Annotated in this window: 45 protein-coding genes, 2 tRNA genes and 1 rRNA gene; 27 read left to right on the forward strand and 21 right to left on the reverse strand. The window is 69.9% G+C overall.

Annotation, left to right across the window (positions count from 1 at the left end):
- Positions 1–452 precede the first annotated feature (452 nt).
- The 6 genes from AC1DGC_RS19355 to AC1DGC_RS19380 form a co-directional block, all read right to left on the reverse strand.
- Positions 453–1,454, reverse strand: coding sequence for an MlaA family lipoprotein (locus AC1DGC_RS19355; RefSeq protein ID WP_259208114.1), 1,002 nt, complete (start codon positions 1,452–1,454; stop codon positions 453–455).
- A 1-nt stretch (position 1,455) separates the two neighbouring features.
- A complete protein-coding gene (locus AC1DGC_RS19360; protein WP_259208116.1) occupies positions 1,456–1,767 on the reverse strand; it encodes an STAS domain-containing protein in 312 nt (103 codons plus the stop codon).
- On the reverse strand, positions 1,757–2,413 hold the full coding sequence (locus tag AC1DGC_RS19365; RefSeq protein WP_478048627.1) for an MlaC/ttg2D family ABC transporter substrate-binding protein: 657 nt from the start codon (positions 2,411–2,413) through the stop codon (positions 1,757–1,759). The genes AC1DGC_RS19360 and AC1DGC_RS19365 overlap by 11 nt, the downstream gene beginning before the upstream one ends.
- Positions 2,413–2,937 (reverse strand): outer membrane lipid asymmetry maintenance protein MlaD, encoded by a 525-nt coding sequence (mlaD, locus tag AC1DGC_RS19370; RefSeq protein ID WP_478048628.1) that lies wholly within the window; start codon positions 2,935–2,937, stop codon positions 2,413–2,415. Before mlaD ends, AC1DGC_RS19365 begins: the two co-directional genes overlap by 1 nt.
- Before the next feature lie 95 nt (positions 2,938–3,032).
- The gene (locus tag AC1DGC_RS19375; protein WP_259208123.1) at positions 3,033–3,782 is read right to left on the reverse strand and encodes an MlaE family lipid ABC transporter permease subunit; all 750 of its coding nucleotides are present in this window, start codon (positions 3,780–3,782) and stop codon (positions 3,033–3,035) included.
- A complete protein-coding gene (locus AC1DGC_RS19380; RefSeq protein WP_259208125.1) occupies positions 3,782–4,570 on the reverse strand; it encodes an ABC transporter ATP-binding protein in 789 nt (262 codons plus the stop codon). The genes AC1DGC_RS19375 and AC1DGC_RS19380 overlap by 1 nt, the downstream gene beginning before the upstream one ends.
- A 215-nt stretch (positions 4,571–4,785) precedes the next feature.
- Here AC1DGC_RS19380 and recC point away from each other — a divergent pair, with 215 nt between their 5' ends.
- The 3 genes from recC to recD are packed head-to-tail and all read left to right on the forward strand — an operon-like array spanning position 4,786 to position 13,690.
- Positions 4,786–8,133, forward strand: coding sequence for an exodeoxyribonuclease V subunit gamma (gene recC / locus AC1DGC_RS19385; RefSeq protein WP_478048646.1), 3,348 nt, complete (start codon positions 4,786–4,788; stop codon positions 8,131–8,133).
- Positions 8,130–11,783 carry an exodeoxyribonuclease V subunit beta gene (gene recB, locus AC1DGC_RS19390; protein WP_478048629.1) on the forward strand — a complete coding sequence of 1,218 codons (3,654 nt, stop codon included), beginning with the start codon at positions 8,130–8,132 and terminating at the stop codon, positions 11,781–11,783. The genes recC and recB overlap by 4 nt, the downstream gene beginning before the upstream one ends.
- Complete coding sequence (gene recD / locus AC1DGC_RS19395; RefSeq protein WP_478048630.1) at positions 11,780–13,690, forward strand: exodeoxyribonuclease V subunit alpha; 1,911 nt, start codon at positions 11,780–11,782, stop codon at positions 13,688–13,690. The genes recB and recD overlap by 4 nt, the downstream gene beginning before the upstream one ends.
- 13 nt (positions 13,691–13,703) lie before the next feature.
- On the opposite strand, the gene AC1DGC_RS19400 is transcribed toward recD, so the two are convergent.
- A complete protein-coding gene (locus AC1DGC_RS19400) occupies positions 13,704–14,099 on the reverse strand; it encodes a hypothetical protein (protein ID WP_259208133.1) in 396 nt (131 codons plus the stop codon).
- Positions 14,100–14,572: 473 nt separating this feature from the next.
- Between AC1DGC_RS19400 and AC1DGC_RS19405 the strand changes: the two genes are divergently transcribed.
- The 7 genes from AC1DGC_RS19405 to AC1DGC_RS19435 all read left to right on the forward strand — a co-directional run bounded on the left by AC1DGC_RS19405 (position 14,573) and on the right by AC1DGC_RS19435 (position 18,275).
- Entirely contained in the window at positions 14,573–15,130 is a 558-nt protein-coding gene (locus AC1DGC_RS19405; RefSeq protein WP_478048631.1) for a helix-turn-helix domain-containing protein, read from the forward strand.
- Between the two features lie 134 nt (positions 15,131–15,264).
- Positions 15,265–15,759 carry a DUF2589 domain-containing protein gene (locus tag AC1DGC_RS19410; protein ID WP_259208135.1) on the forward strand — a complete coding sequence of 165 codons (495 nt, stop codon included), beginning with the start codon at positions 15,265–15,267 and terminating at the stop codon, positions 15,757–15,759.
- 68 nt (positions 15,760–15,827) lie between these two features.
- Complete coding sequence (locus tag AC1DGC_RS19415; protein WP_259208137.1) at positions 15,828–16,466, forward strand: DUF2589 domain-containing protein; 639 nt, start codon at positions 15,828–15,830, stop codon at positions 16,464–16,466.
- Between the two features lie 100 nt (positions 16,467–16,566).
- Positions 16,567–16,824 carry a hypothetical protein gene (locus tag AC1DGC_RS19420; protein WP_259208138.1) on the forward strand — a complete coding sequence of 86 codons (258 nt, stop codon included), beginning with the start codon at positions 16,567–16,569 and terminating at the stop codon, positions 16,822–16,824.
- Positions 16,825–16,843: 19 nt separating this feature from the next.
- Positions 16,844–17,269 (forward strand): hypothetical protein, encoded by a 426-nt coding sequence (locus AC1DGC_RS19425; protein WP_259208141.1) that lies wholly within the window; start codon positions 16,844–16,846, stop codon positions 17,267–17,269.
- 1 nt (position 17,270) lies between these two features.
- Positions 17,271–17,462, forward strand: a complete 192-nt coding sequence (locus AC1DGC_RS19430; protein WP_259208143.1) for a hypothetical protein — start codon at positions 17,271–17,273, stop codon at positions 17,460–17,462.
- Between the two features lie 54 nt (positions 17,463–17,516).
- Positions 17,517–18,275, forward strand: a complete 759-nt coding sequence (locus tag AC1DGC_RS19435; protein WP_394164724.1) for a hypothetical protein — start codon at positions 17,517–17,519, stop codon at positions 18,273–18,275.
- A gap of 63 nt (positions 18,276–18,338) precedes the next feature.
- Here the strand turns inward: AC1DGC_RS19435 and AC1DGC_RS19440 are convergent, their stop codons facing one another.
- The 11 genes from AC1DGC_RS19440 to AC1DGC_RS19490 form a co-directional block, all read right to left on the reverse strand.
- Entirely contained in the window at positions 18,339–18,839 is a 501-nt protein-coding gene (locus AC1DGC_RS19440) for a lysozyme (protein ID WP_259208146.1), read from the reverse strand.
- Positions 18,840–18,902: 63 nt separating this feature from the next.
- Complete coding sequence (locus AC1DGC_RS19445) at positions 18,903–20,111, reverse strand: hypothetical protein (protein ID WP_394164723.1); 1,209 nt, start codon at positions 20,109–20,111, stop codon at positions 18,903–18,905.
- A 91-nt stretch (positions 20,112–20,202) separates the two neighbouring features.
- Complete coding sequence (locus AC1DGC_RS19450) at positions 20,203–21,009, reverse strand: hypothetical protein (protein ID WP_478048632.1); 807 nt, start codon at positions 21,007–21,009, stop codon at positions 20,203–20,205.
- The gene (locus tag AC1DGC_RS19455; RefSeq protein WP_478048633.1) at positions 21,006–21,938 is read right to left on the reverse strand and encodes a 2OG-Fe dioxygenase family protein; all 933 of its coding nucleotides are present in this window, start codon (positions 21,936–21,938) and stop codon (positions 21,006–21,008) included. The genes AC1DGC_RS19450 and AC1DGC_RS19455 overlap by 4 nt, the downstream gene beginning before the upstream one ends.
- A gap of 232 nt (positions 21,939–22,170) precedes the next feature.
- The gene (locus tag AC1DGC_RS19460; protein ID WP_259208160.1) at positions 22,171–22,365 is read right to left on the reverse strand and encodes a hypothetical protein; all 195 of its coding nucleotides are present in this window, start codon (positions 22,363–22,365) and stop codon (positions 22,171–22,173) included.
- Between the two features lie 37 nt (positions 22,366–22,402).
- The gene (locus AC1DGC_RS19465) at positions 22,403–22,837 is read right to left on the reverse strand and encodes a hypothetical protein (protein ID WP_259208162.1); all 435 of its coding nucleotides are present in this window, start codon (positions 22,835–22,837) and stop codon (positions 22,403–22,405) included.
- A 187-nt stretch (positions 22,838–23,024) separates the two neighbouring features.
- Positions 23,025–25,067: an FUSC family protein gene (locus AC1DGC_RS19470; RefSeq protein WP_259208164.1), complete on the reverse strand. Its 2,043-nt coding sequence runs from the start codon at positions 25,065–25,067 to the stop codon at positions 23,025–23,027.
- A gap of 3 nt (positions 25,068–25,070) precedes the next feature.
- Positions 25,071–26,528, reverse strand: coding sequence for an efflux transporter outer membrane subunit (locus tag AC1DGC_RS19475; RefSeq protein ID WP_478048634.1), 1,458 nt, complete (start codon positions 26,526–26,528; stop codon positions 25,071–25,073).
- Positions 26,525–27,439 carry an efflux RND transporter periplasmic adaptor subunit gene (locus tag AC1DGC_RS19480; RefSeq protein ID WP_259208168.1) on the reverse strand — a complete coding sequence of 305 codons (915 nt, stop codon included), beginning with the start codon at positions 27,437–27,439 and terminating at the stop codon, positions 26,525–26,527. The genes AC1DGC_RS19475 and AC1DGC_RS19480 overlap by 4 nt, the downstream gene beginning before the upstream one ends.
- Positions 27,436–27,645 (reverse strand): DUF1656 domain-containing protein, encoded by a 210-nt coding sequence (locus AC1DGC_RS19485; RefSeq protein WP_259208170.1) that lies wholly within the window; start codon positions 27,643–27,645, stop codon positions 27,436–27,438. The genes AC1DGC_RS19480 and AC1DGC_RS19485 overlap by 4 nt, the downstream gene beginning before the upstream one ends.
- Before the next feature lie 84 nt (positions 27,646–27,729).
- Positions 27,730–28,185 (reverse strand): MarR family winged helix-turn-helix transcriptional regulator, encoded by a 456-nt coding sequence (locus tag AC1DGC_RS19490; protein ID WP_259208173.1) that lies wholly within the window; start codon positions 28,183–28,185, stop codon positions 27,730–27,732.
- Positions 28,186–28,345: 160 nt separating this feature from the next.
- Here AC1DGC_RS19490 and folE point away from each other — a divergent pair, with 160 nt between their 5' ends.
- The 4 genes from folE to AC1DGC_RS19510 all read left to right on the forward strand — a co-directional run bounded on the left by folE (position 28,346) and on the right by AC1DGC_RS19510 (position 34,590).
- A complete protein-coding gene (folE, locus tag AC1DGC_RS19495; RefSeq protein WP_228884867.1) occupies positions 28,346–28,948 on the forward strand; it encodes a GTP cyclohydrolase I FolE in 603 nt (200 codons plus the stop codon).
- Between the two features lie 94 nt (positions 28,949–29,042).
- Positions 29,043–30,512 carry a DUF3375 domain-containing protein gene (locus AC1DGC_RS19500; RefSeq protein WP_259208178.1) on the forward strand — a complete coding sequence of 490 codons (1,470 nt, stop codon included), beginning with the start codon at positions 29,043–29,045 and terminating at the stop codon, positions 30,510–30,512.
- Positions 30,499–31,200, forward strand: a complete 702-nt coding sequence (locus AC1DGC_RS19505) for a DUF4194 domain-containing protein (RefSeq protein ID WP_478048635.1) — start codon at positions 30,499–30,501, stop codon at positions 31,198–31,200. The genes AC1DGC_RS19500 and AC1DGC_RS19505 overlap by 14 nt, the downstream gene beginning before the upstream one ends.
- A gap of 18 nt (positions 31,201–31,218) precedes the next feature.
- A complete protein-coding gene (locus AC1DGC_RS19510) occupies positions 31,219–34,590 on the forward strand; it encodes an ATP-binding protein (RefSeq protein WP_478048636.1) in 3,372 nt (1,123 codons plus the stop codon).
- Between the two features lie 182 nt (positions 34,591–34,772).
- Here the strand turns inward: AC1DGC_RS19510 and AC1DGC_RS19515 are convergent, their stop codons facing one another.
- Positions 34,773–35,549, reverse strand: coding sequence for a sulfite exporter TauE/SafE family protein (locus tag AC1DGC_RS19515; RefSeq protein ID WP_259208184.1), 777 nt, complete (start codon positions 35,547–35,549; stop codon positions 34,773–34,775).
- A gap of 116 nt (positions 35,550–35,665) precedes the next feature.
- On the opposite strand from AC1DGC_RS19515, the gene AC1DGC_RS19520 reads away from it, so the two are divergent.
- Positions 35,666–36,055: a YchJ family metal-binding protein gene (locus AC1DGC_RS19520; protein WP_478048637.1), complete on the forward strand. Its 390-nt coding sequence runs from the start codon at positions 35,666–35,668 to the stop codon at positions 36,053–36,055.
- Here AC1DGC_RS19520 and AC1DGC_RS19525 read toward each other — a convergent pair.
- The gene (locus AC1DGC_RS19525; protein ID WP_394164742.1) at positions 36,034–37,287 is read right to left on the reverse strand and encodes a GGDEF domain-containing protein; all 1,254 of its coding nucleotides are present in this window, start codon (positions 37,285–37,287) and stop codon (positions 36,034–36,036) included. The two genes, AC1DGC_RS19520 and AC1DGC_RS19525, sit on opposite strands and share 22 nt — an antisense overlap.
- A 223-nt stretch (positions 37,288–37,510) precedes the next feature.
- Between AC1DGC_RS19525 and egtB the strand changes: the two genes are divergently transcribed.
- The 9 genes from egtB to AC1DGC_RS19570 all read left to right on the forward strand — a co-directional run bounded on the left by egtB (position 37,511) and on the right by AC1DGC_RS19570 (position 54,087).
- Positions 37,511–38,812 carry an ergothioneine biosynthesis protein EgtB gene (gene egtB, locus AC1DGC_RS19530; protein WP_478048638.1) on the forward strand — a complete coding sequence of 434 codons (1,302 nt, stop codon included), beginning with the start codon at positions 37,511–37,513 and terminating at the stop codon, positions 38,810–38,812.
- The gene (gene egtD / locus AC1DGC_RS19535; protein WP_478048639.1) at positions 38,809–39,783 is read left to right on the forward strand and encodes an L-histidine N(alpha)-methyltransferase; all 975 of its coding nucleotides are present in this window, start codon (positions 38,809–38,811) and stop codon (positions 39,781–39,783) included. The genes egtB and egtD overlap by 4 nt, the downstream gene beginning before the upstream one ends.
- Positions 39,784–40,143: 360 nt before the next feature.
- The gene (locus AC1DGC_RS19540; protein ID WP_478048640.1) at positions 40,144–44,253 is read left to right on the forward strand and encodes a DUF4132 domain-containing protein; all 4,110 of its coding nucleotides are present in this window, start codon (positions 40,144–40,146) and stop codon (positions 44,251–44,253) included.
- Positions 44,254–44,335: 82 nt separating this feature from the next.
- On the forward strand, positions 44,336–45,457 hold the full coding sequence (locus tag AC1DGC_RS19545; protein ID WP_259208204.1) for an ATP-binding protein: 1,122 nt from the start codon (positions 44,336–44,338) through the stop codon (positions 45,455–45,457).
- A complete protein-coding gene (locus AC1DGC_RS19550; protein ID WP_478048641.1) occupies positions 45,454–47,835 on the forward strand; it encodes a DUF5682 family protein in 2,382 nt (793 codons plus the stop codon). The genes AC1DGC_RS19545 and AC1DGC_RS19550 overlap by 4 nt, the downstream gene beginning before the upstream one ends.
- Entirely contained in the window at positions 47,832–48,956 is a 1,125-nt protein-coding gene (locus tag AC1DGC_RS19555) for a VWA domain-containing protein (RefSeq protein WP_394164711.1), read from the forward strand. The genes AC1DGC_RS19550 and AC1DGC_RS19555 overlap by 4 nt, the downstream gene beginning before the upstream one ends.
- A complete protein-coding gene (locus AC1DGC_RS19560; RefSeq protein ID WP_478048642.1) occupies positions 48,953–51,001 on the forward strand; it encodes a hypothetical protein in 2,049 nt (682 codons plus the stop codon). Before AC1DGC_RS19555 ends, AC1DGC_RS19560 begins: the two co-directional genes overlap by 4 nt.
- Positions 51,002–51,066: 65 nt before the next feature.
- On the forward strand, positions 51,067–53,283 hold the full coding sequence (locus AC1DGC_RS19565) for a lytic murein transglycosylase (protein ID WP_478048643.1): 2,217 nt from the start codon (positions 51,067–51,069) through the stop codon (positions 53,281–53,283).
- Positions 53,284–53,313: 30 nt separating this feature from the next.
- Complete coding sequence (locus tag AC1DGC_RS19570) at positions 53,314–54,087, forward strand: GYF domain-containing protein (protein WP_478048644.1); 774 nt, start codon at positions 53,314–53,316, stop codon at positions 54,085–54,087.
- Positions 54,088–54,094: 7 nt separating this feature from the next.
- Here the strand turns inward: AC1DGC_RS19570 and AC1DGC_RS19575 are convergent, their stop codons facing one another.
- The gene (locus AC1DGC_RS19575; RefSeq protein WP_478048645.1) at positions 54,095–55,285 is read right to left on the reverse strand and encodes a benzoate/H(+) symporter BenE family transporter; all 1,191 of its coding nucleotides are present in this window, start codon (positions 55,283–55,285) and stop codon (positions 54,095–54,097) included.
- 443 nt (positions 55,286–55,728) lie between these two features.
- On the opposite strand from AC1DGC_RS19575, the gene AC1DGC_RS19580 reads away from it, so the two are divergent.
- The 3 genes from AC1DGC_RS19580 (at position 55,729) to AC1DGC_RS19590 (ending at position 57,564) form a co-directional block, all read left to right on the forward strand.
- A 16S ribosomal RNA gene (locus AC1DGC_RS19580) occupies positions 55,729–57,268 on the forward strand.
- A 95-nt stretch (positions 57,269–57,363) separates the two neighbouring features.
- Positions 57,364–57,439: transfer RNA gene (locus tag AC1DGC_RS19585), tRNA-Ala, on the forward strand.
- 48 nt (positions 57,440–57,487) lie between these two features.
- Positions 57,488–57,564: transfer RNA gene (locus tag AC1DGC_RS19590), tRNA-Ile, on the forward strand.
- Positions 57,565–57,671: the final 107 nt, after the last annotated feature.

A 57,671-nucleotide genomic window follows, 5' to 3' on the forward strand; every position in this document is an offset into this window, starting at 1 on the left:
GGGCCCCCAGACCCTTTCCGGCGACGCCCCCGGCCGCTGCGCGGCCTCCTCCTTTATTTCGCCTCCAAGGGCATGGGGGCCCAGCGCCCGACCCACCGACGGAAGTCAGAAAAGCCTGGCGTCCATCTGCGTGCCGCAAGGCGAGCCCCTTAGGGGCCGGTAGGCTCCTGGGCAAGATAAAGGAGGAGGCCGCCAGGCCGGGGGACACTACGCCAGGGGCTACCGGCCGCTAAGGGGCCCTCACCCTCGCGACAGACCCGAGCGAAGACGCAACCCGATCCAAGACGGCGGCCGAACTGACCGACCGCACGCGTAGAGCCGTGCTCAATCACGCCGTTGCAACAAGACGCGCCCTGCATTGGGAGGGGGACCAAAAAAAAACCCCGCCAAGGCGGGGTTTTTTGTCAGCTTCCTGCGAGCACCTGCCCACCCGTCGGTGAGTACGCCCGGGCTCAGTTGCTCCAGTTCGGCATCGGCATCGCATCGACCGGGATCGGTGCGGTGTCGTCGGCATCCTTGCCGCGCGCATGCTTGCCGCGCAGGTCGTTCTCGATCTGGTAGTTGCGGCGCTGCAGCCAGGCATCGCGGGTGAGCGCGTACTCGTCCACCGCGCTGTCGCGGATGTCGTCCAGCGCCATCAGCTGCGAGCGCATGTCCACCAGCTGCAGGCCCTGCAGGCCGATGCGCAGCCGGTCCTGCTCGATCGTACGGATCGGCGACAGCGGGATGTCGCCGGCCAGGCCGAACACGTCGCGCACGGTACGCGGGCCGAAGAACGGCAGTTCCACGTAACGCGAGCCGCGCCAGCCCCAGGCACCCAGGGTCTGGCCGAAGTCCTCACTGCGACGCGGCACCATCGCCTTGCTGGCCGGGTCGAACAGGCCGCCCACGCCCAGCGTGGAGTTCATCAGGAACCGGCCCAGGCTGTCCCAGGCATCGCCAGGTCGACCCTGCAGCAGCTGGTTGGTGATGGTCACCGGCGCACGCAGGTTGCTGAAGAAGTTGGTCACCCCGGTACGCGCGAAGCGCGGCACCACGTGGGTGTAGGCAGTGGCCAGCGGGCGGGCGACGGCACGGTCGACCACGTTGTTGAAGCTGTGCACCTTGCGGTTGAACGGTTCCCACGGATCGTAGGCCGGACGGCCGGGTTCGCTGCCGGTGGCACCGGGCGCGGGGCCACCGTACAACGCGGCGAAGTCGTCTTCGGCATCGGTCGGCGCCGACTCGCCAGCGGCCTGCGCCACCGGCGCGGCAGTGCCGTCGGTGGCCACGGCCGCGGCGGGTGCCGCCGCGCCGTCATCGACCGGGGGCACGGTGGCGGCGGGCGCGTCCTCGACCGGGGTCGAGGCGTCCACCGCAACGCTGGCCGGGGCGGCTTCACGCGCGGGTTTGCCGGCGCAGGCGGTGAGCGCCAGGGCCAGCACGAGGAAGGGGAGGGTGCGTATGACGTTCATGTCAGCTCGCCGCAGTAGAGGCATTGAAATCCAGGGAGGGCGCCAACCGGTAGGCCGCGCCGAGTTCGTTGAAGCCGGCGGGGGCGCCGTTGAAACGGGGGTCGCTGCCCTGCGCACGCAGCCGCGCGGCCAGCTCGGCCAGCAGCGCCAGGCCGGCACTGTCCACCCGCGGTACCGCGGTCAGGTCCAGCACCTGCACGCCGCTGCTGGCCTGCAGCGCCGGCCACAGCGCGGTCACCGCCGCGCGGTCGAGCACCCCGCTGAAGACCAGCGCGGTGTCCTGCCGGCTGACGCTGGCCGGGTTACTTGCCACTCGGGGCGGCCTGCATGCTGCCGTTGCGCAGCTCGGCGGCCACCTGCTGGATCGACTTCTGGCGCAGCGGGGCGTCGAACTGGGTCTTGAAGGTCTGCACGTAGGAGATGCCTTCGATGGCGACATCGAAGATCTTCCACTGGCCGTTGACGTTGCGCATCAGGTAATCGACCGGGGTTGCTTCGCTGCCGGCGCGCACCAGTTCGGTGGACACCTTGACGCCGCGGTTGCCCGGCAGCGGGGCTTCGGACTTCAGGCGGAAGCTGGGCTTGCCCTGGATGTCCAGCAGCGCCGAACCGTAGCGCTGCATCAGGTTGTCGGCCATGGCGTCGGCGAACAGCTTCACATCGGCGTCGGAAGCTCCGCGGCCGTGCACGCCCAGCACCAGGCGGGCGGCGTAGTCGCGGTCGAAGGTCTTGGTCAGCTCACCGTTGATGAAGCTGCGCAGCGCGGCCGGATTGCTGCGGAACTCGCCGCGACGCTGCTGCAGCGTGGACAGGATGCGGGTGCTGGCATCCAGCACGACCGTGCCGGCCTGGCCCTGCGAGGCGCTGGCGGCGGCCGGTGCGGCCTGGGCGAAGCTGAGCGAAGGGACGCTGGCGAGCAGGGCCGAGGCCAGCAGGACCGGGATCAGTTTGGTTTTCATTAGTGGGCTTCCGTAGCCGGTGCTTCCGCACCGGGAGCATCCTGGGGAGCGGCGCCGCCGGCGTTGGCCGGGCCACTGAACATGTACTTGCCGACCAGCTGCAGCAGATCCACCGCCGGCTGGGTGAACACGATCTCGTCGCCGGACTTGAGCACGTCCGGATCACCGCCGGGCTGTAGTCCGATATAGCTCTCGCCGAGCAAACCGCTGGTGAATATGCCCGCGGAGGTGTCGGCTGGCAGGTCCTTGAACTTGGCGTCCAGCGTCAGGGTGACGATGGAGTCGAACTTGGTCGGGTCCAGCTCGATGCTGGAGACCTGGCCGACCACCACGCCGCCGATCTTGACCGGGGCCTGCTTGCGCAGCTGCCCGATCTGGGTGAAGCGCGCCTTCAGCTCATAGCCGTCGCCGCCCAGGCCCCACCGTTGGTTGGTGGAAGCCATGGCCAGCACCAGCAGCGAGGCCAGCGCCAGCAGCAGGAAGGCGCCGACGGAAAATTCGAGTCTGGGACCGCGGATGGCCATGGGGTTATCTCACTGTTCTTTGTCAGGTGCCCGGACAGGTGCCCGGGCGGGGAGTCGTTGCGAACCGATGGCGTGTACCGGCCTGCGCCAGGCGGTTACCGGAACATCATGGCCGACAGCACGAAGTTGAACATCAGCACCAGCAGCGAGGCGTTGACCACCGCGCGGGTGGTTGCCACGGAGGTGCCCTCGATGGTGGGTTCGGCGTGGAAACCCACGTACGACGCCACCAGTGCCGCGGTACCACCGAAAATGGCCGACTTCAGCATCGCCACGCCGAAATCGTCCCAGAAATCCACGCTGTTGCTCAGCGCCGACCAGAACACGCCGTTGTCCAGCCCCAGCACGTGCACGGCTTCGAAGTAACTGGCGCTGATCGCCAGCGAGCAGAAGATGCCGGTCAGCAGTGGCACGGTCAGCACCGCCGCCCAGAAGCGCGGCGCGACGACCTTGGCGACCGGGTCGATGGCCATCAGCTCCAGTGCCTTGATCTGGTCGGTGGCGCGCATCAGGCCCAGTTCGGCGGCGATCGAGCTGCCGGCCCGGCCGATGAACAGCAGCGCGGTCAGCACCGGGGCCAGCTCGCGGTACAGCGACAGGCCGAGCAGGGTGGACAGCGCGTCGGCTGCACCGAAGGTGGTCAGCGTGCGGTAGCCCTGCAGGGTCAATACCAGGCCGACGAACGCGCCGCCCACGGCGATGATCGGCAGCGAGCGCGCGCCCACCTTGTAGATCTCGCGGGTGAGCTCGGCCAGGAAGTCGGCGGTGGGCAGCGAGCCGCGCAGCACCGTCAACGAGAACAGGCCGGCGCGGCCCAGCGAGCGGGTGGCGTCAACGAACGGCATCAGGCAACCCTCGCGCGCGGCGCGGCATCGAACGGAATCGGGCCATCCGGCTGGCCATGCAGGAACTGCCGCAGCAGCGGGTCCTGGCTGGATTCCAGCGCGGCCGGGCTGCCCTGGAAGACCACCCCGCCATTGGCGATCGCAATCACCTGGTCGCAGATCGGCAGGGTCTCGTGCACGTGGTGGCTGACGATGATGCTGGTCAGGCCCAGGCTGTGGTTGAGACGCTGGATCAGGCTCATGATCACCCCCGAGGCGATCGGGTCCAGCCCGGTCAGCGGCTCGTCGTAGATCATCAGCGGCGGGTCCAGGGCCAGCGCGCGGGCCAGCGCCACGCGCCGCGCCATGCCGCCGGACAGCTCGCGCGGCCAGGCATCGGCGGCGGCCAGCAGGCCCACCGCGTGCAGCTTCATCTGTACCAGCCGGCGCAGCACCGGCGCCGGCAGGCGGGTATGGGTGCGCAGCGGCAGCGCGACATTCTCGGCCACGGTCAGGTCGGTGAGCAGGCCATTGCCCTGCAGCAGCACGCCCACGCTCTTGCGCATCTCCAGCAGCGCGCTGCTGCCGGTGGGGATCGGCTTGCCGAACAGGGTGACCTGGCCGGCGACCGGGCGCAGTTCGCCGGTGAGCGCGGCCAGCAGCGTGGATTTGCCGCTGCCCGACGGGCCCAGCACGGCGGTGATGCTGCCGCGCGGCACCTGCAGCGAAACGTCGCGCAGGATGCTGCGACCGCCGCGATCGATGCGCACGTTGGTCAACTGCACCAGAGGTTCTTCGGAAGCCGTCATGGACGCCATTAACAAAATTCCAACGTTGTAAGATCGTGGTGAACGGCTGAACATAACCGAACTGGACCGTGCAGTATTGTCGCACGTCGCCAACCGCCGGCCTGCGACGCCGCTCGCAACACACCGTGTCGAGCGCCGACATGCCTGCCCTGCGCAGCCACCCCCGGTGCCTGGCCGCCCTCGTGATCGACCGCCCGCTGCGGCACACTGGCGCGATGACCGATGCTGCATCCGACTTCCGCCTGTACCACTCCAACTCCCTCGACGTGCTGGCCGCCCTGCTGGCCAGCGCCGTGCGCACGCCCGTGCCGGGCCAGTCGATCCTGGTCCCGGAGGTGGTGCTGATCCCGCAGGTGGCGATGCGGCGCTGGCTGCAGTCCAGCCTGGCGGTCGAGTATGGCATTGCGGCCAACCTGGACTTCCTCACCCCCGGCGAGTTCGTCGCGCGGGCGCTCAATGCAAACGTGCCCGGCGAACATGACGACCTCACCGCCGCCGCCCTGCGCTGGAAGCTGTATGCGGCACTGACCGACCCGGACCTGCTGGCGCAGGCGCCGATGCGCGCGCTGCAGGCCTACCTGTCCGTGGCCGATCCGCTCAAGCCGTGGGCGTTGGCGGGCGAGCTGGCGGCGGTCTTCGAGAAGTACCAGGCCTGGCGCCGCGACTGGCTGCTGCGCTGGGAGGCCGGCGCCGACGCGCACGACCCACAGGCGATCCTGTGGCGGCACATCGCCAGCGGCCACCAGTACCGGGCACGCCGCATCGATGCCTACCTGTCGCGTTTCGACGGTGCCGGCCAGCCGCTGCCACAGGGCCTGCCGGCACGGGTATTCGCCTTCGCCACGCTCAACATCTCCCCGGACGTGCTGCGGGTGATGGCCACCCAGGCGCGGGTGGGCACGCTGCACTTCTACCTGCCCACGCCCACCCAGGCCTACTGGGGCGACCTGCAGACCCTGGGCGAAAAGCTGCGCAGCGGTGCGCCGGACCCGTTCGGCGAGGCGGCGGGCGAGAACCGCCTGCTGCAGGCCTGGGGCGCGGCCGGCCGCGACTTCATGGCGGTGCTGGGCAGCTACGAAGTGGTGCACCCCTCCGGCGAGATCGCCGCCTACGACGATCCCGAAGACGATGTGCGCCCGGACATGGCCCACGGCGGGCTCGCCGACAGCCTGTTGCACCGCCTGCAGCGCGATCTGTTCCACCGCCGCGGGCAACCGGCCGGCGCGCGCCGCGACAGCCTGCGGCGCGACGATCCCAGCCTGCAGGTGCATGCCTGCCACACCCGCCTGCGCGAACTGCAGGTGCTGCACGACCAGCTGCGCGGCCTGCTCCAGGACCCGCGCTTCGATCCACCGCTGCAGGCGCGCGAGATCGCGGTGCTGGCCCCGGACATCGACCCGTACGTGCCGTACCTGGAAGCGGTGTTCGGCGGCCGCAGCGGTGGCGATGAACACATTCCCTATGCGCTGGCCGACACCAGCCCGCTGGCCGGCGAGCCGCTGGCCGACGTGTTCGTGCACCTGCTCGGCCTGCCGGTGTCGCGCTTCGGCTTGAACGAAGTGCTCGACCTGCTGGCCAGCGCGCCACTGGCCGATGCGGCCGGGCTGGACGCAGCGGCCTTCGACCGCCTGCACGACTGGCTGCAGGCCGCCGGCGCGCGCTGGGGGCTGGATGCCCAGCACCGCCAGCAGCACCAGGCGCCGCGCGATGACGCGTTCACCTGGCAGTTCGCGCTGGACCGCCTGCTGCTCGGCCATGCCAGCGGCGGCGAGGGTGACATCGCCGGGGTGGCGCCGTGGCCGGAACTGGAGGGCAGCGCGCTGGAGGCGCTGGATCGCCTGCTCGCGCTGCTGCGGGTGCTGGCCCGCTACCAGCAGGCGCTGGGCAAGGCATTGCCGCCGGCGCAGTGGCGCACCCGCCTGCTGGGCATGCTGGATGCGCTGTTGCCCGAACCACCGCAGGCGGCCAACAGCCAGCGCGCGCTGGAGCGCCTGCGCAAGTTGATCAACGAATTCGCGCGCGACGCGGCGCAGGCCGGTTTCGCCGGCGACGTGGCGCCGGAGGTGGTGCGCGCGCATTTCGCCGGGGTACTGGCCGAAGCCGACACCCGCGCGCCGCTGCTCACCGGCGGCATCAGCTTCGGGCGCATGGTGCCGATGCGACTGCTGCCGTTCCGGGTGATCTGCGTGCTGGGCCTGAACGATGGCGACTTCCCGCGCCGCGATCCGGCCGCCGGGCTCAACCAGCTCACCGCCGAACTGGGCACCGACAAGCGCCGGCATGGCGACCGTTCGCTGCGCGAGGATGATCGTTTCCTGTTCCTGCAGCTGTTCGCGTCGGCGCAGGACGTGTTCTACCTGAGCTATCTCGGCGCCGATCCACGCGACGGCAGCGTGCGTGAGCCGTCGGTGCTGGTCAGCGAATTGATCGATGCGGCGGCGGCCTATCACCAGGTGCCGGCCGATGCGGCCCGGCAACTGACCGTGCGGCATTCGCTGCAGCCGTTCGCCCCGGCGGCCTTTGGCGGCGGCGACGAACCACGGCGCTTCAGCTACCGCCAGCAATGGCACCCGGCCGCCGGCTCGCTGGGCGGGCAACGACGCGCGCTGGCGGCGTGGTTCGATGCGCCGCTGCCGGTCCCGGAGACGCTGCTGGACGAGGCCGAACTGAGCCTGGATGCGCTGCGCCGCTTCCTCACCGACCCGGCCAGCCAGTTTCTTTCGCAGCGTCTCGGCCTGCGCCTGCCCGAGGATCTTGGCGATGCCGATGACGTGGAGCCGCTGGTGATGGCCACGCGCGGCAGCGACACCCTGTTGCTGCAGCAGGCGGTGATCCAGGCCACCCTCGAGGACGACGCCGCGCCGCTGTATCCGCGCTTGCGCGCCCGCGCCCTGCTGCCGTCCGGTGCCCTGGGCGAGCGCCAGTTCGAGGTACTGCAGGCACAGACCCGCCCGTATGCGCAGGCGCTGGCGCAGTGGCAGGCCGGCACCCGCGCCGACAGCCGCCGCTACGAGGTGGAGATCGACGGGGTGCGCCTGCATGGCCGGGTCGAGGGCGTGCATCCACAGGGGCTGGTGCGGTTGCGCCCCGGCCCGCTCAATGCCCGCGCGGCGATCCGCCACGGGCTGGACTGGCTGCTGGCCAACGCGGCCGGGGATGCGCTGCCGCTGGTGCAGTTCCACGATGCTGGCGACAACGGCCTGGGCCCACACGAACGCGCGCCGCTGGGCAGTGCGCAGGCCCGGCAGGTACTGCGCCGGCTGCTGCAGCTGCGCCACGAAGGGCTGTGTGCCCCGTTGCTGTATGCGCCGTCCACCGGCTGGGCGCTGTATACCGCCGTGGAGGCCAAGCGCGACGCGGAGGGGCGCGCGAAGTGGTACGGCAGCGACCGCAGCTGGGGCGAATCCAGCGGCGCTGCCTACCAGTTGGCGCTGCGCGGGCGCGATCCGTTCGCCACCGCGGACACCTATCAACAGCTCCTGCACAACAGCCTGGTGGTGTTCACCGCGGTGTGCGAAGGCCGCGTCTTCACCGGCCTGGAACCACAAGGCCTCGCACGATGAACACACCCGACCTGCTGGATGACCCCTACCTGGCGCTGCCGCTGGACGGCGTGCGCCTGATCGAGGCCAGCGCCGGCACCGGCAAGACCTTCACCCTGGCCACGCTGTTCACCCGCCTGGTGGTGGAAAAGGGGATGCGCATCGGCCAGATCCTGGCGGTGACCTTCACCGACGCGGCCACCCAGGAACTGCGCAAGCGCATCCGCGAGCGGTTGGCGCTGGCCGCGCAGCTGGTTGAACGCGCACCCGGCGAGGACGACAGCCCGGAGGTGGCGCTGACCCGGTTGATCCTGCAACGGCAGCTCGGGTTGGGCGAGGAACGCCCGGCCGCGCTGGCACGCCGCCTGCAGACCGCCGCCGATGAAATCGACCTGGCCTCGATCTTCACCATCCACGGCTTCTGCACCCGCGTGCTGCGCGAGCACGCGCTGGAGAGCGGGCATACGTTCGATCCGCCGACCCTGCTGCCCAGCGAACGCGCGCTGCACGATGAACTGGCCGCCGACCTGTGGCGCGTGCATGCCAACGATGCGGCCACCGTGGATGCGCTGACCCGGTTGTGGTCCTCGCCGGAGGCGCTGGCCGCCGATATGGGCACGCTCATCAAGCCACTGCCGCTGTTGCCGGCGATACCCGCCGGGCTCGAGCACGACCCACGCCCGGCACACGCCCAGGCCGCGCACCAGCTCGCCGCGGCCTACCGCGACCATGGCGAGGCCTTCATGGGCGAGCTCTGCGCGGCGGTGGAGAACAAGGTGCTCAACGGCAACAGCTACAAGCTGGCCTGGCTGGAGCCCTTGGCGGTGCAGCTGCATCGCTGGGCCGGTGCCGCGGACCCGGACACGCCGCTGGAGGCCGACGTGGAGCGGCTGCGCCGGCTGGGCGTGGAGGAACTGGCCGCGCGCACCAACAAGGCGCACGCCGGCAAGGCGCCGCAGTCGCCGCTGCAGCACGCGCTGGCGGTGTACGTGGCGGCCGCCGATACGCTGGCGCAGTGGCAACGCGGGCAGGCCATCGCGTTCCTGCACGCGCTGCGCGACGAGGCCCGGACGCGGCTGGACGAACTGAAGCGGATCGGCCGCGTGCAGACCTATGACGACCTGATCGATGGCGTTGCCGATGCGCTGGAGGGACCGCACCGCGCGGTGCTGGTGCAGCAGCTGCGCGCGCAGTACGCGATCGCGCTGGTGGATGAGTTCCAGGACACCGACGATCGCCAGTGGGGCATCTTCCAGCGCGTGTTCGGCGATTCGCCGGAAACCCGCGCGGCCGGCCTGGCCCCGGCGCTGTTCCTGATCGGGGACCCCAAGCAGGCCATCTACGGTTTCCGCGGTGGCGACATCCACACCTATCTCAAGGCCAAGCACCAGGCCGATGCGGCGCCCCCGCTGGACCGCAACTTCCGCTCGCGCCCGGCGGTGCTGCAGGCCATCCAGGCGCTGTACGCGAACGCCGGCGCCGATGCCTTCCTCGAGGCGGACATCGGTTTCGAGCCGGTGCAGCCGGGCAGCACGCGCGTGGACGCCGATTTCCTGCGCGATGGGGTGCCCGCGCCCGGCTTGACCGTGCGCGTGCTGCACAACCCCGACGGCGGCGCACTCAAGGCCGATCCGTCCCGCGCCCAGGCCGGCGATGCCTGCGTGGCCGCCATCCACCAGCTGCTCAGCGAAGCCCGCCAGGGCCGTGCGCTGTTGCGCGGGCAACCGGTGCAGCCGGGCGACATCGCCGTGCTGGTGCGCTCGCACCGCGAGGCCACGCGCATCCAGCAGGCGCTCAGCGCGGTGGGTATTCCGGCCGTGGCCGCCGGCAAGCAGAGCCTGTATGCCACCGCAGAGGCGCACGACCTGCGCCTGCTGCTGCTGGCCCTGCTGCAGCCGGCCGATGAAGGCCGCCTGCGCGCAGCGCTGTCCACGGTGCTGCTGGGCGAGGATGCGGCGGCCATCGATGCGATGGAGCGCGAAGGCGATGCGCAGCGCAGTTTCCAGATCCGCCTGCTGCTGTGGCGCGAGCGCTGGCAGCGCGGCGGGCCGTTCGCGGTGATCGCCGACCTGTGTGCCGAGCATGCCGAGCGCCTGCTGGGCCTGCTCGATGGCGAGCGCCGGCTGACCAACTACCTGCAGCTGGGGGAACTGCTGCAACAGGCCGCCGCGCAGACGCTGGGCATGCACGGCCTGCTGGACTGGCTGCAGGTGCAGATGGCGCACGCCGACCAGGACGACGAGCAGCAGCTGCTGCGGCTGGAGTCGGATGCACGCCGCGTGCAGATCATCACCCTGCACAAGAGCAAGGGCCTGGAATATCCGCTGGTGTTCCTGCCGTTCGTGGGCATCGGCGGCCAGGGGCCCAACACCGACGCCCATTGCACGGTGTATGCCCACGGCCGCCGCGAGCTGCACTGGAAGCTGGACAAGGACCCGGCCTGGGACGAGGCCAGCACGCGCAACACGCAGGAGCAGCAGGCCGAAGACGCGCGCCTGCTCTACGTGGGCCTGACCCGCGCCGAGCACGCGCTGTGGATCGCCGCGGGCGACCTGGCCGGGCTGGCGAAGACCCGTTTGGCGCCCATGCTGGCCGACCTGGAGGCGCTGCGTGCGCACCCGGCAGTCGCCGTGGTCGAGACGCCGCTGGAGCCGCGCCCGCCGCAACTGGCGGTCGAGCGCGACGGTGAGCTGCCGCCGGTCCGCGCGCTCACCCGGCGCATCCCGCACGACTGGTGGGTGTACAGCTTCACCCAGCTGGCGCATGCCGACGCCGGCCACGATACCGACGCGGCGGCCACCGAAGTCCCCGCGCCGGCGGCCGACGAACCGGCCGGGGTGGACCTCAGCCTGGAGGCGGATCCGGCGGTGCCGGTGAGTGAAGAGGAGATCGACCCGCGCTTCATGGGCAGCCGCTTCGGCAACGTGCTGCACGATGCGCTGGAGAACACCGATTTCGCGTGCTGGGCACGCTGGCAGCCGGGACAACCGGCGCCGGAGGAGCAGGCGCAGGTGCTGCGCACCTCGCTGGCCGAGGAGGGCTACCCGGATGAGGACCTGGAGGATGGCGTGGCCGTGCTCACCGCCCTGGTCGGGCAGACCCTGACCGTGCCATTGCCCGAAGGCGGCGCGCTGCACGCGCTGCCGCCGACCGCGCGCCGGGCCGAGATCGAATTCCACTTTGCGATGCAGCCCACCGCAGTGCCGCAGCTGCTGGAGCTGCTGCACGCCTACGGCCTGGTCGGCGACCGCCGCGGCTTTGGTACGCGGCGCAGGCTGGAAGGCCTGATGACCGGCAAGATCGACCTCACCTACTGCAGCGGCGAGCGCTGGTACGTGCTCGACTACAAATCCAACCGCCTGCCGGGCTACGACCCGGCGCGGCTGGAGAGCGCCATGCGGCACAGCGAGTACGACCTGCAGGCGCTCATCTATACCGTTGCGCTGCACCGCTGGCTGCGCTTCCGGCTGGGGGCCGGCTACGACTACGCGCGCGACATGGGCGGCATCCGCTACCTGTTCTGCCGTGGCCTGGATGCAACGCGGCAGGACAGCCCCGGGCTGTACAGCCAGCGCTTCGATCCCGCCCTGGTCGACGCCATGGATGCGCTGTTCGCCGGCGGCGAACACGCCCAGGCCCGCATGGCTGCACGCGCACGGGGGGAGGCATGAGCCTGCTTGCCGCGCTGAAACAGCGCAACGCCCTGCGCACCCTCGACCACGCGCTGGCGCTGAGCCTGCGCCGGCTGCGGCCGGACACGCCCGATGCGGTGCTGGCCGCCGCCGCACTGGCCTCGCTGGCGGTGTCCCAGGGCCATGCCGGGCTGGACCCGTGCCAGCCGCAACGCCTGGTCGAAGGCGACGCCGACTGGCCCGCACCGGCGGACTGGCTGGCGCAGCTGCGTGCGTCACCGTGGGTGGACGTGCCCGACAGCCGCACCGCGCCGGCTGCCGATGCACCGCTGGTGCTGGAGAACGGCCTGCTCTACCTGCGCCGTTACCGCGAATACGAGCGCCGCCTGGCCGAAGGCCTGCAGCGCATCGCCAGCCAGCCACTGCCCGCGGCCGACCCGGATGCATTGGCGGCATTGTTCGCGCAGCTGTTCCCGCAAGCCCGCGAAGGCATCGACCACCAGGCCCGTGCCGCTGCCGTGGCGCTGCGTCACCCACTGGTGCTGGTCACCGGCGGCCCCGGCACCGGCAAGACCACCACCATCGCGCGGCTGCTGGTGCTGCTGGCCGCGCAGGCGGCACAGGCCGATACGCCGTTGCCCCGGGTGGCGCTGGCCGCCCCCACCGGCCGCGCCGCCGAGCGCATGGCCGAAAGCCTGCGCCTGGCCGTGCAACGGCTGCGCCTGCTCGGCATTGCGCCGGCCCTGTGCGACGCCATGCCCACCACCGGAACCACCCTGCACCGGCTGCTGGGAGTGATTCCCGATGCGCCGCGCTTCCGCCATCACGGCGACAACCCGCTGCCGTTCGAGGTGGTGGTGGTGGACGAAGCGTCGATGATCGACCTGCCGCTGATGACCAAACTGGTCGAGGCGATCGCCTCGGGCACCCGGCTGGTGTTGCTGGGCGACCCGGACCAGCTGCCGTCGGTGGAGGCTGGCGACGTGCTCAGCGCGGTCCTGCGCGCCAGCGGCGACGGCCTGGGCACCCGCGCCGATGACGCGCAGGCACTGCGCACGCTGTTGGCCCCCGCCAGCCTGCAGCCCGTGGCCGCGGCGACCCGGTTCGACGGCCGGCGCGTGCAGTTGCAGCGCGGCTACCGGCAGACCGATGCGCTGGACCTGGCACCGCTGGCGCATGCGGTGCGCCACGGCGACGCCGATACCGCGCTGGCGTTGCTGCGGGGTGGCACGCTGGCAGGCGTGCACTTCCACGAGGACCAGAGCGACCCGCTGCAGCAGCACCGCGCGCCGCTGCTCGCGCACTGGCGCGGGTTGGGCGAGGCCGCCGACCCGGGCCAGGCCCTGGCCAACGCAGGGCGCATCCGCCTGCTCACCGCCGTGCGCGAAGGGCCGCAGGGCGCACGCGGACTCAACGCGCGCATCGAAGCGCTGCTGGCCGGCGTGCCGCGCCCGGGCATGGCGCCGGGCTATTTCCACGGCCGGCTGTTGCTGGTCACCGAAAACAGCTACCGCCACCGCCTGTTCAACGGGGATATCGGCATCTGCCTGGCCGACCGCCACGGCGCGGTGACGGCCTGGTTCCCCGGCGATACGCCGGACCAGCCGCGGGGCTTCCATCCCGGTGCGCTGCCCGCGCATGAAAGCGCGTTCGCGATGACCGTGCACAAGGCCCAGGGCTCGGAATTCGACACGGTCTGGTTGCAGTTGCCGCGCCGCGACAACCGGGTGCTGTCGCGCGAGCTGGTGTACACCGGCATGACCCGGGCCCGCCAGTCGCTGCATGTACTGGGCAGCGCCGAGGTGATCGGCGCGGCCCTGAAGCGGCACGCCAGCCGGTTGTCCGGGCTGGCGGCGCGATTGGGCGAGGACACCGGCGAGGCCGGCGAGGCCGCGCCTGACGCTGCCCCGGCGGCGCCGACGCCGGCCCAGGGCCAGCTGTTCTAGCCCCGCATCCGGTTTACTCCGGGATCACCACGGTGCCATCGGGGAACACGATGGCGCCGTCACCGCTGACATCGAAGAAGCCCAACTGGTGGGTATGGGCCAGCACCTGCACTAGGCCATGCGCGTTCTCGGCCACTTCATCGGCGAAGGAGGCGTAGATCACGTGCTGGCCGACGCTGTAGTCGGTCACTTCCGGGCGGTCGTCCTCGTCATCGGCCAGCGGCCCGTCCATCGGCGGGAAGTGCTCGACGAGCGCGGCGAAGAACGCCTGCAACGCCGGCACCGACACCGCCGGATCGTCGTACTCGTGGGTTTCGTTCCATTCGGTCTGCGCGTCGTACCACTGCAGGAACGCCTCCGCATCGCGCGGGGCCACGGCGGGGTCGAACACCATCAGGTCATAGCTCATAGGGATCTGGTCGAACATCACGCAGGAAAGAGGACATCAGCATAGCCCTGATCCGGTGGCGATGAGCGCAGGCAGCGCGCCGTGGCCCAGTCAGCCATGTGATCGACAGCAAATCCGTAGTGAGTAGGGCGCCTCACATTGTGAGTGCGGGCGGTCACACATCATCGCCGGTCGCTGCAGTTTCACACGCATGCGTCGATCCAGTATCGCCACTTGCACGCCGGTGCGAAAGCGCCCTGCAACGCTGTGACAAGCATCTGCAACGCAGCGCCAAGTCCACCGGCAACGCTCCGGTTACACCGGTAGTGGAGGAACTGCGGTGTCGTACTCGACGCGCTTTGCAGGGGAAATCCAGTGCGATCACGCCTGACCGGTTCGTGCCTGGGGACGCCTGCGGCTGGCTTCGTCGATGCACCGACTCGGCTTATCAGCAGAAGGAAGGGGGCAGGGCTATGGACGTTTTCGAGCGAGGTTTGGAGGTTTTCGTCAGTCCGCCTGGCGCGGGCAGTGGCGATGTCGACGATGGTGATGGACAGAGCCTGGCGTGGAGCCTGGCATTGCTGTCGCACATGTGCCAGTGCACGTGCCAGCCCGGTGCCACGGCGGCCGACGGCGACCTGGCCTGGGAGGCGCTGCTGGCACGCACGCGGATCCGCCCGCACGGTACCGCCGCCACGCGGCTGGTGGAGCGGGCGCGGGAGTGGATAGAACAGCATGCCGATGACGAGGAGGTTTCCGTCGATCGGCTGGCCGCAGCGCTGAACATGTCGCGCACCAGCCTGCATCGCAAGCTGGTGGCAAGCATCGGCCACCCGCCCGGCGAGTTGATCCGGCTGGTGCGCCTGCGCCTGGCGCGGCGCCTGCTGCGCGAGGGCGAGGGCAATGTGTCGGACGTGGCCTACGCGGTGGGCTTCGTCAGCCTGTCCGGCTTCAGCCGCGCGTATCGGCACCACTACGGCGAGCCGCCGTCGAGCATGCGCGGTGCGTGCTGCGCACCGCCGCCGCGCCGCTCGCCTGCAACGCGCGGCTAAGCGGTCGCAACGCATCGCCGCACGCGCGCACGGCGCGGCGGGTATCACTAACCCCGTGGAAGCAACACCACCGACATCGACCCGTATCGATGGCAGGTCCCACGACCAGGAGCGAAGGCGAGATGAGCGGAACCATGTCATTCCACACGTTGATCGAAGCATTGGCCGGGGCGGTCATCGAAGCCCAGGACAGCATCGAGATGCACCAGATTTCCCACCTGCGCGATTTCTTCGACGAAGACAACCGGCCCAGGAGCGTCACCATCCGCATGCCCTCCCTGCACCCGCAGGCCGAGGAAGGCGATGAGGACCTCTACCGCGCGCCGCTGTTGCCGCTGGTGTCCACCAACAACCTGCGCATCCGGGAGGTGGAGATCAGCTTCAACGCGGACCTGGCGGAACTGGGCCCCGAGGATCTGGATGTGCCTGCGCCGGGCGCTCCGGATGCCTGGGAGACGCCGCGGCCGGCGGCGCGACACGTAGGACTGGATACCGGCCGCGGCAAGGGCGTGGGCAACGTACACGTGCAGTTGCGCGTGGAGGGAACCGAGCCGACCGATGGCGCGGCGCGGTTGATGAACCACCTGGCGCAGAGCCAGGGGGTGTTCAAGACCATCAAAGCCACCTGATCCACCACCACGGCGGCGTCCACGCGCTACGGCCGTCGCTGCCTGCCAACCACTAGGAGTGCATCACCATGCCTGACGAACTCGTCAATATCTCCAGCCAGTTCAAGGGTCTGCCCATGGCCGACCTGATCGGCGGCCCGCTCACCGCAGCGTGCGATTCGCAGATCAAACTGGCCCAGGCCACCGCCAGCTTCATCCGCTCGGTCGGCTTCCTGCCGCCGGACCCGGCCAACACCGATCCCAACGCGGTCGGCGGCACCCGCACCGCGCTGTTCCGCTTCAAGCGCCCGGTCGACAACCTCGATCCGGCCACCAAGGAGGCCCAGCCGTTCTCCGAGGAAGAAGTGGAGCTGGAAGTGCCGCTGCTGGCCATCGTCAAGGTGCCCAACCTGAGCATCTACAGCGTGGACATCAACTTCGAGATGGAAGTGAAGTCGTCGTTCTCGGCCAAGGACAGCCAGGACTACTCGGCGGCGATGCAGGCGGAAATGAAGGTGGGCTGGGGCGTGTTCTCGGCCAAGGTGAACATCCAGGGCTCGGTGGCCTCGCACAAGGAGAACACCCGCACGTCGGACAATTCGGCCAAGTACACCGTGGCCGTGCACGCCGAGGACAAGGGCATGCCCGAAGGCCTGGCCCGGGTGATGGACATCCTGCAGACCGCCTCGGCCCCGCGCAAGATCGGCGCCCCGGTACCGGTGGCCTGACATGGGCGTTGCGCCCATCGCGGTGAACGCAATCGTGGAATGACCCGTCGCGTCGCCAAGACGCGGCGGGTCCGGCATGTCCAACGCAGGGAAGACCGCCATGTTCGATCTGAATGATGTCAAGTTCGTCAAACGCATCGTGGTAGGCAGCAACAACCCCACCCAGATGCTCACCGATGCCGACCTGGGCCAGGCCCAGGACCTGCTCAACCGCTGCCTCAGCGATACGCCGAAGGGCGCGATCCTGGGGATCGAACGCAGCTTCACCATCCTGCAGATCGGCGAGCACCAGGTCGTGCTGCAGTGGCTGGCCTACCACGTCGGCTTTCCGCGCCGTCCGGTGTGGTTGGCCGAATGAGCGGCACGGGAGCCTGTCGATGGCCGACCATCCGCTCGATGACCTGATCCATACCCTCGCCCGGGCATTGGCGGACAGCCGCCACCGCTGCGCGCATGCGCACCTGCAGCGCCTGCAGGCCCGCCTCGGCGCGGGCCAGACGCTGGTGGTGCGCAGCCTCGTCGATGGGCAATGGCTGCAGCACGACGTACCGCTGGCCGAGTTGATCGTGCCGCGCGGCATCCTGGCCACCACGCTGGAAGTGCAGCTGGATTGCGAGGTCGAAGAAGTGGCCGGCGCCGATGGCCTGCCGGCGAGGATCGCGCTGCACCCGTGCACCGGAGAGGCCGAACACCGCTTGACCATCTGCCTGCATGGCGGCACCCCGCTGCACGGCGAACTGCTGCTGGACGGCCAGAGCCTGCGCCGTTTCAGCCTCGATCCCCCCTCGACCGCGGAGGCATGACATGGCCCGACCCGACCGCCTGCGCCTGTTGCTGTCCGACGACGACGCCCACCAGGTACGCCAATGGCTGGGCCCGCTGCTGGCCCGCAAGCGCGCCGCGGCCGCCGCGCGTGCCCGTCGTCGCCGCCAGCGGCTGCTGGCCACGTTGTGGCTGATCGCGCTCGGCGTGGCGTTGATGACGCGTTATTTCTGAGCCGGGTGCGGGCAGCTGCCCGCGCCTGGCGTTTCAACCACCAAGGAGTACACGATGAGGACATACGATTGCCGCCGGGCGTTGGGGTGGCTGGTTCTGCTGGCCCCGCTGTTCGCCCATGCACAGGCCCATCCCGACGCCGCAACGGCGGCCACGTGGGTGGGGGTGGATACCGCCGATGGGCGGCCGTCATCGGTGCGCCTGGCCTTGCAGCCGGCCAGCGACACGGCCCAGATCGTGTTCGGCGAGCCGCGCAACTGCCGTCTCGACGCACGCCTGTCCCACCAGGGCGACGGCCAGTTGCAGTACGACCTGGTCGGCGCCAACGGCGGGCGCTGGTGCAACCGGCTGTATCCGGGCCGCGTGCAGCTGCAGGTGGGCGAAGGCCAGGCCACGCTGCAGGTGCGCAGCGACGCGGCAGCCTCGGAGGTGTCGCTGTGGGCCAGTGGCCAGGTCCCCGCCGCGGCCCGCCTGCCGGCAGCGCTGGCAGGGCGCTGGGCCACCCAGGTGCAGGGCGCGGCGAACCTGCCGGTGAACCTGCAACTGACGCTGGCGGGCAGCGAGCCGGGCGACCTGGGCAGCAGCCTGGCCTACGCCAGTCCGCGCAACTGCCGGGTGCCGCTGCGCCTGGAGGGGCGCACCACGGAGGGCGCGTGGTACTCGGTGCGGCCCGGCAACGGCGGTGCCGCCTGCGATCGCCTGGTGGGGCGCTGGATCGTGGTGCAGACCCTCGATGACACCCCCCGCCTGCGCATCGAGCCGGCGATCGGCGAATGCGCGCCAGGCTGCGTCCTGCAGCGCGTGACGCCCTGAGCCCACCTGCAGGCGCACCCGACACGCCGCGGCACCCCATCGGGTGCCGCGGCGTTCTGCCGTTTACCAGTGTGCGTAGGTGCCGCTGCTGTACATGCGCCACTCGGCGCCGCGGCGGTTGACCAGGCCCTTCATCACCTTGCCCTGCGACCGCGTCCACGCCATCCAGGCCGCCTCCAGCGTGGCAAAGGTGGTGCTGGCCTGGGGGTTGTTGACCAGCTTGAGCACCGAGGAGCGGGCGAAGTTGCCCACCCCGATGTTGAAGCTGAGGATCACCAGTGCATCGAACTGGCACTGCGACACCGTCGCGGTCACGCCACGGTTGACGGCCTGCTCGAACGGCGCCAGGTCCTTGCGCAGCAGCGCCTCGGCCTGTTCCAGGGTGATCCCGCGGGCAAGCCCGTCCCACTCGGCGCGGGCGATCAGGTGCCCGTAGCCGACGGTGGCGCCGGCCACCCAGTGGTCGACCGGCTTCCCGGTCTGGTCGTCGTAGGGTTGCAGGCGCTGGCCTTCCACCTGCTTGAGCCATTCGATCCCTTGCGGGCTCAACGTCATGCTGTTCATTGCGGATCCTCGTTGGTCTGGGCGCATCCAGGAGAGGGCGCCACGCCGTGGGCCGGCGTGGGGTCAGCTGCGGTTGGGCAGCTTGAAACCGATATAGGTGCCCGAGCTGAGGCCCATCAGCCCCAGCAGGGTGGGACTGAGCTCGGGCATGCTCAGGTTGTTGTAGACATCGGACAGGAAGATCACGCCCAGGATCAGCGTGAAAGCGAAGATCTGGAAACGATCGAAACGGTAGCCCTGCGCATCCGAGAGCAGGTCATGCAGCAGTCCGCGCGACGCCATCTCCGGCGCAGGGGCCTGCAGCGCGCGCAGCTCGCGGTCGATCTGCATCACCCGTTGCCGCGCGGCCTGCTGGCGCTCGCGCGGGTCGCCGCCCGCGCCCTCGTTGCCGTCCTGCCACATGCCGCGCGTGCCGATCTCGCGCACCCGCTGCTGGCGTTCGTCCAGCAACGCGTGCTGGCGTGGCTCCGGCGCGGGCGCGCCGCCGGCATCGATCACCGCCTCGCTCAGCGCGGTGCCGGCACTGATGCCCAGCAGCGCCAGCAGCGATGGGTGGATCGTGTCGGTGGCATCGGTGATCAGCCAGATGGCGGTGTAGGACAGGTAGATCAGGAAGAACCACACCGCCATCTGGAAGCGGCCCAGGTCATACGGCCCCAGACCGCCTTCGGCCGGCTTGCGGATGATGCTGGTGGTGCGTGCCAGCTGCACGAACACGGCCAGCGTCACCACCACCAGCAGCAGCGCGATGCCGCCGTACACCGGCGAAATCACCGTGAGCATCACCCGCCGTCCGTCGCCGTACACGGTGTCGAACGGCGCGCCATCGACCGGGCCCACGCTGAAGGTGACCGGCCGGCGCAATCCCTCGGGCGCGCCGAGCAGGTCGGTCCACACCGCGCGGCTGTCCTCGTTGACGCGCAGGTGGAACAACAGCCGGCCGCGGGTCACGTCGATCGCTTCGGGTGGATTGCCCGGCAGCGCGCGCCCATCGATGAACGGCACCAGCCGGCGCGGATCGTTGTCGGCGGCCCAGTCGGCCAGCCCCTCCACGCGCACTTCCACGCTGTAGTCCAGCTCCAGGTGACCCTGCAGCTGGGTCACCTGCGGGCCGTTGGCGGCGTGGGCCGGCGCATGCGGCGCACACAGGCCCAGCAGCACCGCACCGAGCATCGCCAGGATGCGCAGCACCGCCAGGCGCAGGAAGCCGCGGTAGCGGCGTTGGTGGTGGTCCGCGACAGCCGCGGACGTTGGATCGACGGGCGAGGCCATGAGCGTGCTCCATGCGGAGGGGACGCACGCCGCGGCGCGCCGTGCAGCACAGGTATAGGGCCAGCCCGGGACGCCGGTTGGTTGGCGTGTTTCAGGGGTTTGCCGGCGCGTTCCAGCGACGCGGCGTCGGTCGGCGGGGCGACGCCGCGTGCCGGCTGCGTGGCGGCGTGGGCGCGGCCACGATCACCATGCTGGCCGCGCTGTACGGGAACACGCCCAGGTCGGAGACATCGTCCGGCCCCGACTCGGGAAACACATGGCGACGACGGCCGGCGATCACCCGTTCCACCGTGATCTGGTCTTCCAGCGCGCCCATGCGCAGCGGTTGGGTGAACACCTCCACGCTCACCCCCATCCGGCCATGGCCCTGCACCGGTTGCGCGAACACCAGGTCGACCGATCGCCCCGGGTCGATCACATGCCAGCCGGAGGCTTCCTGGGCGAAGGCGAAGCGCGCGCTGCGGCCATCGCGGGCTGCCTCCAGGTGGAACGGCTGCAGTCCGATCGGGAGCGCCACCGGTCGCGCCTGCAGCAGCGTGTTCTGCAGCCATGGCGCCTGCAGCCCGTCGTCCAGCGCCAGGTCGACCTGCACGTCGAGCACCGCGAAGCTGAGTTCACCGACGTTGCTGATGGTGACGGTGTGGCGGCTGTCGATGCCGTCCGCCGTGGTGCCCTCCAGGTCGCTGGCGATGCTCAGCGAGGCCAGTGCGCGCTGGTGTTCCCACAGCACCGGGCGCGCCGACAGCCACGCGTCCAGGGCGATCACGAACGAGACCCCGGCGATGGTCAGTGGCAAGGCCTGCTCGGCGACCAGGTGCAACAGCCGCAGCAGGCGCGTGCGCCATACCGAGGCTGGCCGCACCGGGCGCGCGCGGCTGCGCGGGGCGCGGGCGCTCATGCCGGTCGCTCGGACAGCACGTGCGCATCGATGCCCAGGATCATGCGCTGGCCTTCGCCATGCGGGTCCTCGGCATGCAGCGCCGACACCTCGTGCCACAGCGGCGAGCCGGCATCGGACTGGAACAGCCCCTCGCCTTCGCCCAGCGTGTGCTCCAGCAGCAAGGGGCCGGCACTGCCGCGGTAGACGCGGGAGGCACCGCCATGCACGCCACGCCGACGGATCACCAATGCCGACAGGATGTAGTCCGCGCCATCCTGGTGCAGGCCCTCGGGCGCCGGCTCGGCGGCGCCAGGCCCGCGCGCGATCGTCAGCATCTGGTGCAGCACCAGCTGCAGGCGCGTGGCCGCGCAGCGCTGGTGGATGGTTTCGGCGATGCCGGCGACCAGCCGCAGCGTGTCCGGATGGTAGGTCAGCGCCGCAGCGATCGGCGCGAACACCCGGTGCGGGGCACGGGCCGCCGCAGCGGGCTGCACGAAATGCGGGTCGTCCAGCGGCTGCAGCTGCCAGCAGGCGGTGGAGACCCGCCGTGCGTCGTACTTGCGCATCGCCCGCCGGCGGTGCGGCTGGATGCGCTCCAGCGCGGCGCGCAGCACCGAGGGCAGGTGGTCGCGCACGGCGTTCCATACCGCGTCGGGCGCGGCGTCGTCGTCCTCCAGCAGCGCGCGCTGCGCAGGCGCGAGGATGCTGGCGTGCCGCTGCAGCACCTGGCGGCGACGCCGGGCCACGTCGTAGGCATCCCACGGCAACTGCGCGGCGTAGGCGGCCACGCTGTCCAGGAACCCGCGCTGCAGGCCCAGCTGCTCCATGCGGAACAGCTGCGGCAGCATTGCGTGCCGGCGTGGACGCGCCAGCGTGCAGGCCAGGCAATGCACGGCGCGCAGCGCCGGTGCACGGGAGGAGGGAACAGCATCGGCGTCGGCGTGCATGCGCGGTCTCCGCAGGGGAAGGGCACCTCGGTCGCGGATCGGCCGGATGCACCTGCTGTATAGCGATCGCCCCGCGCCGGCAACGCGCGCGCCGTTGCAGCGTTTTGTCAGCCGCTGCCAATGCGCTGCGCGCACCCCGCACACGCAGACGCCACCGTGCACGCGCGCGGTGGCGAGGGGGTCTGCATCAGGGGGGGCCGGGCGACGCGCGCGTACTCAGCACCGCCGGCGCTCAGGGCACCGTGCTGTCGCCACGGTGGGCCAGGTGCAGCCGCGCGTGCAGGGCCTGCACGCGGTCCTGGTCCAGGCCGGTCACGGTATGGCAGGTATCGGCATCGACGCCGAAGCCGAAATAGTTGAGCGCGTTGAGGACGCCGATCGCCTCGTCATGCTCCAGCAGCAGGGAAAAATGCCCGGTGTCTCGCATGATGGCTCCCATGGCCCCCGGCGACGGAGGCAGGCGGTCAGTTCTGGTTATTGTAGTAGGTGATCCCGCCCGTGGGCCGGAATGCCGTGCCGCAGTCGGCGACCGCGTTGTTGAAGATGACGATCGTGCCGCTGGCGGCATGCCAGTACTTGGTGCGAGCGCCACCGGCCAGCGCGACCCCGGCCGTACCGGTCAGGATGGCCTGTACGAAGCCCTCCAGCGCGGCGGCATCGACCAGGGTCGGGCCGGGAAAGGCCAGTCCGGCCTTGATGTTGCCGGTGACGAACTCGGCCTGGTGCCCGGCGAAGGCATGCGCGGCGATCGCGGCGGACGCCTGCTGGGCATCGGCTGCCGTGGCGGTGGTTGCCACCACGCACTGTGCCTGCGCGGGCAGGATCGCTGCCAGGCACAGGATCAGGCCGAACCACAGGGACAGCGCGGGGCGTTGCAGGACGTGCAGTGGACGGTGCATGGGCGTACTCCTGGACAGGACAACCGGTGCGACAACGACCATCGTGGGCGTTGCCGGCAGTGTCTGCCGGCGTGGTCCACGCGCGGCGATGCACTGCGCCTCCTGTATAGGCGCGCACCCGCAGGCGCCTTGCGCGGTGTGTTGCGCCGGCACCACCGCGCGTTGCGGATCGCGATGGCGCCTGGCGTCAGCCGGCGGCGATGGCGCCGTCGGGTGCGGCGCTGGCCACCACTGGCGCCTCGGGGAACAACGCAAAGCGCAACCCCATCACGCCCATCAACGCCTCGTCGCGGGCCTTGCCCGGCGCGACCGTCTGCACCCGCTTCAGCGAGGCCTCCAGCTTGGCCTGCAGAGCGGTCGGTGCCGGCAGCGGCCCCCGATGGGCCACCTGTGCACGGTAGTGCGTGGCCACATCGTCCAGGATCGATTCGATCGCCGCCATGCTGGTGGGTGGCAGGTCGTGCCGGGCGCGCCGCAGCTGCAGGATGTTCAAGCCGATGCGGGCTTCGGTGAGCATGTCCACCGAGGCGATGTCGCTGCCTTGCGGGGTGGCCGCCAGGCGCGGGGCAAGCAGGCCGAGCAGGTCCAGCATGCGCGCGGCGAACTGCTGCCGGTCCTGCTGGCCATGGCCTTCGGCGGCCTCGGCCAGCGTGGTCCAGCCCTGTCGCACCAGCCGGCGCGCGGTCCATTCGGCGCCCACCGAACGGAACAAGCGGGTCATCACCACGGCAAAACCGATGCCGATGAACATCGCCACCGAGGAGTTGATGAAGGTCTGGATGTTGGCGCTGTAGGTGTTCTGCACATTGAGCAGGGCCACCAGGTTGACCATCAGCGGCAGCCCGATCAGCGCGGTCTGCGGCTTGTGCAGAAGCAGGCCCACCGGCAGGAACACCACCGCCAGCACCAGCGCCAGGCTGCCGACATCATGCACCGCCGGGAACACGCCGAACAGGTACACAGCGGCCACCAGGCTGGCCACGATCGCCCACAGCAGGAAGGACAGCATGCTCGGCGCCGGGTCGTCCTGGGCGGCGAAGAATGCCGCGGCCACGGCGGCCATCATCGCGCCATTGCCGCCGCCTTCCCAACCGAGCGCGATCCACAGCGCGCAGTAGGTCATCAATGCGACGCCGGCGCTGGCGGCGGAGAACAGCGCCATGCCGTAGTCCACGTGGCGTGCGTCACCCACGCGCTTGGCGCGGATGCGGTAATGGGCGATGTCGCGCGGGGCACTGCCGTGTTCGATCGCGTCCTGCAGGGTGGCGCAGTCCTGCCAGAGGTCCACCAGCTCCTCCAGGCGCAGCAGCAGGGTGACCAGCAACAGGTGGTCCAGTTCGCCATCCACCGCCGGCTTCAATGCCAGGATGCGCTCGCGCAGCGCCGCATACGCACTGGCGCTTGAGCGGCCCGGCGTGTCCAGCCAGTCGGCGATGTCGGCCACCAGCGCCTCGAGCCCTGGCGGCAGCGCACGGCCTCCGGCCCGCAACGCGCCCAGGCGGTCGGCGATCGAGGACAGCACCGGCAGCATCAGCAGCATCCGCTCGCGCAGTCGTTCCATCGAGATCGCCGCACCGGCATGGCGCGGGTCGTCGCGGCGCAGGAATTCGATCAAGGCCTCGAACTGCACCAGGTCGGCCGCCAGACGGTTGCGCGGGGCATGCGCCTGGCCGCGCAGCAGGATCTGCCGGCACCACTGCGCCGCATCGCCCATCCAGTTGCCGATCCGCGAGCGCAGCATCGGCCGCACCGAGGCAGGGAAGAACAGCGAGGCAAACAGCACCGCCACCACCGTGCCCAGGATGATCTCCTCGCTGCGCGCCACCACCGTGTCGAAGATGGTGTCCGGCGAGGTCACCGCCGGGAAGCCGATGAAGGCGGTGGTATAGCCGGCCAGCAGGAACGCGTAGCCGCGCGGGCCGCGATTGAGCAGGGCGATGAACAGGCAGGCGGACAACCACAGCGACATCGCCGCGCTCAGCAGCAACGGCGTTTCCACCAGGTGCGGCAGCATCCACAGCGTGGCCGCGCCGGCGAGCAGCGTGCCCAGGATGCGGTAGACGCCCTTGGCGCGGGTGGGGCCGAGCATCGGCTGGGTGACGATGTAGACGGTGGCCATCGCCCAATACGGGCGTGACAGGTTGCCGGCCAGGCCGATGTACAGCGCAGCCAGCGCGGCCAGGAAGGTCTTGACCGAAAACAGCCATGCCTGGCGATCCAGCAGCAGCATGGCTTACCTCGCTGCCGCGCGCGGGGCCACGGCGTCGGCGTTCCAGCCGCCGCCAAGCGCCAGGAACAGCTGGATCTGGTCACGCGACACCTGCGCCTGCGCGGCGGCCAGCGTTGCATCGGCCGAGACCAGCGTGCGGTCGGCGTCCAGGCTGGCCAGGTACGGGGTGCGCCCGCCCTGGTACAGGCGCCGGTTCTGGCTGGCGGCCAGTTCGGCCTGCTGCTGCGCGGTCTGCAGCGATTGCAGGCGCTGCAGGTCGTGCGCATAGCGGCTGAGCGCGGTCTGGGTTTCGCGCAGCGCCTGCAGCACGCTGTGGTCGAACTCGGCCAGGGCGGCATCGGCACCGGCTTCGGTGGCGTGGATGCGCGCATGGGTGCCCGAGGACGGCAGCGTCCAGGAAATCAGCGGGCCGATCGACCACTGCTGGGTCAGCGGCTGGCCGAAATCCTCCAGCAGGCCGGCCGCGCCGAGCGAGGCGCCCAGGCGGATGTCCGGGTACAGCTCGGCGGTGGCCACGCCAATGCGGGCGGTGGCCGCGGCCAGGCGGCGCTCGGCCTGGCGCACGTCGGGGCGGCGTGCCAGCAGTGCACGGCCATCGCCCACCGGCAACGGCTGGGCCAGCGTGGGCGCCTGGCTGCAGTCGGCCACGCCATCGGGCAGCTGCCCGGGGGTGCGGCCGAGCAGGGCGGCCAACTGGTATTCGGACGCCTGGCGCTGCGCCCGCAGCGGCGGCAGCGCCGCCTCCAGCATCGCGACCTGGGCGTTGGCGCGGGCCAGCTCGGGCGGCGTGCCACGGCCGGCGTTGATCAGCCGCTGGGTGACCTCGCGGCTGCGCTGCTGCAGTTGCAGCGAGTGCTCGGCCACGTGCAGCTCATGGTTGGCATGGCAGATCTCCACGTAGCTGCCGGCGACCTGCGCCACCAGCGACACCCGGGCCAGGTCAAGCGCGGCGGCCACGCCCTGCTCGTCGGCGTGCGCGGCCTCGGAGGCGCGCTTGAGCTTGCCGAACAGGTCGAACTGGTAGGACACCGCGAACTTGCCGTCGGCCAGGTTGATCGGCGGCAGTTCGTGTTCCAGCAGGAAGGATTCGGCCGACAGCTGCGCGCGGCTCACCCCGGCCTCGGCCTCGTACTCGAAACCACCGGCATCCAGCGCCTGCTCGTACACGGCGGCGGCGCGGCGCAGGTTGGCATCGGCCACCTTGAGTTCCACGTTGTCGCGCAGGGCCTGCTGCACCAGTGCGTTGAGGGTGTCGTCCTGGTACAGCTCCCACCAACGCGCCGGCAGCGTGGCGCCGGCGGCCACCTGCGGGTTGCCGGTGTCGATGAAGGCCGCGTTGGCCTCGGGCCGCTGGAAGGCCGATCCTTCGGGCACGGCGTAATCCGGGCCCACGGTCTTGCACGCGGCCAGGGTGGTCAACGCCAGCCCCAGCGCGATGCGGTGCAGGGCAGGGCGGCTCACAACGCCGCCTGTGCCGGTCGCACCGGCGTGGGCGTGGGCGTGGCCGTATCCGGCTGGATCGTGACCGTGGCGGTGCGCCCGGCGATCAGGTTCACGCCCGCCGGCACCGTGTCGATGTGGATGCGCACCGGGATGCGCTGGGCCAACCGCACCCAGTCGAAGGCCGGGGTCACGTTCGGCAGCAGGCTGCTGCCTTCGCTGCGGTAACGGTCCTCGATGCCGGCGGCGATGCTCTGCACGTGGCCCTGCAGCGGCTGCGCCTCGCCCATCAGGCGGATGTCCACCTTCTGCCCGGGATGCACGCCGCGCAGCCGGGTCTCCTCGAAGTACCCATCCACGCGGAACGAGCCGGTATCCAGCACGGCCATCACCGGGCGCCCGGCGGTCACGTAGTCACCGGCACGCACGGTCCGGTCATTGACGTGGCCGTCGCTCGGGCTGCGCACCTCGGTGCGGGCCAGGTTGAGCCTCGCCAGATCGACTGCGGCCTGCGCGGTGGCCATCGAGGCCTGCGCGGCGAGCAGCTTGGCGCGGCGCACTTCGGCGTCCTCGGCGGCGACCAGGTCCTGCAGGCTGCGGTCACGCGCGATCTCGCGGCGCAGCTGGTCCAGCGTGGCGCGGCGTTCGCCGAGGGCGGCCTGGGCCTGCTCCAGCGCGATCTGGTAGCGGGCCCGATCGACCACGAACAGCACCTCGCCGCGCTTGACCGGCTGGTTGTCGGCCACCTTCACCGCTTCCACCAGCCCGGACACATCCGGCGCCACCTGCACCACGTCGGCGCTGACGTGCGCATCGCGCGTCCACGGTTCGTCCATGTAATACGCCCACAGGTGGCGCAGCACCAGCACGGCGGCAACCACCGCCACGACGGTCAGTACGACCGGGAAAGCACGCTTGAGGATCTTGTTCACGATTGCATCCAACGCATCAGGGAAAACAACCCGCCGAGCACGATCACGTACACGGCCAGGTTGAACAGGGCGGGGTGCCAGATGTGGCGGTAGGCGCCGGTGCGCTGCAGGACCAGGCGCAACCCGCTGATGAGCAGGTAGGCCAGCAGCATCAGCCCGAGCAGGGTCGGGACGAACACACCATAGAGACTGAATTCACCGTACATCGAGGCAAAGGGTTCACTGGGGGAGCGGAAAGGGGGACGCCCGGCGCCGCAGCACGGCACCGGGCGGCACAGCGGCGCATCGGTTTACGTCACGCGGTCGGCCGCATCGGCCAGCAGCTGCCACAGCTTCAGCACGGTGCGCAGTTCATCCATGGACAGCGCGCCGAACACGTCCTCGCGCAGGCCGATCAACGCGGTCTCCAACTGGCTGACCAGGGCCTCGCCCTTGTCGGTGAGCCACAGCAGGTTGGCGCGGCGGTCGCTGGCGTCGCATTCGCGGCGGACCAGGTCGCTGGCCGACAGCTTGTCCAGCAGGCGCACCAGCGACGGGCCTTCCATGCCCAGCTGCTGGGCCAGCGTGACCTGGCGGATACCGCCGCCGGCCCGGCCGATCATCAACAGCGGCATCGTGCAGGCGGCTGAAATGCCATAGCTGCCCAGGGCCTGGTCGGCCAGGCGCTGCCACTGCCGCCCTGCATAGAGCAGGCCGGAGCTGAGCTGCATCTGCAGCTGGGTGCGTTCGTCGAGGGTGCGTTTCATGGCAGATCGATAGGATACTACTAATTTCTATCCTATCAATACCCCCAGCCCAACCGCAGCCCAATGCCTGGCGCGCGCTGGCCGGCCCCGGCCCGGCGCGGGGGGACGCCCGAGGGGTCTGTCGGGTACGATGCTCGCCCCCCTTCGGGTGCTGTATGTAATGAGCAAACAAGACAACGACGCCACCCCGGTCACCCAGGCCGATGCCGAATCGGCCGTGCGCACCCTGCTGCGCTGGGCCGGTGAAGACCCTACCCGCGAAGGCCTGCTGGATACCCCGCGGCGCGTGGCCGAGGCCTACGGCGACTGGTTCAGCGGCTACCGCGACGACCCGCGCGCCTACATGGAGCGCACCTTCGAGGAAGTGGCCGGCTACGATGAACTGATCGTGCTGCGCGACATCGAGTACGAAAGCCACTGCGAACACCACATGGCGCCGATCATCGGCCGCGTGCACGTCGGCTACCTGCCGGCCGGCAAGGTGGTGGGGATCAGCAAGCTGGCGCGGGTGGTCGAGGCCTATGCGCGTCGCTTCCAGGTCCAGGAAAAGATGACCGCGCAGATCGCCCAGTGCATCCAGGACGTGCTGCAGCCGATCGGCGTGGGCGTGGTGGTGGAAGGTGCGCACGAGTGCATGACCACCCGCGGCATCCACAAGCGCGGCGTGAGCATGGTCACCTCCAAGATGCTGGGCAGCTTCCGCGAGGATGCGCGCACCCGCGCCGAGTTCCTGCGCTTCATCGAAGTGGGCGGCAAGCGCTGAACCTGCCGCGCGCCCGGCACCGCGGTGCCGGGTCGTTCCCCTTCCTGCCGCGCGGCGTCTGGCCGCGCGGTGTTCTTCCGGATGTCCTGGCTGCATGAAGCACCGCGAACGCATCACCCGTTACCGCGCCCTGCGCGAACAGCCCCAGTGGAAGCTGCTGGCCGCCGCCAACGCCCCGGAGATCATCGGCCTGCTGCAGAGCCTGCTGATGGACGGGGAGCGCACGCTGCCGGCCGCCGCCCTGCACGAACGCCTGCAGCGGGCGCTGGACCAGCTCAACGGCGACGAACTGTCGCGTGAGCTGCCGCGTACCGCCCAGGCCTACATCGCCCATTGGCTGGCCCAGGGCTGGCTGGAGCGGCGCCTGCCCGAGGGCGCCGACCAGGAACAATACGAACTGTCCACCCAGGCCCTGCAGGCGATCCGCTTCGCCGACAGCCTGGAGCAGAGCCGCGTGGCCGCGACCGAAAGCCGGCTCGCGCTGGTGATCGAACAGCTCTCGCAGCTGGCCGCGCAGACCGAATCCAACCCGGATGCACGGCTGTCGGCGCTGCGCGATGAACGCGACCGCATCGATGCCGAAATCGCCCGGGTTGGCGAAGGCCGGGTGGTGGCGCTGGATGGCAAGCGCGCGCTGGAGCGCGCGCGCCAGATCATCGGCCTGGCCGACGACCTCACCGAGGATTTCCGCCGCGTCCGCGATGACTTCGAACGCCTCAACCGCGAGTTCCGCGAGCGCATCATCGACGATGAAAGCGAACGTGGCGACGTGCTGTCCCGGTTGTTCGAAGGCGTGGACGTGATTGGCGACAGCGACGCCGGCCGCAGCTTCCAGGCCTTCTGGCGGCTGCTCAACGATGCCGAGCAGAGCGCCCAGCTCGACGCCGCGCTGGAGGCGGTGCTGGCGCGCGGCTTCGCGCGCAAGCTGGACCGCAACGAGCGCGCGTTCCTGCGCGGCTTCACCGCCACCATGCTCGACCGCGGCGGCCAGGTCCACGACGTGCTGCAGCACTTCGCGCGCAGCCTGCGTGGCTTCGTGCAGAGCCGTGGCTACCTGGAACAGCGCCGGCTCAACCAGCTGCTCAAGCAGGCGCAATCCGAAGCGCTGGCGCTGCGCGATGCGTTCTCCGCCCAGCGCCCGATCGGCCGCGACCTCCAGCTCACCACCAGCCGCCTGCGCTCCTGGTCGCAATGGAAGCTGCACGACCCGCGCAGCGCGCAGGTGGATGGCAGCGTGCAGCGCAACGACGCGGCCAGCATCAGCCTGGAAAGCGTCGGCGACCTGGTGGCGTCCTCGGAGATCGATTTCCGCACGCTGCGCCGCGACCTGCATGAACTGCTGGGTGCGCAGCCGAAACTGAGCATCGCCCAGGCCCTGTCGCAGCGCGAAGCGCCGCAGGGGCTGGGCAGCGTGATCGGCTACCTGTCGCTGGGCACCCGCCACGGCGTGGTGGTCGAAGGCGAGCAGGAAACCGCCCATTGGCGTGGCGGCGATGGACAGTGGCGACGCGCCCGCATCCCGCTGGTTTGGTTCACCCAGGAGAAACGCCATGAACTGGCATGAAGAGTCCCACGATGCCGCCCCGGTCGACGCGGTGGCAGACGATCACGAGGCCGAACCGGTCGTGGTCACGCCGCTGCCGCGGCGTGGCAATGACGTGTTCTACCTGGGCGACACCGGCCGGCTGCCCCTCGATGGTCGCCGCGCGCTGTGCCAGTTGCTGATCGGCCCGAGCATCGACCAGTTGCGCCACGCCAAGCTGTGGCCGGCGTTGATCCGCAGCGAGGCGGCGATCCGCTCGGCGCTGTCGGACCTGTTCCTGGAACTGGTGCTCGACCGTGACAGCGGCGTGGCCTTCACCCGCCAGGCCGATACCGAGGACATCGACGCACCGGTGCTGCTGCGCAGCTCGCCGCTGACCTTCATCGACTCGGTGCTGTTGCTGTACCTGCGCCAGCAGCTGGCCGAAGCGGACGCGCGCGGCAACCGCGCGGTGGTGGCCGACACCGAGATGGCCGAAGCGCTGGCCATCTACGAGAAGAACCTGTCCACCGATCGGGCCGGCTTCAATCGCCGCGTCGCCGCCGCCGTGCAGAAGATGAAAGAGAACCACATCCTGACCCGCCTGGCCGGCCAGGACGACCGACACGAAGTGTCGCCGGCGCTGAAGCTGCTGTTCTCCGCCGAAGACGTCTCCGCGCTGTCCGCCGTGTACCGCCAGTTGCGCGACACCCCCGCTGCAAACGCCTGAACGGACCACCGATAACGCATGGCCATTTCCAAGCACACCCCCGCCCTGTTCACCGACGGGCTGCCGGATCCGCGGCTGCAGCAGTTCCGCATGCGCCGCCTGCAGGTGCACAACTGGGGCACCTTCAACGGCCTGACCGAAGTGCCCATCGCCGAGCGCGGCTTCCTGTTCGTGGGCCGCTCCGGCTCGGGCAAGTCGACCCTGCTCGACGCCATGTCGGCGATGCTGGTGCCGCCGTCGATCGTCGACTTCAACGCCGCCGCGCGTGAAGCCGAGCGCAGCGGCCGCGACCGCAACCTGGTCTCCTACGTGCGTGGCGCGTGGGCCGACCAGCAGGACCGCGGCACCGGCGAAATCGCCACCCAGTACCTGCGCAAGGGCGCGACCTGGACCGCACTGGTGCTGGAATACCGGGCCGGCGATGGCCGCGTGGTCAGCCTGGTGCGCCTGTTCTGGATCGCCGGCAACGGCGCGGCGGCCGCCGACGTGCGCAAGCACTACCTCATCGCCGAGCGTCCGTTCGATATCGCCAAGGACCTGGGCGGCTTCGACCTGGACCTGCGCAAGCTCAAGCAGCGCCTGGGCGACGTGCACCATTTCGACAGCTTCGTCGGCTACGCAGAGCGCTTCCGCCACCTGCTCGGCATCGACAATGAGATGGCGCTGCGCCTGCTGCACAAGACGCAGTCGGCCAAGAACCTGGGCGACCTGAACGTCTTCCTGCGTGACTTCATGCTGGACACGCCCAAGACCTTCGACGCCGCCGAGCGCCTGGTGAGCGACTTCGCCGAGCTCGATGGCGCGCACAAATCGGTGGTCACCGCGCGGCGCCAGGTCGAAACCCTGTTGCCCGCGCGTGCGCTGCATGCCGAGCTGAAGGCGATGAACCTGCAGCGTGCCGACGAGGAGACGCTGAAGCTCGGGCTGGACAGCTTCCGCGAATCGCGCCTGCAGCAGCTGCTGGAAAAGCGCCTGCAGGAGATCGATGTCCGCCACCGTGGCCTGCTCGGCGAAGAAACCCAGCGCCGCCAGGGGCTGGCCAACCATGAAGAGCACCTCGCCGAACTCGAGCTGCAGCGACGCCAGCAGGGCGGCGAGCGCATCGAGGAACTGGAGCGCGAGCATGGGCGTGCCCAGGCCGAGCGCGACCGCCGCCAGGCAAAACGCGAGCAGGCCCGCCAGGCCGCGCAGACGCTGGGCGACGCGTTGCCCGACGACGCCCACGGCTTTGCCGAACTGATTGCCCGCGCGCAGGGCGAACTGGACAACCGCCAGCAGGCGGCCGCCGCGCTGGACGATGCCATTACCGAGCGGTTGTCCGGCAAACAGGACGACACGCGTCGCTTCGGCGATGTCCGTGCCGAGCTGGAGGCGATGGAGCGCAACCCGTCGAGCATTCCCGCGCCGCTGCAGAAGCTGCGCAGCCGCATGGCCGAGGAAACCGGCGTCCCCGAGGCGGCACTGCCGTTCGTGGGCGAGCTGGTCCAGGTCCGCCAGGAGGAGGGCGCCTGGCAGGGCGCGATCGAGCGCGTGCTGTTCGGCTTCGCGCAGTCGCTGCTGGTGGACGACAAGCATTACAACGAGGTCAATGCGTGGGTGAATCGCACCCAGCTTGGCATGCGGCTGACCTACTATCGCGTGCGTCGCAATGACGATGCCATTGCGCGCCAACCGTCGGCACGGTCGCTGCTGCACAAGCTGGAGTTCCGCGACAGCCCGTTCGAGCCGTGGCTGCGCCGCGAGCTTGGCAAGCGCTACGACTACGAGTGCGTCGAGGCAAAGCAGCTGCGCGACGTGGAACGGGGTATCTCGCGCGAAGGCCAGGTCAAGCACCCGGGCGACCGCTTCGAGAAGGATGACCGCAACGCGATCGGCGATCGCCGCCGCTGGCTGCTTGGCTTCAGCAATACGGAAAAACTGGCGGTGTTCCGCAAGGAAGCCCAGGAGCTTGCCCAGCGCATCGCTGCCTGCGACGAAGACGTCGCCCGGCTGCGCAGCCAGCGCGATCGTGACAACGACCGTCGCCTGGCCTGCAACCAGCTGGTGAACTTCGTCTGGGAAGAAGTGGATATCGCCACGGCGGTCCAGCGCCTGCAGGACATCGAGTCCTCGCTGCGCGAACTCAAGGAAGGCAACGCCGACCTGGCCCGGCTGGCCCAGCAGATCGACCAGGCCCGCGCGGATATCGCGCAGGCACGCCGCACCTACGAAGACACCCGGGTCGAGCTGGCCCAGCACGCCCGCGAGCGCGACAAGCTCGATGCCCAGCGCCAGCGCAGCCGTGCGCTGGTGCTGCCGGCGCTCGGCGCCACCCAGGAAGCGGGGCTGCAGCTGCGCCTGGAACGGTTGGGTGGGCTGAGCCTGGAGACGCTGGAAGCGCACATGCGCGAGATCAGCAAGGGCATCAACGAGAGCCTCGCCGCCTCGCAGCAGGACGTGCACCGCGTCGAGACCCAGCTGGTGGCCTGCTTCCGCCGCTTCGCACAGGCATGGCCGGAGGAATCCGGTGACTTCACCGCGTCGGTGGCCTCGGCCGAGGACTTCCTCGCCCGCCTGCAGCGCCTGGAGCGCGATGGCCTGCCGCAGCACGAAGAACGCTTCTTCGACCTGCTGCAGAACCAGAGCAAGAACAACCTGCTGGCCCTGCAGCGGCACAGTGCCGAGGCACGCAAGTCGATCGGCCAGCGCCTGGACGAGGTCAATGCCTCGCTGGAGCAGGTGCCGTTCAACCGCGGCACGCTGCTGACCATCGAGCTCAGCGACCGGCGCCTGCCGGAGGTGCTGGAGTTCCACCAGCAGCTGCGCGAAGTGCTGTCGCACCACCAGACCGAAGAGCGCGAGGTGGCCGAAGCGCAGTTCGCGGTGCTGCGTGAACTGGTCAAGCGCCTGGGCTCACAGGAAGGCGAAGACCGACGCTGGCGCGAGAACGTGCTCGACGTGCGCCTGCATGTGGAATTCATCGGCGTCGAGCTCGACGCCGCTACCCGCCAGCAGGTCGAGATCTACCGCAGCGGCGCCGGCAAATCCGGTGGCCAGCGGCAGAAGCTGGCCACCACCTGCCTGGCGGCCGCGCTGCGCTACCAGCTCGGCGGCGCCGAAAGCCAGCTGCCCAGTTACGCCGCCGTGGTGCTCGACGAAGCCTTCGACAAGGCCGACAACGAGTTCACCGCGCTGGCGATGAACATCTTCGAGAACTTCGGTTTCCAGATGGTGGTGGCCACGCCGCTGAAGTCGGTGATGACGCTCGAACCGTTCATCGGCGGCGCCTGCTTCGTCGAAATCAGCGGCCGCCACGACTCCGGCGTGCTGCTGATCGAGTACGACGAGGAAGCCAAGCGCTTGAAGCTGCCCGAGCGCAGCCGCCAGCAGGACGCCGAACCGGTCGCCTGACCGGTCGGCACGCCTGCGCCGCACTGGCACCGGCAATCGCGCGCCCACAACGGCAACTCCCGCGCCGGCAACGGAAATCCTGAGCCGGCACCGGAAATCCCGCGCCCACGTAGAGCCGACCGTTGGTCGGCTGCTCCATCACCGGTCGCCAACCCCGGCGCCCCGGCACTCCGCTCTACGCGTTACCCGGCAAACGTATCCCAGCCCATCCGCGCGATCAGCACCACCACCAGGCCGACGAACAATTTGCGGATGAAGGGCGTGCCGCCCCGCAGCGCCAGCCGCGTGCCCACCACCGAGCCGATGATGTTGGCGGCGGCCATCGGCAACGCGAACAGCCACAGGATGTTGCCGGTCGGCACGAAGAACGAAATGGCGGCCACGTTGGTCGCCAGGTTCACCACCTTCGAGGCGGCCGAGGCACGCAGGAAATCCAGGCCGAAGAAGCGCACGAACAGGAAGATCAGGAAGCTGCCCGTACCCGGCCCGAAGAAGCCGTCGTAGAACCCGATCACCGCACCGATCGCCAAGGCCGTGACCAGCTCCTTGCGCCCGATCTCGCGCGGCCGGTGCAGCGCGCCGAAATCCTTCTTCCACAGCGTGTAGCCGAGCATCGCCACCAGCAGGACCAGCACCAGCGGACGCACCGCATCCTTGGGCAGCAAACTCACCGCCGTGGCGCCGGCAAAGGAGAACACGAAGGCGGTGCCGGCCGCGAACAGCACCGGTCGCCACGGGAAGCGCACGTTGCGCGCATAGCGGAACGCGGCCGCAGCGGTGCCGAACATCGAGCTGAACTTGTTGGTGCCAAACAGCATCGCCGGGGTGTGCTGCGGCAGCACCGTGAACAGACCGGGCAACTGCACCAGCCCGCCGCCGCCCACGGCCGCATCGACCAGGCCGGCGATGAAGGCGATCGCCACCAACCACAACAGCTCAGGGGGTACCAGCTCGAACACGGCGACACCGCAATGCAAGGCGCGCCAGCATACGCCTGGCCCCCAGCACCCGGTAGAGCCGACCGTTGGTCGGCTGCCCCGGCATCGGCACAGGGCAAACGCGCGACAATGCCCGCATGAGCAATCCCGACCCCTGTCCCTGCGGCCGCCCCCTGGCCTACACCGCCTGCTGTGGCCTCTATCACGCCGGCGCCCACGCCCCCGACGCCGAGGCCCTGATGCGCTCGCGCTACAGCGCCTACGTCAAACAGCGGCCGGACTACCTGCTGGCCAGCTGGCATCCGTCCACGCGCCCGGACGCGCTGTCGCTGGACGAACCGGCCCACCAACGCACCCAGTGGCTCGGCCTGACCCTCCACCAGCACACCGTCGCCGACCCGGACCACGCACAGGTCGACTTCACCGCCCGCTACAGAATCGGCGGCGGCAGCGCGGTCAAGATGCGCGAACACAGCCGCTTCGTCCGCGAAGACGGCCGCTGGTTCTACCTCGACGCGCTGCCCTGAGCCGCCTCGCGGCTGCGCACCGCCACCGGCCGCTGCTGGCCGTGGGCGCGCACGCAGTTGCGCCCGGCATCCTTGGCCGCGTACAGCGCCTGGTCGGCCGCCTTGATCACCGCCTGGGCGTCGTCGCCCGCGCGGTGGTCGGCCATGCCGATGCTCACCGTCACCTGCACCACCGTGCCGCCGCCGCCGCGGCCACGCTGCAGGCGGCCCACCGCGTCGTCCTGCGCGCGCGCGGCGCGGTCGCGCAGCTGCAGCCGGGTGGCCTCCACCGTCGCCCGGACCGCCTCCACCGCCTCCACGCAGGCCGGGGCGGGGCGGTCCAGGAACACCAGGGCGAATTCCTCGCCGCCGTAGCGGAAGGCCCGTCCGCCGCCGCCCACCTCGGCCAGCCGCGTGGCCACCAGCTTGAGCACGTCATCGCCATTGTCGTGGCCATGGGTATCGTTGAAGCGCTTGAAGTGGTCCACGTCCACCATCGCGATCGTGTAGGTCGCGCCCACCCGTTGCAGGCACTCGTTCAAGGCGCGGCGCCCGGGCAGCCCGGTCAGCTCGTCGCGGTAGGCCATGTGGAAGGATTCCTGCAGCATCGCCGACACGATCAGCAGCAGCGCGGTGCTGGCCAGTGCCGGCAGCAGCGCCGGCGACAGGAACACCCGCGGCAGCATCGCCCATACCACCAGCAGCGCGATCAGCATCGCCGTATGCAGCGGCCGCGGCTGCCGCAGTGCCTGCACGCCCAGGCCGACCAGGGCCGCCACGAACACCAGCGTGGGCAGCTGCGCCAGCCGGCTCCAGCCGGTCGGCAGCCACGCCCAATGGTGGTCCGAGAGCAGGTCATGCATGCCCTGCGGCCCCTGCGCGGCAAGCAGGGCGAACACGCCTACCGCCGCGCCACTGACCACCCCGCGCAGCAGCAGGTCCTGGCGCAGGCGGCCGCGCTCGGGCCACAGCCCATGCAGCGCGAACAGCAGCGGCAGCCACAGCGAGACCGAGTGGAACAGCAGCGGTGTCAGCGCGGTGACCGCGCCGGTATTGAGGAAGCTGCCGACCAGGCCATGCAGCATCGCGAATGCCAGCGCGATCGCCAGCAGCAGGCACACCGCGCGCACGCGGTTGTAGATCAGGCCCAGGCCGATGCCCAGGCAGGTCAGCACCAGCGGCAGGATCCGGTGCACCGGGCTGCCCACCTCATCGGCCGGCGTGGCCCACCACAGTCCCAGCCCCACCAGCATGGCGGGCAGCAGGAACAGGTAATGGCCAGGCTGGCGTAGCAGGTGGTTGCGCAAGGACGGTTCCACGGGTGTGGGCCGGCGCGCCATGGCTGCACGTGCAAACCGGACCACACAGGCGATGGTCTTCCCGATAGCGGCCGCTGCGTATTCAACTTGAGTGCGTCACATGATCTGAGCCTTGCCATGACATGCCGCTCACCGCGGCTGGCCGATCCTGAGCGCGATGAATACCGCCGTCGCCTCCGCACCGCCGCCCGCCACAACGCATGACGCAGCACTGGCCGTCCGCTACGCCGGGATCCGCGCGCGCAGCGTGGCGCTGGCCGCCCCGCTCAGTCCCGAGGACGCCATGGTGCAGAGCATGGCCGACGCCAGCCCGAGCAAATGGCACCTGGCCCACACCACCTGGTTCTTCGAACGTTTCGTGCTGGGCAGCCGGCCCGACCACGCCCCCTTCGACGCCGACTGGCACTACCTCTTCAACAGCTATTACCAGAGCATCGGCCCGGCGCACGCGCGGCCGCAGCGCGGCCTGCTGTCGCGCCCGTCACTGGCGCAGGTGCTGGAGTACCGGGCCCGGGTCGACCAGCAGGTCATCGCCCTGTTGCAGGCCGACGCGCTCGACCCGCAGGCGCGCCACCAGTTGCTGCTCGGCCTGCATCACGAACAGCAGCACCAGGAACTGCTGCTCACCGACATCAAGCACGCGCTGTGGAGCAATCCCCTGCAGCCGGCCTACCGCGACGACCTTGCCCGCCACGAGGCGCCCGCCATTCCACTGGAGTGGCGCGACGCCCCCGAGCAGATCGTCGAGATCGGGGCGCCGGCCTGGCCCACGCACCCTGCCTTCGCCTACGACAACGAATCCCCCGTGCATCGCGTGCTGGTCCCGGCCCACGCGCTGGCCAACCGTCCGGTCAGCAACGCCGAGTACCGTGCGTTCATCGAGGCTGGCGGCTACCGCGACGTCACCCTGTGGATGAGCGAAGGCTGGGCGCTGTGCCAGGCCGAAGGCTGGCAGCACCCGCTGTACTGGGACGACGCGCTGGAACGCGAGTTCACCCTGGGCGGCTGGCAGCGATTGGATCGGCATGCGCCGGTCTGCCACCTCAGCTATTTCGAGGCCGACGCCTATGCGCGTTGGCAAGGCGCGCGCCTGCCCACCGAGTTCGAATGGGAAGCCGCCGCCGCCGGCCAGCCAGCGCACGGCCATTTCGCCGACGCCGACCGGCTGCATCCCGGTGGCGCCAGCGCGCCAGGGCAGGGCACCGACACCGCCTTGTGGCAGCTGTTCGGCGACGTCTGGGAATGGACCAGCAGCGCCTACGGCGCCTATCCGGGCTTTCGCCCCTTTGCCGGCAACCTCGGCGAATACAACGGTAAATTCATGAACGGCCAATGGATCCTGCGCGGCGGCAGCTGCGTGACCCCCGAGGGGCATGTACGTGCCAGCTACCGCAACTTCTTCGCACCGTCGGCGCGCTGGCAGTTCTCCGGCCTGCGCCTGGCGCGGGACCCGGCATGAGTACGGTAAGCGACGCGCTCGAGGCGCTGACCGACCTGCAGCCGGACCGTGCGCGGATCACCGCCGATATCCTGCAGGGGTTGTCCCAGCGGCCGCGCCAGTTGCCATCCAAGTACTTCTACGACGCGCGCGGCTCGGCCCTGTTCGAACAGATCACCCGCCAGCCCGAGTACTACCCCACGCGCACGGAACTGCACCTGCTGCAGGACTGCGCCGCCGACATCGCCAGCGTGGTCGGCCCGCGCCTGCACGTGGTCGAACTGGGCAGCGGCAGCGGCCGCAAGACCGAACTGCTGCTGCACGCGCTGGCCGACCCGGTGGCCTACACGCCCATCGAGATCTCGCGCGCCGCCCTGCTGGCCAGCATCGCGCGGCTGGCGCAGGCCCTGCCGGACATTGAAATGCTCCCGGTCTGCGCCGACTTCACCCGCCCGGTACAGCTGCCCGAACCGCAACGCGAACCGGCGCGCCGCCTGCTGTTCTTCCCCGGCTCCACCCTGGGCAACTTCGCCGCGCCCGAGGCCGTCAGGCTGCTGCAGGCGATGCGCCAGACCATGGGCGCTGACGGCATGGCCCTGATCGGCATCGACCTGCACAAGGACCCGGCGCTGATCGAAGCGGCGTACAACGATGCCGCCGGCGTCACCGCCGCGTTCACCCTCAACCTGTTGGCAAGGCTCAACCGCGAAATCGGCAGCGACTTCGACCTGGACGCCTTCCAGCACCGCGCCCGCTACAGCGTGGAGCGGCTGCGGATCGAGACCGAGCTGGTCAGTACGCGCGCGCAGACCGTGCACGTGGCCGGGCAACCGTTCGACTTCGCCGAGGGCGAGGCGATGACCGTGGAATACAGCCACAAGTACACCGAGGCCGCGTTCGCGACGCTGGTGGCCCAGGCGGGCCTGCAGGTCTGCACGCGCTGGAACGCCCGCGATCCCGCCTTCGAGCTCGCGCTGCTGCGCCCGGTCTGACGCACTCCCGCCGCGGCGCACTGGCTGCTCACCACCGCGCGGGATCCGCAGGCCATCGCCGTGGCGATCGAACAGCACAAAAAGACCCCCCAAGTTCTGGGACGATGCCCGCTTCGTGGCCACCGTGCTGATCTAACCCGGCGTGGACGCAGTGTCGCGCCCGCGCTCGATGCCATTGCCGTGAGCGAGCTGATCCGCGACCTGGAAGCCCTGCGCGCCTGAACCGCCTCTCCGGCGCACGCTGCACCGCCGGCAGTGCGCTGGCGGTCATGCGGGGGCTGCCGTTCGCCGATATGCTATGGACGCATGGAAGCGGTTGCGTTGTGGCCACCGCGCAGGCCAGGGAGTAGTACGGACGTGATGCGTCGATTCGAACTCGTGGAAGGTAGCGCCAGCAAGTTCTGGGAAGTGGAGCAGGACGGCAGCGACTTGAACGTGCGCTGGGGACGCATCGGCACGCAGGGGCAAAGCCAGACCAAGTCCTTCGCCGATGCCGCCAAGGCCGCGTCGGCGCTGACCAGGCTGGTCAATGAAAAAACCGGCAAGGGTTACAGCGAAACCGGTGCCACGGCCACGCCCGCGATCGCAGCCACCGCGCCAGCCACGGCCGCGCCGCGCGCCGCCAAGGCGCCCCAGCCTGCCGCCGCTGCACCTGCAAATGCACCTGCACCCAGTGCGGCCCCCACGCCGGTGGCCAACGCCGATGAAGAGGCGGCGACGGCCTTCGAGCATATCCGCCAGGCGCTGCTGACCGGCGCGCTTGCACCGGGCGAGTCGCTCACCGTCACCGGCCTGCGTCGCCGCGCCGGGGTCAGCGAGGTCGGCGCCCAGCTCGCCTATGCGGCGCTCCGGGACGCGGGGATGGTCAGTCGCTGGAGCACCCAGATTGCCAAGGATGCACCGGCCGCCGCGGCCAACCCCGGGGCGGACTGCTTCACCGCCGTTCCGGTGGCCGCGGCGGACCTGCCGCATGACCCCAGCCTGCCGCCGTGGCTCGCCCAGGGCGCGCCGGTGCGCATCACCCCGCAGCACCTGGCGTTGATGTACGCCTCGCGTCGCTTCCCGGCCCGATTGCCCGCGCACGACCCGGCCGCCCTGTGGCAGGCCTTCGCCACCCAGCTCAACGTGGATGTCGATGAGGTGCGTAGCGACCCGGCCCTGCTGCCGGCCCTGCGCAGGATGGTCGAACGACTGCGTGCCCAGGTGCCTGCGCCGGACCGCGATGCCGACCTGATGCTGCTGGTGATCGCGCTCAACAACCACTACGGGCACGAAGCACTGTTCGCCGACACGGTGCATTGGCTGGTGGCCAGCCACGGCCTGGAGCAGGTGGTGGCGATGCTGCTGGATGCGCAGCACATCCAGATCGCCAGCGAGTACGACCATTCCACCCAGCGGCATACCCTGCGCTTCCATGGCCAGGTCGATGAGCCGTTCGGTTCGCGCTGGAGCGCCCCGCTGGGTGCGGCCGAGGATGCGCTGCGCAGCCATCTGTCGGTGGCCGACGAAGCGGTGTGGCAGGCCTGCGTGGAGCGCATCGGTGGTCATCTGCCGCACGTGGTGGCCTGCCGGCAGCCGGCGTTGCTGTTGCTGCTGCCCGACGCACCTGCGCTGGCCCACGCGCTTCTGTTGGCGCCGGGCGCCGCCGCGGCGCTGCACGAAAGCGCCCATTGGCTGATGACCATCGCCACCGATCCGGCCGCCTGCGCGGTGGCCATGCGCCTGCGGCCCAACGAAAAATTCTGGAACCATGCGCGTTTCGCCGCCACGGTGCTGGTGGAACGCGGCGTGGCGGCACTGCCGTTGCTGGCGCCCGGCGCCATCGTCGAAGAAGCCGGCGATGCGCTCGCCCATATCGGTCTCCCCGATGCGGTGGACGCGTTGGCGCGCGCGGCCAGCAGTTCCAAGCATGCGCTGGCCCGGCTGGGGCTGGCGGTCAATCGCTGGCCGGAGGCCGCGCTGGTGGCCATCTCGCGCGTGGTCGCCGCCGGTGGCAAGGACGCCGGCCTGCTCACCCCGACGCTGGTGCAGCTGCTGCGCGCGATGGGCGAGCGCGTCGTGGCCGTGGAGCCGTGGATCGAGCCGGCCGCGCTGGCCGTGATCCAGCGCCAGCGGGCCCTGCTTGGCGGACCGCAGGAGACGGCAGGGCACGACGAACTGCCGCCGGTGCTCGCCGCCGCGCCCTGGCGCCAGCCGCGTACGCGCCAGGCGCAGGCCGTGCTGGACGTGCCATTGCTGCCGGTCGAGCCGGTGGAGCACTGGGCGCCGGGCACACGCGACGCGGCGATGCAGCTGGGCAACTGGCAGGCACAGCGCATGCAGGAGTGCCGCCAGCAGCCGACGCGCGCCGCCGACGAGATCGGCTTCACCCTGCGCGATGAGGAGCTCAAGGCGCTGAACGCCCAGGCTGCCGCGGCCATCGTGGCGCGCGATACCGCGCAGCTGGTGAGCCTGTGGCGGGACATGGTCGCCGTGCGCCGCCGCAGCCAGTATTACTGGTTCTGCCTCTACCCCGAATACATCGACGCCCTGCCCGAGGGCATGGCCGCGCCGTTCTGGAATGCGATCGCCGGCGAAACCGAAAGCGGCAGCATCTCGCGCATGGTCGCATCGCATGGCCTGGCGGTACTGCCCGCCCTGATCACCATGGTCCGCAGCAAACCCACCGACTGCATGGCCGATGCGCTGCATGTCGGTGCGGTGGAACTGGCCCTGCCGGCCGCACGCGCGTTCGCCAGGCTCAAGACCGTGCGCGACATCGGCCGTCAGTGGCTGCTTACTTACCCCGAACACGCCGCTGCCGGCCTGCTCCCCGCGGCCTTCGGCAAGGCCGGCGAGCTGCGCGACAGTGCCGGTGCCGGCGTGCGCCTGCTCGCGGCCCAGGGCCATGAAGCGGTGTTGCGCGAGGTGGCCGCGCGGCATGGCCGCGACGACGTGATGCAGGCGCTGCAGCAGGTGCTCGACGACGACCCGCTGCAGCGCTATCCCACCCGGCGCAGCAAGCTGCCCGAGTTCTGGGCGCCCAGCGGCTGGCGACGGCCGCTGTTGCACAACGGCAAGGCGCTCGGCGAGGAGGCCATCGACCTGCTCGGCGAAATGCTTACCTTCCCCACCAACGAAGAGGTCTACGCCGGCATCGGCCAGGTGATCGCGGCCTGCCGCCCCGACAGCCTCGCCGACTTTGCCTGGGACCTGTTCGGTGCCTGGCTCAATGCGGGTGGGTCCGGCAAGGAAAGCTGGGTGCTGACCGCGCAGGGCCTGCTCGGCAACGACGACACCGCCCGCCGCCTCACCCCCTTCATCCGCACCTGGCCGGGCGAGGCCGCGCATGCCCGTGCGGTGTTGGGGCTGGATGTGCTGGCGACCATCGGTACCGACGTGGCGCTGATGCAGATCAACGGCATCGCGCAGAAGATCAAGTTCAAGGGCCTGCAGGACAAGGCCCGCGAGAAGATCGCGGCGATCGCCGAGGCACGCCAGCTCACCACCGAAGAACTGGAGGACCGTCTCGCCCCGGACCTGGACCTGGACGAACACGGCACCCTGCGCCTGGAGTTTGGTCCGCGCGCCTTCAAGGTCGGGTTCGACGAAGCGCTCAAGCCCTACGTGCGCGAGATCCTCGCCAGTGGCGACGGCCCGCGCCTGGAAGATCTGCCCAAACCGAAGAAGAGCGATGACCCCGCGCTGGCCAAGGCCAGTGTCGAGCGCTTCAAGACGTTGAAGAAAGACGTGCGCACCATCGCCAGCCAGCAGGTGCTGCGCCTGGAGCTGGCCATGTGCGCGCGCAGGCGCTGGACTCCGGCCCTGTACCGCGCGTTCCTGGTCGAGCACCCGCTGCTGCGCCACCTGGTGCAGCGCCTGGTCTGGGGCGTGTACGCGGTCAGCGACGGCCAGTCGCATGGCGGCACCCTGCAGGCCTGCTTCCGGGTGGCCGAGGATGGGAGTTTCACCGACGCCAACGACGATCCGTTCGACCTGCCCGAGGGCGAGGCGGTGCGCATCGGCGTGCCGCATGCGCTGGAGCTGTCGGCCGCCGATGCCGCCGCGTTCGGCCAGGTGTTGGCCGACTACGAACTGCTGCAGCCGTTCGCGCAGATCGGCCGCGACACCTACACCCTGCGGGCCGACGAACACCCGCAGGACAAGCTGCTGCGCTGGAAGGGCGCCAAAGTGCCCACCGGCCGCGTGCTCGGCCTGGTCAACAAGGGCTGGCGTCGCGGCATGGCCCAGGACGGCGGCGGCATCTGGTACTTCACCAAGCCGCTGGCCAACGGCAAGGTGATCGAGCTGCTGCTCGATCCGGGCATCATCGTGGGCATGGTCAACGAGTACCCCGAACAGGAACTGGGCGACGTGCAGTTCGGCTCCCCCGGTGCCTGGGGCGACATGCAGCAGGCCGACCCGTTGTCCGGCCTGGACCCGATCGCCGCCAGCGAACTGATCCGCGACCTGGAGGCGCTGCGCGCCTGAGCCCTGCGGGCCGCGCCGCCGGCGTGGCCCGCCTCCCACCCGAACGCGCGCGCCCGGCGCGTGCGTGCAACCGGATACCCCGATGGCCCCGTCCTCCGTTTCCCCCGCGCCCACCGCCGCGATGCAGCGCCCGCCCGCCGAGGTGCTGCATGCCGACGAACTGGCCCGCCTGCGCCAGCACGACCGCGATGCCCGTCCACCGGGCTGGGCGCTCAGCCTGCGGGCCGCGCGCGCCTTCATCCTGGGCGATCCCGCGCTGGGCATCCAGGCCAAGGTCGTGGCCCCGGTGGCCAGCATCGAACGCATGCTGGTCACCCTGGCCACCGGCCGCGGCCTGATGCTGGTCGGCGAGCCGGGCACCGCCAAGTCGCTGTTGTCCGAACTGCTGGCCAGCGCCATCTGCGGCGTGTCCACCCTCACCATCCAGGGCGGCGCATCCACCACCGAAGACCAGATCAAGTACGGCTGGAACTACGCGCTGTTGATCAACGAAGGCCCCAGCCCGCGCGCGATGGTGCCCGCGCCGCTGTACCAGGGCATGCGCGATGGCCGCATCGTGCGCTTCGAGGAAATCACCCGCGCGCCGCAGGAAGTACAGGACTGCCTGCTGGGCATGCTGTCGGACCGGGTCATGGCCGTGCCCGAGCTCGAGGGCGAGCACGCCATGCTGTATGCCCGCGAGGGCTTCAACATCATCGCCACCGCCAACACGCGCGACCGCGGCGTCAATGAAATGAGCGCCGCGCTCAAGCGCCGCTTCGATTTCGAAACCGTCGCGGCGATCCTCGATTTCGACCTGGAACTGCAGCTGGTGCAGCAGGCGTCGGCGCGCCTGCTCGAGCGCAGCGGCATTCCGGCCACGCTGCCGGTACCGGTGCTGGAACTGCTGGTCACCACCTTCCGCGATCTGCGCAGCGGCCACGCGCCGGACGGGCAGGGCGGCGACACGCCGATGGATCGCCTGTCGGCCGTCATGTCCACCGCCGAGGCCGTCAACGTCGCCCATGCAGTGGGCGTGCGGGCCTGGTTCCTGGAGCAGCGCGAAGGTGCACCGGCCGACCTGGTCGACTGCATCGCCGGCACGGTGGTCAAGGACAGCGCCGAGGACCGCGCCAAGCTGCGCCGGTACTTCGAACACACCGTCGCGCGCCGTCAGGGCCCGTCCTGGCGTGCGTACTACGAGGCGCGCCACCGCCTGCCGTGATCGATCAGCCCGACATCATCGGCGTCCGCCACCACAGCCCGGCCTGCGCCCGGCTGGTGGCCGCGCGCATCCGCCGCCAGCGCCCGGCCTTCGTGCTGATCGAAGGCCCGGCCGATTTCAACCCGCGCCTGGACGAGCTGCACCTGGACCATCGCCTGCCGCTGGCGATCTACAGCCATCGGTCCGACGACAGCGCCCACCACGGCTCGTGGACCCCGTTCGCCGAGCACTCGCCCGAATGGCAGGCACTGGTGGTGGGCCGCGAAGTAGGCGCGCAGGTACGTTTCATCGACCTGCCCGCGTGGGACGACGCCTTCGCGGCGCTGGAAAACCGCTATGCCGACAGCGCCGACCATGCCCACGAAGCCCGCGCCGACGCCTACGAACGCGCGCTCGGCGAGCGCCTGGCCGTCCAGGGCCGCGATGCGCTGTGGGACCACCTGTTCGAGCAGGACGACGCCGGCGATGGCCTGCACGAACGCCTGCACACCTACTTCGTCCACCTGCGCGGTGATGACCGCGGTTCGCTGGGCAACCAGCGACGCGAACAGATGATGGCCGCCTGGATCGCCTGGGCAATGCGCCAGCCGGCGCACGACGGTCGCCACGGCGTGCTCGTTGTCTGTGGCGGCTACCACGCGCCCGCGCTGCAGCAGCTGTGGGCGCAGCAACCGGCGGCGAGCACGCCGCCGGCGGTGCCCACCCCGCAGGACGGCAGTGGCGGGGCGGTGCGCCATGGTTCGTTCCTCGTGCCGTATACGTTCAAGCGCCTGGATGCTTTCGCCGGGTACGCCTCCGGAATGCCCTCGCCGGGCTGGTACCAGTGGCAGTGGGAGCACGGCGTGGATGCCGACGCCCACATGCTCGGCCAGGTGATGGCGCGGCTGCGTGGGCGCGGGTTGCCGGCGTCCACCGCCGACCTGATCGCCGCACGCCTGCGGGCTGAAGGCCTGGCGCGGCTGCGCGGGCATGCCCGTCCGCAGCGCGTGGACTGGCTCGACGCGCTTGCCGGGGCGCTGGTCAAGGACGCACTGGACGCACCGCTGCCGTGGACCTACCGCGGCCGACTGCGTGCCGGCACCGATCCGGTCCTGGTCCAGATCATGGACGTGCTGACCGGCGACAGCACCGGTCTGCTGGACCCGCTGACCCCGCAACCGCCCTTGCTGGCCGACCTCGCCGCGCAACTGCAGGCGCACGGGCTGGCGCTGGGCCAACGCTGCCAGCTGGACCTGCTCGACCCGCACGACCGCCAGCGCAGCGTCCTGCTGCATCGGCTGCTGCTGCTGCAGGTGCCCGGCATCGTGCGTACCCACGGCCCGGCGCAGGCCATCAGCGACACGTTCGACGAGACCTGGTCGCTGACCCAGCCGGTGGAGCAGCACGCCGCGCTGATCGAAGCCGGCGCCTGGGGCGCCACTGTCGGCGATGCCGCCCGCGCCCGGCTGGAAGATGCACTGCGGCATGCCGATCGCGGCATCGCCGGACGGGTCCCGCTGCTCAACCGCGCCGCATGGGCGGCACTGCCGGCCGTCAGTGCCGCCGTGCTCGACGACCTGGCCACGGCGGTCGCCAGCGAAGCGCGTTTCGAGGTGCTGGCCCCGGCGCTGGGCGAGCTGGACCTGCTGCGCCGGCATGGGCACATGCTGGGCATGCAGGAGGCGCCGATGCTCAACGCCCTGCTTGGGCCCGGCTTGGACCGTGCCCTGTGGCTGCTCGAAGCGCCCGGCCAGGTCAGCAGCGCCGACACCGACGCCCACCTGCGCGGCCACCTGGCGCTGCGCCAGATCCTCATCGATCGCCTGGCCGATCACGAGCCCGGCGGCGCCGCCACGTTCGCCACCGCCCCGGCCCGCGCGCTGGCGGTATGGCAGCGCAAGCTCGCCAATCCCCAGGCGGCGGCCGTCAGCCGCGGCGCCTCGCTCGGTGCGCTGGTGGGCCTGCGCGAGCGGGTGGGGGCGGCCACGCTCCCGTTTGCCGACGAGGCCATGGCCCTGCTGCAGGGCCTGGCGCCGGCGCAGATGGGCGATGCCCTGGCCGGCCTGTTGGCGCTGGCGCGCGACCGCCTGGCCAGCGAGCCCGGCTTCACCGCCGCGCTGGACGGCCTCATCCAGGCCCTGCAGGCAGACGACTTCATCCTCGCCTTGCCGGCGCTGCGCAGCGCGTTCGCCTGGCTGCCCGCACGCGAGCGCGGCGCGCTGGCCACCCGCATGCTGGCCCTGCATGGCGCCGACCACCTGTCCGGCCGCGTGCTGACCGCGGCGGTGCCGGGGCAGGCGCCTGCCGACGCCCTGGCCCGCGCCGCCCAGCGCGAAACCGCCGCGCTGGACGCGCTCGCGCGCTGGGGCATCACCCCCGTGCAGGACGCCGCGTCATGAGCCTGGACATCCCCGATCCGCTGCAGCGCTGGCGCCTGCTGTTGGGCGAACCGGCCGAGCCGGCCTGTGGTGCGCTCGGCGCGCAGGCCCAGGCCGCCGACGCCGCGCTGGAGTGGCTGTACGGCCGTGATGGCGACCGCGCGCTGCGTGGCGAACGCAGTGGCGGCGGCGGTGCATCGCAGCTGTCCACGCCGGACTGGATCAACGACATCCACCGGCTGTTCCCGCGCGAGGTGATCGAACGCCTCGAACGCGACGCCGTGGAGCGCTATGGCATCGACGAAGTGGTCACCAACCTGGAGGTACTCGAGCGCATCGCGCCCTCCGAGAGCCTGCTGCGCGCGGTGCTGCATACCAAGCACCTGATGAACCCGCAGGTGCTCGCCGCCGCCCGCACGCTGGTGGCCGAGGTCGTGCGGCGCATCATGGAGCGGCTGGCCACGCAGGTGCACCAGGCCTTCAGCGGCACCCGCGACCGCCGCCGCCGCTCGCGCCGGCAGATCGCCAGCAACTTCGATTTCCGCCGCACGGTGGCGGCCAACCTGCATCGCCTCGACCCGGCCAGCGGCAAGCTCTACGTGCAGCAGCCGATGTTCTTCAGCCGCAGCCGTCGCCAGGCCGAACCGTGGGACATCATCCTGCTGATCGACCAGAGCGGCTCCATGGTCGACTCGGTCATCCACAGCGCGGTCATGGCCGCCTGCCTGTGGCAGTTGCCGGGCATGCGCACCCACCTGATCGCTTTCGATACCCAGGTGGTCGACCTCACCGCCGATGTCGCCGACCCGGTCGAACTGCTGATGAAGGTGCAACTCGGCGGCGGCACCGACATCGCCCGCGCCGTGGCCTACGCGCAGGGCCGCGTGGTCAATCCCTCGCGCAGTGTGGTGGTACTGGTCAGCGACTTCTACGAAGGCGGTGCCGATGGCGACCTGGTGCGGCGGGTCAAGGCGCTGGTCGAATCCGGGGTCAAGGTGCTGGGGCTGGCCGCGCTGGACACGCAGGCCGAGCCCAGTTACGACCGCGAAACCGCGGCACGCCTGGTCAAGGTCGGCGCGCACATCGCGGCGATGACGCCGGGCGAGCTGGCCGCATGGCTGGCCGAAAAGGTACTGGCATGAACCTGCGCCAGGACCTGCTGGAACTCACCCCGGCCGCGTTGATGGCGCTGGCCAACCCGGGCTTCGTCAAGCGCGCGCAGAAGGACCTTGCCGCCGGGATGGCACCGGCGCTGGACATCGACGCCAGCGGCACCCTCACCGCCACCTACGACGACGGCTGCGTAACGCGCCTGCCGGTGGGCTGCACCCTGCGTGATGCCCAGTGCAGCTGCACCGCCACGGCCATGTGCCGCCATCGGGTCACGCTGGTGCTGGCCTGGCAGGCGCAGGTGGCCGCCACCCTGCCGCCGCCTGCCACCGACCTCGCGCTCGACCACGGCCAGGCCGCATCCGACGCGGCCTGGAGCCCGGCCCAGTTCGACCTGCCGAGCCTGGCCGCCGTGCTGCCCCCCGGGGTGATGGACCAGGCCGAGCGACTACGCCAGGACGGTCCGGTGATCACCGTGTCCCCGTGGGCCGGCGCGGCCAGCCCACCCGGCGCGCAGCTGCCGATGTGCAGCGTGCGCTTCTTTGCCCGCGGCTCCATCGCCCACGCGCGCTGCGATTGCCGCCAGGGCGGCAACTGCGCCCACGTCGTGCTCGCGGTGATGGCCTTCGCCCAGGCCGAGCGCCTCGGCCCGCTGCAGGCACCGCACACCCTGCAACTGCGCACGGCCGACGCCGCACCCGACGCCGCCAGTGGCTGGGACAGCGCCGCGCAGGCGTTGCAGGCCGACATCGACGCGCTGCTGCTCTCGCTCTGGCTCGACGGTGGCGCACAACCGCTGATCGCCGTGGCCGCGCGCATCCAGGCGCTGCGCACCCGCGCCCAGGCGCAGGGCTGGTGCTGGATCGATGACGCGCTGGCCGAGCTGCGCCAGCTGCTGCAGGCACGGCAGGCGCGCAGCACCCGGTTCGCGCCGCTGGCCCTGCTCGACCTGGTGGTGGGGCTGTGGGCCCGTCTGCAAGCGGCCGCGCAGCTGGCCCGGCAGGTGGCGCCCGCGCTGCCCGCCGCGCAGGTGCTGGGGATCGGGGTCAAGGGCGAGGTCGCGCTGGACCGCGTGCGCCTGGTCTCGCTTGGTGCCGCGCTGTGGGGCGATGAACGCGAGCAGGGCGCCACCGTGCTCTGGGCCGACCCGGATACCCAGTCGGTCACGGTGATGGCACGGCAGTGGCCACGGGAGGCGCAGGCACCTCTCAAGCTCGGCGAGCGCCGCGTCGCCGGGCATCCACTGCGCCAGCTGGCCGCCAGCCAGGTCGTCACCCAGCGCGCCACGCGCAGCGCCAACGGCACCGTCAGCGTCGCCGCCCAGCGCCAGCACACTGGCCTGCTGCCGCTGTCGCCCCGTGCCTGGGACGAACTGGGCGCACCGTTGCGCCAGCCCGACCCGGCGGCCCTGGCCGCGCACCTGGCCCGGCAGCCGCCGGCATTCACCCAGCCACGGCTGGCGGCAGCGGGTGTCGCCGGCGGTGCGCCGGCGGCTTTCCATGTCGTCCAGGTCGACGCGCTGCAGCCGGCACGGGTCGACTGGGATCCGATCACCCAGACCCTGCATGCCGACCTGGTCGCACGCGACGGCCAGAGCATCGGCCTGCGCCTGCTGCATCCGCACCGCGCCGCCGCACCCGATGCGGTGGACGTGCTGGCCCGCGTGCTCGACGGCCACTACGGCGCGTTGCGTGCGGTGGCCGGCAACGTCTGCCTGCAGGGCGGGGCACTGGTCATGCAACCCACCGCGCTGCTCACCGACACCCAGGCGGTGGTCCCGCAGGTCCACCCGCCCGTTGCAGCGCTGCCCTTGCGCTCGGTGGCCGCCGCCGCATCGACGCCGCTGCTGGACACCCTCGAACACCTGTCGCTGCTGCTGCAGCAAGGCCTTCGCCACCAGCACGGCGGCGACTGGGAGCGCGTGCAGGACCAGGCCCACTGCCTGCGGCTGGCCGGTTACCGCCAGGCGGCTGCCCAGCTCGGCCAACTGCGCGCGGCGCTGGTACCCGCGCGGCGGCCGACGCTGCTGCAGCACGTGTCGGCGCTGGCCGTGCTGGTGCGGGACCTGTCTGCATGATCCCTGCCTGGCCACGCATTGACCTATGCTGCAGCCATGCCTTCTTCCGTTGCCCCCAGGTGATCATGCCCGCACGCCGTCCCCCGGCCCGACTGCCCGCCATCCACCGCCTTGGCCTGCGCCTGGCCGGCATCGCGCTGGCGCTGCTCGCAAGCGCCACCAGCGCGGCCGCGCAGGACAGCTTCGATCGCTGCCTGGCCACCCTGCAACCGCAGGCGCTCAAGCAGGGCATCAGCGCGACCGGCTTCAGCCGCCTCACCGCCGGCCTCACCCCGGACCTGAGCGTGCTGCCGCTGCTCGATGCGCAGCCGGAATTCACTACGCCGCTGTGGGATTACCTGGCCGCGCTGGTGGACAGCCAGCGTGTCGACGATGGACGCGCCTTGCTGGTCCAGCACCGCGATCTGCTGGACCGCGTGTCCGCCCAGTACGGCGTCGACCCCGCCACCATCGTCGCGGTCTGGGGCGTGGAGAGTGACTACGGCCGCGTGTTCGGCAAGCGCCCGCTGCTGCAGTCGCTGGCCACGCTGTCGTGCAACGGCCGCCGGCAGCCCTTCTTCCGTGGCGAACTGCTGGCCCTGCTCAAGCTGCTCGACGCTGGCGACCTGCAGGCCGATGGCCTCACCGGTTCCTGGGCCGGGGCCTTCGGGCATACCCAGTTCATGCCCTCCACGTATGCGCGCATCGCGGTAGACGGCGATGGCGACGGTCGCCGCGACCTGGTCGCCAGCATCCCCGACGCGCTGGCCTCCACCGCCAACTACCTGGCCAAGGCCGGGTGGCGTACCGGCCAGCCGTGGGGCATCGAGGTCACGCTCCCGCCCGGTTTCAACGCGGCCGTGGCCGGCCGCACCCGGCGCCAGCCGCTGGCCAGTTGGCGCGCGCTCGGCATCGTCCCGGTCGGCGGCGGCGCCCTGGCGCCGGCGGGCCTGCCCGCCGACAGCAACGCCGCGCTGCTGCTGCCCACGGGCGCCAACGGCCCGGCCTGGCTGGTGTTCCGCAACTACGACGCGATCTACGCCTACAACGCCGCCGAAAGCTACGCCCTGGCCATTGCCACGCTGGCTGATCGCCTGCGTGGCGGCAGCGGCACCGTGGCGGCCTGGCCCACCGACGATCCCGGCATCGGCCGTCGCGAGCGCCGTGAACTGCAGACCCTGCTGCTCGCCCGCGGGCATGACATCGGTGCCGCCGACGGCATGGTCGGCACCGCCACCCGTCGCGCCATCCAGGTTGAGCAGCAGCGCCTGGGCTGGACCACCACCGACGGCCGCGCCGGCCAACGCATCCTCACCGCCCTGCGCAGCGCCCCTCCCATCAAGACCCCGTCGACCGCCATGCCCGCATCCACCGTGTTCCCCCTGCCGCCCAACCACGCCCGCCTGATGCAGTCCCCGGCCGGTCCCAGCGCCGCGCTGCCCAAGGTCGATGGCCTGAGCCTGGGCACCGTGCAGGGCTTCCCCGCGTGGAAGGTCGAGACCCCGTTCGCCACCGCCGCCATCGCAGTGTTCGGTGGGCAACTGCTGTCCTACGTCCCCAAGGGGGGCCAGGACGTGTTGTGGCTGTCGCCCACCGCGCAGGCACTGCCCACCCCGATCCGCGGCGGCAGCCCGGTCTGCTGGCCGTACTTCGGCCGCCAGGGGCAGGGCACCGACGTGCCCTCGCACGGCTTCGTGCGCACCCTGCCGTGGACCCTGAAGGATGCGCGCCGCGATGCCGATGGCACCGTCGTGCTCACCCTCGCCCCGCCCACGCTGGATTCTCTGGGCCTGCGCCTGCAGATGGAACTGCGCATCGGCCGCACCCTGGAGCAGCGCCTGGTCACCGAGAACACTGGCGGCCAGCCGGTCAGCTTCACCCAGGCCCTGCACAACTACGTCCGGGTCGGCGATGCCACCCGCGTCGACGTGCAGGGGCTTGATGGCTTGACCTACCTGGACAAGTTCGAGGACTACGCCACCCCGCGCGTCCAGCAGGGCGACTGGAACCTGCGCGACCCGCGCGACCCCGGTCGCAGCGATCGCATCTATACCCAGGCCGGTGGCCACTACATCCTCAAGGATCCCACCCTCAAGCGGCGCATCGAGATCAGCACCCAGGGCAGCCGCACGCTGGTCGCCTGGAACCCGGGTGAAGCGGGGGCGGCCAAGATGGCCGACGTCGGCAGCGGCTGGCGCAATTACGTCTGCCTGGAAGCGGCCAATGCCGGCCCGGACGTGGTCACCCTGGCCCCGGGCGCACGCCATGTACTGCAGCAGACCCTGCGCCTGCTGCCACTGTAATTCCATCAACGGCCTCTCAAGGAACGAGTCATGACCGAGACCCAGTGGTACTACGCCGATATCGGCCAGCAGCGGCAGGGCCCGCTGCCCACAGGCGCACTGCGACGCCTGCACCAGGAGGGCACGGTCGATATCGATACCGTGGTCTGGTGCGAGGGCATGCCGCAGTGGAAGCCGCTGCACAGCGTGGCCGAGCTGTCCCGGGCAGAGCCGGAACCGCCACCGCCACAGGTGCTGGCACCGGCATGGGAACCAGCATCGGCATCGGCGCATGATCCCTACGCCGCCCCGGCCTCCAGCCTGGTGCCCGGCAACGGTGGCGGGTGGGCCGCGCCGGATGCCAGCCAGCAGGCCTACGCCGCGTTCGTGGGCAGCAATTTCCCGGTGTACCGGCGCAAGTGGCGGCTGGACCGGCCCGGCCACAACGCCAGCGGCTGGCACTGGCCCGCGTTCCTGTTCGGGGCCTTCTGGATGCTGTACCGGCGCATGTATGCCGTGGCGGCCGGCTGGATCGCAGCCCTGGTCGGCCTGTCTTTCCTGGAAGCCCTCGTGAATGCCAGCAGCGCGCTGTCCACTGCGATCACCTTCGGTGCCAGCGCCACCGCCGGCGCCCTGGGCAACCATCTCTACCTGCGCCACGCCGACCGCATCATCGCCCAGGCCCGCGCCACGCACCGCGACAACACGCAGGCCCTGCACGCCGAGCTGGCTGCCCGCGGCGGCACCCGCTGGTCGGCGGTGGTGCTGGGGTTGCTTGCCTACGTCGCCGTGCTCGGTGGCCTGAGCTTCCTGTTCGACAGTTGATCCCGGCTCAGCCCTGGCGCGTGCGTGGGCGCAGCGCCAGCAGGCAGATCGCGCCGGCCACCAGGCCCCAGAATGCCGACCCGATCCCGGCCAGCGACACCCCCGAGGCGGTGACCAGGAACGTCACCAGCGCCGCCTCGCGGTCGGCCTCCTCCCGCAGTGCCATCGACAGGCTGTTGGCGATGGTCCCAAACAACGCGATGCCGGCCACGCAGGCCACCAGTTCCTTGGGGAAGGCGGCGAACACCGCCGCCACCGTCGCCCCGAACAGACCCACCACGATATAGAAGGCACCGGCTGCCACCGCGGCCGTATACCGCCGGGCCGGGTCCTCGTGCGCCTCGCGGCCCATGCAGATCGCCGCCGTGATCGCCGCCAGGTTCAGCCCATAGGCGCCGAACGGTGCCAGCAACGTATTGGCCACCCCGATCCAGCCGATCACCGGCGAGATCGGCGTGTCGTAGCCCGACGCGCGGATCACCGCCACCCCGGGGATGTTCTGCGACGCCATGGTCACCACGAACAGGGGCAGCGCGATGCCGATCACCGCCGGCCACGACAGGGTCGGCAAGGTGAACGCCGGCGTGGCCAGTTCAAGGCGCACCGCCTGCAGGTGCAGCAGCCCCTGCGCCGCCGCCACCAGGATGCCCACCAGCAGGGTGGCGATGACCGCATAGCGTGCGAACAGGCGCCGACCCAGCAGCCAGGTGACGAACATCGCCAATGCCATCCCCAGCTGCGTCTGCATGGACACGAAGACATCCAGCCCGAACCGAAGCAGTACGCCGGCAAGCATGCCTGCGGCCAGCGCCATCGGCACCCGGCGCATGACGCGCGCGAACAGGCCCGAGAAGCCCGCGATCATCCCCAGCACCGCTGCAAGCACGAACGCACCGATCGCATCGCTGTAGCCCACTGCGCCGGCGCCCACCACCAGCATTGCCGCCCCCGGGGTGGACCATGCCGTCACCACCGGCACGCGGTAGCGCAGCGACAGTCCGATGCAGGTGATGCCCATGCCCAGCCCCAAGGCCCACATCCACGACGCGATCTGTGCCTGTGTCGCGCCCACCGCGCGGGCGGCCTGGAACACGATCACTGCCGAACTGGCGAAGCCCACCAACACCGTGATGAAGCCGGCCATCAGCGCGGGCAACGACGCATCGCGCAACAACGAACGCTTGGGGAGGGCAGACATCGCATGCATTCCTGACGACAAGGGATGCATTGTTAGCAAGCCTTCGGCAGCACGCGCAACGCGCGTGCTGCCGCGCTTGTCGATGAGCAGCACGCACGGATGACGCGTTGATGAAAAAGATCGACGAAAACGCTTGACGAATTTTCAGAAGTCTTTAGTATTCGCTCCCTCGCTGTGACGCGGTCTTCACCCCGGTGAACACCCACCCGCAGCGACGGCAACAAGCTTCGAAAGAAGGTGTTGACGGAAACGAAAAGCCTGACATAATAGGCGGCTCGCAACGACGAAAGCCTCTCGGGGCAAACCACGAAGCGGCATCGGCAACAACGGTTCACTTCGGTGAAACGGCCTTGAAAAAAAGGTGTTGACGAAGCAGATAAGCCGGCTATAATGGGCGGCTCGCAACGACGGAAACGTCGGGGCACACGGAGGAAGGCGCTGAGGCCGACTCCAAAGTTCTTTGACAGTATGCGCAGGTATCTTGTGAAGGCGCCTGCAGGAAGGGCAGCACAGTAAGAGCTTGCTCTTATGGGTGGCGAGTGGCGGACGGGTGAGGAATACATCGGAATCTACCTTTTCGTGGGGGATAACGTAGGGAAACTTACGCTAATACCGCATACGACCTTCGGGTGAAAGCAGGGGACCTTCGGGCCTTGCGCGGATAGATGAGCCGATGTCGGATTAGCTAGTTGGCGGGGTAAAGGCCCACCAAGGCGACGATCCGTAGCTGGTCTGAGAGGATGATCAGCCACACTGGAACTGAGACACGGTCCAGACTCCTACGGGAGGCAGCAGTGGGGAATATTGGACAATGGGCGCAAGCCTGATCCAGCCATACCGCGTGGGTGAAGAAGGCCTTCGGGTTGTAAAGCCCTTTTGTTGGGAAAGAAAAGCAGCCGGCTAATACCCGGTTGTTCTGACGGTACCCAAAGAATAAGCACCGGCTAACTTCGTGCCAGCAGCCGCGGTAATACGAAGGGTGCAAGCGTTACTCGGAATTACTGGGCGTAAAGCGTGCGTAGGTGGTTGTTTAAGTCTGTTGTGAAAGCCCTGGGCTCAACCTGGGAATTGCAGTGGATACTGGGCGACTAGAGTGTGGTAGAGGGTAGTGGAATTCCCGGTGTAGCAGTGAAATGCGTAGAGATCGGGAGGAACATCCATGGCGAAGGCAGCTACCTGGACCAACACTGACACTGAGGCACGAAAGCGTGGGGAGCAAACAGGATTAGATACCCTGGTAGTCCACGCCCTAAACGATGCGAACTGGATGTTGGGTGCAATTTGGCACGCAGTATCGAAGCTAACGCGTTAAGTTCGCCGCCTGGGGAGTACGGTCGCAAGACTGAAACTCAAAGGAATTGACGGGGGCCCGCACAAGCGGTGGAGTATGTGGTTTAATTCGATGCAACGCGAAGAACCTTACCTGGTCTTGACATGTCGAGAACTTTCCAGAGATGGATTGGTGCCTTCGGGAACTCGAACACAGGTGCTGCATGGCTGTCGTCAGCTCGTGTCGTGAGATGTTGGGTTAAGTCCCGCAACGAGCGCAACCCTTGTCCTTAGTTGCCAGCACGTAATGGTGGGAACTCTAAGGAGACCGCCGGTGACAAACCGGAGGAAGGTGGGGATGACGTCAAGTCATCATGGCCCTTACGACCAGGGCTACACACGTACTACAATGGTAGGGACAGAGGGCTGCAAACCCGCGAGGGCAAGCCAATCCCAGAAACCCTATCTCAGTCCGGATTGGAGTCTGCAACTCGACTCCATGAAGTCGGAATCGCTAGTAATCGCAGATCAGCATTGCTGCGGTGAATACGTTCCCGGGCCTTGTACACACCGCCCGTCACACCATGGGAGTTTGTTGCACCAGAAGCAGGTAGCTTAACCTTCGGGAGGGCGCTTGCCACGGTGTGGCCGATGACTGGGGTGAAGTCGTAACAAGGTAGCCGTATCGGAAGGTGCGGCTGGATCACCTCCTTTTGAGCAAAGACAGCATCGTCCTGTCGGGCGTCTTCACAAGTAACCTGCATTCAGAGTTTCACGTCGGCCTGGCCGACGTGGATAGTCCCGTATATGGGGCCTTAGCTCAGCTGGGAGAGCACCTGCTTTGCAAGCAGGGGGTCGTCGGTTCGATCCCGACAGGCTCCACCACACGTTGCGTGTTTATCGACGCAAACGGCAATGAGCTGAACGGACATTGGGTCTGTAGCTCAGGTGGTTAGAGCGCACCCCTGATAAGGGTGAGGTCGGTAGTTCGAGTCTACCCAGACCCACCACTCTGAATGACTAGCGCATACAAAGAATTTATTACGCATCGGCATTGTGGCCGGTACGTGTTCTTTTAAAACTTGTGACGTAGCGAGCGTTTGAGATTCTATCTTGA

This window comes from Stenotrophomonas sp. 05N37 (assembly GCF_056397365.1).

What these genes read in the sequence shown, in the direction of transcription:
- AC1DGC_RS19355 (WP_259208114.1), bottom strand. Translation starts at nt 1,454, where the DNA reads ATGAACGTCATACGCACCCTCCCCTTCCTCGTGCTGGCCCTGGCGCTC.
- AC1DGC_RS19365 (WP_478048627.1), bottom strand. Translation starts at nt 2,413, where the DNA reads ATGAAAACCAAACTGATCCCGGTCCTGCTGGCCTCGGCCCTGCTCGCC.
- mlaD (WP_478048628.1), bottom strand. Translation starts at nt 2,937, where the DNA reads ATGGCCATCCGCGGTCCCAGACTCGAATTTTCCGTCGGCGCCTTCCTG.
- AC1DGC_RS19375 (WP_259208123.1), bottom strand. Translation starts at nt 3,782, where the DNA reads ATGCCGTTCGTTGACGCCACCCGCTCGCTGGGCCGCGCCGGCCTGTTC.
- AC1DGC_RS19380 (WP_259208125.1), bottom strand. Translation starts at nt 4,570, where the DNA reads ATGACGGCTTCCGAAGAACCTCTGGTGCAGTTGACCAACGTGCGCATC.
- recC (WP_478048646.1), top strand. Translation starts at nt 4,786, where the DNA reads ATGACCGATGCTGCATCCGACTTCCGCCTGTACCACTCCAACTCCCTC.
- recB (WP_478048629.1), top strand. Translation starts at nt 8,130, where the DNA reads ATGAACACACCCGACCTGCTGGATGACCCCTACCTGGCGCTGCCGCTG.
- recD (WP_478048630.1), top strand. Translation starts at nt 11,780, where the DNA reads ATGAGCCTGCTTGCCGCGCTGAAACAGCGCAACGCCCTGCGCACCCTC.
- AC1DGC_RS19400 (WP_259208133.1), bottom strand. Translation starts at nt 14,099, where the DNA reads ATGAGCTATGACCTGATGGTGTTCGACCCCGCCGTGGCCCCGCGCGAT.
- AC1DGC_RS19410 (WP_259208135.1), top strand. Translation starts at nt 15,265, where the DNA reads ATGTCATTCCACACGTTGATCGAAGCATTGGCCGGGGCGGTCATCGAA.
- AC1DGC_RS19415 (WP_259208137.1), top strand. Translation starts at nt 15,828, where the DNA reads ATGCCTGACGAACTCGTCAATATCTCCAGCCAGTTCAAGGGTCTGCCC.
- AC1DGC_RS19420 (WP_259208138.1), top strand. Translation starts at nt 16,567, where the DNA reads ATGTTCGATCTGAATGATGTCAAGTTCGTCAAACGCATCGTGGTAGGC.
- AC1DGC_RS19425 (WP_259208141.1), top strand. Translation starts at nt 16,844, where the DNA reads ATGGCCGACCATCCGCTCGATGACCTGATCCATACCCTCGCCCGGGCA.
- AC1DGC_RS19430 (WP_259208143.1), top strand. Translation starts at nt 17,271, where the DNA reads ATGGCCCGACCCGACCGCCTGCGCCTGTTGCTGTCCGACGACGACGCC.
- AC1DGC_RS19435 (WP_394164724.1), top strand. Translation starts at nt 17,517, where the DNA reads ATGAGGACATACGATTGCCGCCGGGCGTTGGGGTGGCTGGTTCTGCTG.
- AC1DGC_RS19440 (WP_259208146.1), bottom strand. Translation starts at nt 18,839, where the DNA reads ATGAACAGCATGACGTTGAGCCCGCAAGGGATCGAATGGCTCAAGCAG.
- AC1DGC_RS19445 (WP_394164723.1), bottom strand. Translation starts at nt 20,111, where the DNA reads ATGGCCTCGCCCGTCGATCCAACGTCCGCGGCTGTCGCGGACCACCAC.
- AC1DGC_RS19450 (WP_478048632.1), bottom strand. Translation starts at nt 21,009, where the DNA reads ATGAGCGCCCGCGCCCCGCGCAGCCGCGCGCGCCCGGTGCGGCCAGCC.
- AC1DGC_RS19455 (WP_478048633.1), bottom strand. Translation starts at nt 21,938, where the DNA reads ATGCACGCCGACGCCGATGCTGTTCCCTCCTCCCGTGCACCGGCGCTG.
- AC1DGC_RS19460 (WP_259208160.1), bottom strand. Translation starts at nt 22,365, where the DNA reads ATGCGAGACACCGGGCATTTTTCCCTGCTGCTGGAGCATGACGAGGCG.
- AC1DGC_RS19465 (WP_259208162.1), bottom strand. Translation starts at nt 22,837, where the DNA reads ATGCACCGTCCACTGCACGTCCTGCAACGCCCCGCGCTGTCCCTGTGG.
- AC1DGC_RS19470 (WP_259208164.1), bottom strand. Translation starts at nt 25,067, where the DNA reads ATGCTGCTGCTGGATCGCCAGGCATGGCTGTTTTCGGTCAAGACCTTC.
- AC1DGC_RS19485 (WP_259208170.1), bottom strand. Translation starts at nt 27,645, where the DNA reads ATGTACGGTGAATTCAGTCTCTATGGTGTGTTCGTCCCGACCCTGCTC.
- AC1DGC_RS19490 (WP_259208173.1), bottom strand. Translation starts at nt 28,185, where the DNA reads ATGAAACGCACCCTCGACGAACGCACCCAGCTGCAGATGCAGCTCAGC.
- folE (WP_228884867.1), top strand. Translation starts at nt 28,346, where the DNA reads ATGAGCAAACAAGACAACGACGCCACCCCGGTCACCCAGGCCGATGCC.
- AC1DGC_RS19500 (WP_259208178.1), top strand. Translation starts at nt 29,043, where the DNA reads ATGAAGCACCGCGAACGCATCACCCGTTACCGCGCCCTGCGCGAACAG.
- AC1DGC_RS19505 (WP_478048635.1), top strand. Translation starts at nt 30,499, where the DNA reads ATGAACTGGCATGAAGAGTCCCACGATGCCGCCCCGGTCGACGCGGTG.
- AC1DGC_RS19510 (WP_478048636.1), top strand. Translation starts at nt 31,219, where the DNA reads ATGGCCATTTCCAAGCACACCCCCGCCCTGTTCACCGACGGGCTGCCG.
- AC1DGC_RS19520 (WP_478048637.1), top strand. Translation starts at nt 35,666, where the DNA reads ATGAGCAATCCCGACCCCTGTCCCTGCGGCCGCCCCCTGGCCTACACC.
- AC1DGC_RS19525 (WP_394164742.1), bottom strand. Translation starts at nt 37,287, where the DNA reads ATGCTGGTGGGGCTGGGACTGTGGTGGGCCACGCCGGCCGATGAGGTG.
- egtB (WP_478048638.1), top strand. Translation starts at nt 37,511, where the DNA reads ATGAATACCGCCGTCGCCTCCGCACCGCCGCCCGCCACAACGCATGAC.
- egtD (WP_478048639.1), top strand. Translation starts at nt 38,809, where the DNA reads ATGAGTACGGTAAGCGACGCGCTCGAGGCGCTGACCGACCTGCAGCCG.
- AC1DGC_RS19540 (WP_478048640.1), top strand. Translation starts at nt 40,144, where the DNA reads ATGCGTCGATTCGAACTCGTGGAAGGTAGCGCCAGCAAGTTCTGGGAA.
- AC1DGC_RS19545 (WP_259208204.1), top strand. Translation starts at nt 44,336, where the DNA reads ATGGCCCCGTCCTCCGTTTCCCCCGCGCCCACCGCCGCGATGCAGCGC.
- AC1DGC_RS19555 (WP_394164711.1), top strand. Translation starts at nt 47,832, where the DNA reads ATGAGCCTGGACATCCCCGATCCGCTGCAGCGCTGGCGCCTGCTGTTG.
- AC1DGC_RS19560 (WP_478048642.1), top strand. Translation starts at nt 48,953, where the DNA reads ATGAACCTGCGCCAGGACCTGCTGGAACTCACCCCGGCCGCGTTGATG.
- AC1DGC_RS19565 (WP_478048643.1), top strand. Translation starts at nt 51,067, where the DNA reads ATGCCCGCACGCCGTCCCCCGGCCCGACTGCCCGCCATCCACCGCCTT.
- AC1DGC_RS19570 (WP_478048644.1), top strand. Translation starts at nt 53,314, where the DNA reads ATGACCGAGACCCAGTGGTACTACGCCGATATCGGCCAGCAGCGGCAG.
- AC1DGC_RS19575 (WP_478048645.1), bottom strand. Translation starts at nt 55,285, where the DNA reads ATGTCTGCCCTCCCCAAGCGTTCGTTGTTGCGCGATGCGTCGTTGCCC.